Raw genomic sequence first — 40,476 nt, forward strand, 5'->3', positions numbered from 1 at the left:
GGGGAGCAGCACCGGTGGCCGCTCCCCTTGGGCTCAAAGCGCGGAAGCTGCCTTGAGCAGGTACTGGCTGGTGGGCAGCACGTCGAGCTTGTCGAAGTCGATGAAACGGTTGCAGCTGTCCATCATCGCCGCCAGGTTTTTCTGGAATTTTCCTTCATCGCCCGCTGCATCGAAGAACGCCATGGGGTCGGTCATGGCGGCCGGCGGGAAGGCTTCCTCGACTATTGCGTCCACTGGCGCGGCCCCGTGGGTCAGGGCGCGCACCACCAGGTTCTGCACGTAGAGGAAGTTGTCCTGGGTGTCGATGGCCACGCGCGTGTGGTGATTACGCCAGATATCCAGCCAGGCATCGCGCGTAAGGCGCGGCGGACAGCAGAGGAAAGCGACTTGCGAAAAGCCGTGGGTGCGCTGGCCAGGGTGGGCCGGGAAGCGGGTGTTGCGAATCGCCACTGACTCGCACACCAGGTAGGCCGCGAGTCGGCTGGAGACCGCGTTGAGGACGTCATCGAACGGGCGGCGGACCTCGTTGTTGGCACTGTCGGCCCAGAGCGACAACGTGGCGTCCGGCAACGGCCGGTTGTTCTCCTGCCGCAGGCCGGCTGCAGGGGCGACGTCGGCATCGGCCAGATTCACCTGCAGGCCCCGGGCCCCCAGCGTGAACAGCTGCTCGGCGACCACGCCGCGCAATTTCTGGGAGAAGCTTTCGACGCTGTCCTGCGGGGTACGCCACAAGGTGTAGATGATCTTTTCCACGGCAAGGTCCTTCGCGTTTTTGTGAATGTGTCCAGACCATGCGGCCTGGGCACGGGGCCCTGCATCGTCCGCCCGGACTAGCGGATGAGTGGCCGGTGGCATGGTCGAGGCGGTGCTAGCGTTAGTGGAGGGGACGTGCGGCCTTGGGGGCTGTGCCATTCCCTTGCAAGGCCATTCGCCCACAACCCTTGTACTCGAACCCGGTGCCGGTGGCACCGCCGGAGTGCGTGCGGCCCTGCCATAACCCATAACCCGCACGGAGGTGATAGCCATGGCCCGTACAACCCCCATCAGCCATTACCGCAACATCGGCATAGTGGCCCACGTGGATGCCGGCAAGACCACCACCACCGAACGGGTTCTCTATTACACCGGGGTCAACCACAAGATGGGCGAGGTGCACGATGGCGCCGCGACCATGGACTGGATGGTCCAGGAGCAGGAGCGCGGCATCACCATCACCTCGGCGGCCACCACGGCGTTCTGGAGCGGCTCGCGCAAACAGCTCGACAAGTTCCGCATCAACATCATCGACACCCCCGGCCACGTCGACTTCACCATCGAAGTGGAGCGCTCACTGCGCGTGCTGGATGGTGCGGTGGTGGTGTTCAGCGGCGCCGATGGCGTGGAGCCGCAATCCGAAACGGTCTGGCGCCAGGCCGACAAATACCACGTGCCGCGCATTGCCTACGTGAACAAGATGGACCGCGCCGGCGCCGACTTCCTGCGCGTGGTGGAGCAGATCAAGAAGCGCCTCGGCCACACCCCTGTGCCGATCCAGCTGCCCATCGGCCAGGAAGAGAACTTCAACGGGCAGATCGACCTGATCCGTATGAAGGCCATCTACTGGAACGACGCCGACCAGGGTGCCAGCTTCCGCGAGGAGGAGATTCCCGCCGAGTTGCGGGAGACGGCCGAACACTGGCGCAACGTGATGCTGGAAGCGGCGGCCGAGGCCAATGAGGAACTGATGACCAAGTACCTCGACGGGGGCGAACTTTCCGAAGAGGAAATCAAGACCGGCCTGCGCATCCGCACCCTGTCATGCGACGTGGTCCCGGCGGTGTGCGGTTCGTCCTTCAAGAACAAGGGGGTGCCCCTGGTGCTGGATGCCGTGGTCGAGTTGTTGCCGGCGCCCACCGAGATCCCCTCGATCCGCGGCACCCATCCGGACGACCCGGAGAAGGAAGACGAACGTCATGCCGATGACACCGAGCCCTTCTCGTCCCTCGCCTTCAAGATCGCCACCGACCCCTTCGTCGGCACCCTGACCTTCGTTCGCGTCTATTCCGGCGTGCTGAGTTCGGGGGATGCCGTGCTCAATTCGGTGAAGGGCAAGAAGGAGCGCGTTGGCCGCATGGTGCAGATGCACGCCAACCACCGCGCCGAGATCAAGGAAGTCCGCGCCGGTGACATCGCCGCGTTGATCGGCATGAAGGACGTCACCACCGGCGACACCCTCTGCGACTTGAACAAACCGATCATCCTCGAGCGCATGGACTTCCCCGAGCCGGTGATTTCCATCGCCGTGGAACCCAAGACCAAGGCTGACCAGGAAAAGATGGGCATCGCCCTCGGCAGGCTGGCCCAGGAAGACCCGTCGTTCCGGGTCAAGACAGACGAAGAAACCGGACAGACCATCATCTCCGGCATGGGCGAGTTGCACCTGGACATCATCGTCGACCGCATGAAGCGCGAGTTCAACGTCGAGGCCAATACCGGCAAGCCCCAGGTGGCGTACCGCGAGACGATCCGCAAGACCTGCGAGATCGAAGGCAAGTTCGTTCGCCAGTCCGGCGGTCGCGGCCAGTACGGCCACTGCTGGATTCGCTTCGCGCCAGCGGACGAAGGGCAGGAGGGGCTGGTCTTCATCAACGAGGTGGTAGGTGGCGTCGTTCCCCGCGAGTTCGTCCCGGCCATCCAGAAAGGCATCGAGGAGCAGATGAAGAACGGCGTGCTCGCCGGCTATCCGCTGATCGGCCTGAAGGCCGCTGTGTTCGACGGTTCCTACCACGACGTGGACTCCAGCGAGATGGCGTTCAAGATCGCTGCCTCCATGGCCACCAAGCAGCTCTCTCAGAAAGGCGGCGCAGTGTTGCTGGAACCTGTGATGAAGCTGGAAGTGGTGACGCCGGAGGATTACATGGGTGACATCATGGGCGACCTCAACCGCCGCCGCGGCCTGATCCATGGCATGGACGACGGCGTCTCCGGCAAGATCATCCGCGCCGAAGTGCCCTTGGGCGAGATGTTCGGTTACGCCACCGATGTGCGTTCCATGTCCCAGGGCCGGGCCAGTTTCTCCATGGAGTTCGCCCGCTATGCCGAGGTGCCGGCGAGCATTGCCGAGGCGATCGTGAAGAAATCGGGTTGATGGGGCGGCTGTACCTTGTAGGAGCGAATTCATTCGCGAATGGCCACGACGCGGCCCCTGAGTCCACTGGGCGAGCCTTCGGCCCGCTTTCGCGAATGAATTCGCTCCCACAGGGTTCATTGCCAGACAAAAGAAAAACGGGCCGGAAGGCCCGTTTTTCATTCCTCACTCCGCTGCTCAGGTCAGTCCTTCTGTTTGCGGAAGTAGGGAATCACGTGTTCGCCGATGTTCTTCAGCGTCTCGATCTGCGCCCACTGCGGCACGGTGCCCATCTGGCAGATGAAGAGGATTTCGTCGGCGCCGGCGTCGATCAGGCGCTGCACGTAGCCGATGCAGTCCTTCACGGTGCCGTAGGCATGGTTGGGGTTCATCATCGCCATGGTCGGGTCGGAGAAGTCCACGGTGACTTCCTCGGAGGCGAAGCGCGACTTGATCACCGCCTGGCCGTTGCCGTCGACGAAGGTGTCTTCCTTCCATTTCTCCGGGTCCGGGCGCTCGCCGCCGGCGTACCAGTAGGCCAGGGATTCCATGAAGTAACGCTGGCCACGGATGCCGATGTGGCGAGCCTTCTCGTTGTCGTCCAGGACGATGGCCGGGCACAGGGCGGCGATGTGGCGGTTGGGGCGGAAACCCACCTGGTTCTTCTCGTCGCGGTTGTCCCAGGCTTCGTGGTACACGGCCACTTTCTTGGCGATCTCCTCGGGGCCGCCGAAGCCCAGCACCAGGGCGCCCATGCCACGGCCGCCGGCGTTCTTCAGCGACTCGGTGTTGGTGCAGGCCAGGTACATCGGCGGGTGCGGGTCCTGGTAGGGCTTGGGATGGATCGGGCGTTTCGGGATCTTCACGAAGTCGCCGTTATGTTCGATCTCGTCCTGCACGAACATCTTCGGGATCAGGTACATGGCCTCGTCGATCTGCGGCTGCAGGGTCGCCAGATCGTAGCCAAAGGTGCCGGCCTCCTGCTGGGTACCGCCCTTGCCCACGCCGAAGTGCACACGGCCCTTGGACAGCAGGTCGAGGGTGGCGATGCGCTCGGCCACCTTTACCGGGTGGTTCATGGCCGGCGGCAGGCAGACCACGCCATGGCCGATACCAATGCGCTCGGTCTTGCCGGCGACGAAGGCGAGCATGGTTTCCGGCGCCGACATGTGGGAGTAGTTGGTCAGCGCGGTGTGTTCCACGCACCAGAAAGTGTCGAAACCGAGTTTGTCGGCGAGCACTGCCTGCTCGACGGTTTCGTCGAAGATGCGACGGTCGCCTTCGCGGGTGGAATCGATCGTCTGTGCCTCGTAGATCAGGGAGAATTTCATGCGCTTGGCCCTTCTTGTTCTTCGTTCGGTCAACCCGCAGATGCCGGGTCTTGAGCGCATGGTGTGGGATCGAAAAACGGCCTGAATCCCCCAAAGGGACTAGTCATCTTGGTGCCCCGCAAAGCACGACGCCCGCGCGGGGCGGGCGTCGTGGCGAGGCGGGTTCGCCAGCAAGCTGGCGCCTACGTAGGAGCCGGCTTGCTGGCGGATCGCGATTTCAGAGGAAGAAGTCGGTGCTATCGAGCCCCATCCCCACGCCGCCCAGGTTGAGGGCGTACTTGCCCGGGCAGTTGGCCACGTGGGCGCGCCCGGTATGGATATCGCGGAAGGCGCGGTTGATGCCGTGCTGGCGGAAGATGGTGGACGCGCCGCTGTTGTACATCAGGGCTTCCACCGCCTGGGCGCATTTGTCCGGGACTATCGCCGAGTCGTAGCGCATCTTCACCCGCTCGGCCATGGTCAGCGCCTCGCCCGCCCTGGCGCGCTGCATCATCAGGTCGAAGTTGCGCAACAGCACTGTGCGGCACTCATCCACCGTGACCATGGCATTGGCCAGCGCGGTCTGCGCGCCTGGGTCCTGGATGATCTTGCGCCCGTCGTTCACCCCGACGCGGCCCTTGTTGGCCTCGATGAACAGGTCGATGGCCCCTTGCAGCGCGCCGATGGTGGAAGAGGACACCGCACGCACGAAGATCTGCCCGAAGGGCAGGCAGAACAGCGGGTCGGTGTTCACCGCGTTGCCTGGGCTGTTTTGCAGGAAGCCATCGATGGAACGGTGGGTGCGGTGCTCGGGTACGAACACGTCCTCCACCAGTACGTCATGCGAGCCGGTGGCTTCCAGGCCCATCACGTCCCAGTTGTCGACGATGTTGTAGTCCTGGCGCGGGACTAGGAAGGTGCGGTAGTCCGGTCCGTCGCCTTCCTTTTCCGGCGGCACCATGGCGCCGAGGAAAGCCCACTGGCAGTGCTTGCTGCCCGAAGAGAAGCCCCAGCGGCCGCTAAGGCGGAAGCCGCCGTCGATGCGGGTGACCTTGCCCACCGGCATGTACGAGGAGGAGATCAGTACGCTCGAATCCTGGCCCCAGACATCCTGCGCGGCACGGTCGTCGAACAGCGCCAGCTGCCAGTTGTGGATGGCCACCACCCCCAGAACCCAGGCGGACGACATGCAGCCTTCGGCGAGGGTCATCTGCACCTCGAAGAAATCACGCGGCTCCAGTTCGTAGCCCTCCCAGCGTGCGGGCTGGAGGATGCGGAAGAAGCCCGCTTCCTGGAAGTCACGGATGGTCTCCTCGGGGAGCTGGCCGCTCTTCGCGGCCAGTGGCGCGCGTTCGCGCAGCACCGGCACCAGCTCTCGGGCACGTTGTTTCAGGCGTTGGCGGATCAGGTCGTGGTCGAGCATGTTGTTGTTCTCCTGTTGAAGGCTTTTCCACCTATCGCCGGGCATTCAAACAACGGGCAAGTGGGCGGGCATCCCTCAAACGGACCATATGCACGAGCTCGGAGCTGCCTGATTGCACGGACTGCTCTTCTGTAGGGGCGAATCAATTTGCCCCTACAGGGAGTTCGCCTGGCGGGCCCTCGCTTTGCCTAGTCCCCTCGGACGATGTTGCCCGCCCGGCCCTGGCGAAGAATCGGCTCCACTTGAGAACAACAAGAGGGCAGTGCGATGAGCCAGGCCGATCTGAAAGGCGAGATGCTCCAGGCGATGCGTCGTCTGGCCAAGTCCGTGACCATCATCACCACCAGCAACGGGCAGGAGCGGTTCGCCATGTCCGCCACGGCGGTGGATTCGCTTTCAACCGAGCCGCCGTCGCTGCTCATCTGCGTGAACAAGACCGCCTCCCTGCACAACGTGCTGGATGCCGGTGCGGACTTCTGCGTGAACATCCTCGGCCTGGAGCAGGAGGAGCTGTCCCACCTGTGCAGCGGCCCGGTGAAGGGCGAGGCGCGCTTCCAGCAGGGCGACTGGCGCAGCAGTGTAGGCGGCATTCCCTACCTGGGCGATGCCCAGTCCGCCATCCTCTGCCGGCAGGACGGCAAGTTCAGCTACGGCACCCACACCATCTTCATCGGTCGCATCGTGGAGATTCACAACAGCGCTGAAATCAGTCCGCTGGTCTATCTCAACGGCGCCTACACCACCACGGCATCGTCCCTGGCTGTAGCGAACTGAGGACTGCCCATGACCGCCATGGAGCAGAGTCCTGAAGCGCCGCTGCGGGTGCGTGACGCCACGCAGCTGGCCTGGAATGACAGCGCCGACCTGCTGGTGGTCGGCTTCGGTGGCGCCGGCGTCTGTGCCGCCATCGAGGCGGCCAGCCAGGGCGTTGCAGTCCTGGCCCTGGAGCGCTTCGCCGGCGGTGGCGCCACAGCGCGTAGTGGTGGCGTGGTCTACGCCGGAGGCGGTACACCGCAGCAGGCCGAGGCGGGCGTGGAGGACTCTCCCGAAGCCATGTACGACTACCTGCGCCAGGAAGTGGGCGACGCTGTGTCCGCCGATACGCTGCGGGGGTTTTGTAACGACAGCCGCGTCAACCTGGCCTGGCTGGAGCGCCATGGCGCTGCCTTCCAGGGTAGCGTGCCACCGCTGAAAACCTCCTACCCCAGCGACCAGTATTTCCTCTACTACTCCGGCAACGAGGCGGTGCCGAGCTACGCCGCCAAGGCGCGTCCGGCACCTCGAGGTCACCGCGCCCTGGGCTCGGGGATGTCCGGTATCAATCTGTTCCGTCCGCTGGCGGCCAGCGCGCAGCGCCTGGGTGTGCGCGTGCAACGCCAATGCGAGGTCCGGCGGTTGGTGGTGGACGACTCCGGTGCCGTGCTCGGCGTCGAAGCCTGGGGCCTGCCGCTGGACAGTGGCGCCGCGAAAAAGCATGCACGCCTCAGTCGCTGGACCGATGCCATTCATCCTTATGCTCCAGCGCTTGCCGATCGCCTGCGACGCAAATTGCGTGCGCTGGAGCTGGCTCATGCCGAGCGCCGACTGATCCGCGCCCGGCAAGGTGTGCTACTCAGTGCCGGTGGTTTCGTATTCAACCGCGCGATGCTCACGGTACACGCGCCGCGCTACCTCGACGGCCTGCCGCTGGGGACCAGTGGTTGCGATGGCAGCGGCATCCGTCTCGGCCAGAGTGCCGGCGGGCGCACCGCGCGCATGGAGCGGGCCAGCGCCTGGCGCTTCATCAACCCGCCGCTGGCCTGGGCCCGTGGCCTGATCGTCAATGCCGAAGGCCGCCGCTACTGCAACGAAGAGGTCTACGGTGCCAGGCTCGGGCATGCCATGGTGGAGGAGCAGGGCGGTCGCGCCATCCTCATTCTCAACCGGGCGCTGATCAAAGAAGCCTACGCCCAGGTCGGACCGGGCAAGGTCTGGGCCTTCCAGCGCTTGCCGGCGGTGCTCAACATGCTGTGCAACGCCCGTCGTGGCCGTAGCCTCGCCGAACTGGCGGAGCGCAGCGGGCTGCCGCCGGCGAACCTCGAACGCACCGTCGCCGCGTACAACGCCGCAGCGAGGGGGGATCGCGAAGACGAACTGGGTAAGTCGAGGGCGTTCCTGGCCCCGCTGGACGAAGGACCCTGGTACGCCCTGGACCTCTCTTTCGACAGCAAGCTCTTCCCCTGTCCGGTGATCACCCTCGGCGGCCTCACCGTGTGCGAACGCAGTGGCCAGGTGCTGGGGAATGACGGCTATCCCGTCCCCGGCCTGTTCAGCGCCGGCCGCAATGCGGTGGGTGTCGCATCCAATTTCTATGTGTCCGGCCTGTCCCTGGCCGACTGCGTCCACTCCGGACGACGGGTCGGTGCGCATGTGGCGGGCCTGGTTCGTGCCGCTCTGGCTTCCCAAGGAGAACAACAATGAAACGAGTCGAAGGCAAGGTCTGCATCGTCACTGGCGCCGCCAGCGGGGTAGGGCGCGAAGACGCGCTGCTGCTGGCCAGCGAAGGAGCGAAGGTGGTGCTCACCGACCTCAATGAAGAAGCCGGCCGCCAGGTGGCCGCCGAGATCGGCGCCAATGCGCTGTTCGTTCGCCAGGACATCGCCAGCGAAGCCGACTGGCAGAACGTCATCAAGCTGACCCTGGAGCAGTTCGGCCGCCTCGACGTACTGGTGAACAACGCCGCGATCCTCGCCATGGCCAGTGTCGAGGACACCAGCCTGGAGCTCTGGCAGAAGGTCCAGCGCATCAACAGCGACGGCTACTTCCTCGGCTGCAAGTACGCCATTTCGGCAATGAAGGACAGTGGCGGCGGTTCCATCGTCAACATGTCCTCGGTCGCGGCCCTGGGCGGCATGCCGGCCTTCTGCGCCTACTCCGCTTCCAAGGGTGCAGTGGCAGCGCTGACCCGCTCCGTAGCACTGCACTGCAAGGAGCAGGGCTACCGCATCCGCTGCAACAGCGTGCACCCGGACGGCATCAATACCCCCATGACACAGGCCCTGACCGGTGGCCAGGCGATTCCCCAGGACGTGCTGGACCAGAATCCGAAGAACCGGATGTGCGCACCGCGTGATATCGCCAACCTGGTGCTCTTCCTCGCGTCCGATGAATCGCGCTTCATCAATGGCAGCGAGATGCGCATCGACAACGCGCAGACCGTCAGCGGCCTGCTTTGATCCGGAGATAGCGATGGGCAGCGTGCAGCCACTTGTGATCGAGCCGCAGCAGTCCGGCGCCTTCCAGCTGGAAGTGGCCGAGGTGATCAGCGAGACCCACGACAGCCGTTCGCTGGTGCTGCGGATTCCCGCCGGCCTGGAAACGCGCTTCCACTACAAGGCGGGACAGTATCTGGGCTTTCGCGTGGTGCTCGGTGGCAAACGGCTGACGCGCTGCTATTCCATGTCCAGCTCGCCGGATTGCGACACCTTGCCCAAGGTCACGATCAAGCGAGTCGACGGTGGCCGGGTGTCCAACTGGTTCAACGACCAGGTGCGCCCCGGCGACCTGCTGGAGGTGCTGCCGCCCGCGGGGCATTTCCATCTGCGTCCCGGTACGCATGACCTGGTGCTGTTTGGCGGAGGATCGGGGATCACGCCGGTGTTCTCCATCCTCAAGTCGGCGCTGAAGACCAGCGGTCGCCGCATCAAGCTGGTGTACGCCAATCGCGACGAGGCATCGGTGATATTCCGCGATGAGCTCAAGGCGCTGGCCAAGGCCCATGTGGAGCAGCTGGAAGTGGTTCACGTGCTGGACTCGGTGCAGGGATTCCTGAGCCAGGGCGAGGTACGCCAGCTGGTGCGTGGTCATTCCGGTGCGGAGTTCTACATCTGTGGCCCCGGCCCCTTCATGGATACCGTGGAGAACGCGCTTCTGGGGCTGGGCGAGGCGCGCGAGCGCATCCATGTGGAGCGTTTCGTCTCGCCGCCCGATCCAGATGCGCAGGTAGCAGTGCCGGCTGCAGTTGGCGTCGAAGCGGAGCAGCTGCTGGTGGAGCTCGACGGCCAGCTCAGCGAAGTGCCCGTGCAATCTGGCGAGACCCTGCTGCAGAGCATGCGCAATGCAGGTCTCGATGCGCCTTACTCCTGCGAGGAAGGCTTCTGTGGCGCCTGCATGTGCAAGGTCGAAGAGGGCGATGTTGTGCTCTCGCGCAACGATATTCTCAGTCCTGCGGAACTCGCCGAAGGCTGGACCCTGGCGTGCCAGGGCCGTCCGGGCAGCGCGCGGCTGAAACTGAAGTTTCCGGGGTGACAGCCGGGGGCTACCGCCCTAAGTGGTGGTATTGAGCGTGTATGTCTGTGCCTTTACACCCGGCTTCGGCCGGGTTTTTTATTTGTACGGCACGGGCTGAGTGTAGGAGCGAGCTTGCTCGCGAAAGACCGGATTCAGGAGGTTCCCGAGCAAGCTCGCTCCTGCAGGTGCGGTGCCCCCTCAAGGGAACGAGGCGTAGTCCCAACGGACGATCACTCCTGCCCGTACCAGCGGTAGACTCCGCCGAAAGCCCCATTCCAAGAACAAGCAACGAGGTTTCCCATGGCACGTCTGTCTAGCAAGGTTGCGGTCATCACCGGAGCTGCATCAGGTATCGGTCTGGCCTGTGTTCGTCGTTTCGCCGCCGAAGGCGCACAGGTAGTCGGACTGGATGTGGGCGAGCCCCGCGCGGATGTCGCCGCAAGCCTGGAAGGGCTAAGCCCGGCGCCGGTGTTCATGAGCCTCGATGTGCGCGACGAAGCACGGGTGCAAGCGGTAATGGATGAGGTGGCGAAACGCTTCGGGCGCATCGACGCCCTGGTCAATGCCGCCGGCATCGCCAGCCGTGGCAGCATCACCGAGACCACGACCGAGGAATGGCGCCGCGTCCTGGATATCCACCTGACCGGCTCCATGCTCACCAGCCGCTACGCATTGCCGCAGATGCTTGCCCAGCGCAGTGGCTCGATCATCAATTTCGGCTCGATCTTCGGTCTGCAGGGCTGCGACGGCAACGCTGCGTACAACACCGCCAAGGGCGGTATCACCCAGCTGACGCGCTCCATGGCCATCGACTACGGCCACGCGAACATCCGCGTCAACGGATTGTGCCCGGGGCTGATCGATACACCCATGACCCAGATGGTGAAAGAGCAGAAGGAATTCCATGCCTACTTCGCCTCGCAGCACATGCTCTGCCGTGCCGGCCAGCCGGACGAAGTGGCCAGCGTGGCGCTGTTCCTCGCGTCTGACGACGCCTCCTTCGTCAGCGGCCAGATGATCGCGGTGGACGGCGGCTTCTCCGCCGGACGTCGCTTCGCCCCGCCACAAGCCTGACTTCATTGCCTTGACCACGGCCGGGTTCTCCCGGCCGCTGCCCCGTCTCGCCCCGAGAAAAGCCCATGACCGACCTGGAAAGCGCCCTGACCATCCCTGAACTGCTGGCCGCCGCCGCGAGCCGCTACGGCGAGTCCATGGCCATCGAGGACGATGGCACCCGCCTCAGTTATCACCAGCTCGACCAACTGCGTCGCCAGGCCGCCCGCGCCTTGCTGGCGCTGGAGGTGCAGGCCGGCGAGCGCGTGGCGATCTGGGCGCCGAACATCCACGAATGGATCGTCGCGGCTATTGCCCTGCAGAGCGTGGGCGCGGTGCTGGTACCGCTGAATACGCGGATGAAGGGCAGCGAGGCGGGTTTCATCCTGCGTGAGAGCGGCGCCAGCCTGTTGCTGGTGGTTGGCGAGTTCCTCGGTACCCGCTATCCGGCGCTGCTGGACGACGAGTCTCTCCCGGCGCTGCGTACGCGCATCTGCCTGCGTGGCGAGGCACCGGGTTGCCTGGGCTGGGACGAGTTTCTCGCTTTGGCCGCCGAGGTTTCACCGGCAGAGCTGGCGGTGCGCGAAAACCAGGTGCAGCCGCAGAGCCTGTCGGACCTGCTGTTCACCTCAGGCACCACCGGCAAGCCCAAGGGGGTGATGACCGCCCACGGCCAGAACCTGCGCATCGTGCGTGACTGGAGTGCGATGGTCGGACTGCGTCCGGGTGATCGCTACCTGATCGTCAACCCGTTCTTCCACAGCTTCGGCTACAAGGCCGGCTGGCTGGCGGCGCTGATGCGGGGTTGCTGCATCCTGCCGCAACAGGTGTTCGACGTGCCGGTAATGCTGGAGCGCGTCGCTCGCGAACGGGTGAACGTGTTGCCCGGTCCACCCACGCTCTATCAGTCGATCCTGGCCTTCCCCGAGCGCGAGCGCTTCGATCTTTCCAGCCTGCGGGTGGCGGTGACCGGCGCAGCCTCGGTGCCTGTGGAAATGGTCCGGCGCATGCGCAGCGAACTGGGCTTCGAGACCATCGTCACCGCCTACGGCCTGACCGAGGCCTGTGGCTTTGTCACCATCTGCCGTCCGGGCGATCCCGCCGAACGGGTGGCCACCACCTCAGGCCGCGCGTTCCCGGACGTGGAAGTGCGCTGCGTGGACGCTGCCGGCAATCCGGTCGCGCCGGGCGAGCCCGGTGAGCTGCTGGTGCGCGGCTACAACCTGATGCAGGGCTACTTCAACAACCCCGAGGCGACGGCCGAAGCCATCGATGCCGACGGCTGGCTGCACACGGGTGATGTCGGTGTACTCGACGAGCACGGCTACCTGCGCATCACCGACCGCATCAAGGACATGTTCATCACCGGTGGCTTCAACGTGTACCCGGCGGAAATCGAGCAGGTGATCCTGCGCTATCCGGGGGTGGCCCAGGCGGCGGTGATTGGCATTCCCGACGAGCGTCTGGGGGAAGTGGCCATGGCCTTCCTGTTGCCGGCTACTGGCCAGGCGCTGGATACCGGAGACTTCCTCATCTGGTGCCGCGAGCAGATGGCCAACTACAAGGTCCCGCGCCGCGCCCAGGTGGTGGAAGCGATGCCGTTGAATGCGGCGGGCAAGGTGACCAAGGACGCGCTGCGAAATTTGGCCTCATAGGGACTCCGTGGGGAAGTTGCAGGAAGCGAGCTTGCTCGCGAACCGCCCGAGCGCGATCTTTCGCGAGCAAGAACTCGGTGTCCCCCTCGCTCCTACACAAGACCGTGTCGGGATCCAGGCGCGAGGGGATTACCGCCTCTCTCAAGCCAGCGAAGCCACGCTGTTCAGCAAGGTCTTCACCAGTTGCGCCTGGCGCGTGGCGCCGGTCTTGGCGAACACGCCGCGCAGGTGCGCGCGCACGGTGTTGCGCGATACGCCAAGCCGCTCGGCGCTTTCGTCGAGAGTCAGGCCATCCATCATCAGCATCGCCACTTCGCTTTCCGTGCGTGTCAGTTGGAACAGGCTGCGCAGCAGGCAGCGCGAAGCCTGCGGGGAGTCGCCCGGATTGCGGATGAACACGGCCACGGCCGGCCGTCGGGCGTTGCCCTGGCCTTCGTAGTTCAGGGCAATGGGCCGTAACAGCAGGTTGAGCGGAACCTCACCCGTAGGGCGCGCCAGGGTCAATACCTCGATGCAGTCATCCCGGCCGTGCTGGTGGTGCTGCAGCATGCTCTGGATGGTCCGCTGCAGATTGCGGTTGTCCTGTCCGGCGAAGGCCCGCAGCTTGTCCTGATTGCACTCGAGGCCATCCTGGGCGGCGAACAGGCGCTGGGCGGCCTGGTTGCTGCGCATCACCTTGCCGGTCTGGTCGAGGATGGCGGTGCCCACCAGCAGACGGTCGATAGTGGCGGCATAGAGGCGGCGTTCGGAGTCCAGTTGGTCGACCGTCGAGTGGAGGTCCACGGCCTGTTGCAGGTGTGGCAGCAGCAGACGCACCAGGGCCTTTTCCGCGGTGTCGAAATCCCGTCCAGCATGCCCCCGGCAGGCGAACAGGGCGCAGTACATGCCAGCCGCCGTCTGCATATTGGCCACGAGCACGTAGCGCAGGTCGAGCGGGTGCAGGTAGCCCTGGTAGAAGTCGTGAGCCAGCCAGTGTCCGGTCCCCAGCACCTGATCGGCGCTGACCACCTGGTCCGCGGGCCAGTCCAGGAAGGGGCAGATGGCGTAGTAATGCTCGCTGTAGGAGGGCTCGCCGGGCAGGTGCGGCCCGTGGATCGAGGCGTTGACGATCAACCCCGGCCGCTCATGGGCGGGATTGCGCAGGACCAGGGTCAGGTAGCTGGCGTCTAAGCGTCGGCGCAGCGCGTCCAGCAGGCTGGCCCAAGGCGTGGGTTCCAGCGGTCCGCGGTAGTTCAGCGCCAGTAGCTCGCTGAGTTCTGGGGCACTGATGCCCGCAAGCTCATGGGCATATCGAAGATCGTCCATCCTCGCCTCGCTTGTTGTGGTTGTCGGGCTGGATCGGCTGAGTATTGGCGGCACGGGCTGTGGACAAATCGTCCGTTCGGCCTAGTGGCGGCGAGGATCGATTCGGTTGGCTGGGAAATGTAGGAGCGAGCTTTGCTCGCGAACATCCGAGCACAGGACATTCGCAAGCAAGAACTCGGCGTCCCCCTCGCTCCTACAGGCCAAGGCCCATCAAGCGCGCGAGCTTAGAGCGACAGTAGGTACTCGACGATGCGCTCGGCGGCCGCTTCCGCTGATTCGCTTGCCGTGTCGATGCGGATGTCCGGCGCCAGTGGTGGCTCGTAGGGCGAGTCGATGCCGGTGAAGTTCTTCAGCTCGCCGCGCCGGGCCTTCTGGTAAAGGCCTTTGGGGTCCCGGCTCTCGGCCAGCTCCAGCGATGCGTCGATGAAGATCTCCAGGAACGCTCCTTCGCCTGCAAGACCACGTGCCAGTTCGCGTTCGGCGCGGAAGGGCGAGATGAACGAAACCAGTGTGAACAGTCCCGCGTCCAGCATCAGCCGCGCCACTTCGCCCACCCTGCGGATGTTCTCCACACGGTCGGCTTCGCTGAAGCCAAGGTCGCGATTCAGGCCGTGACGCACGTTGTCGCCGTCCAGCAGGTAGGTGTGCCGACCCAGTGCATGGAGCCTGCGCTCCACCAGGTTGGCAATGGTGGATTTACCTGCCCCGGAAAGGCCCGTGAACCACAGGATACGTGGCGTCTGCCCCTTCAGTGCGGCACGGGCCGGGCCATTCACGTCGACAGCTTGCCAGTGCACGTTCTGTGCGCGGCGCAGGGCGAAGTGCAGCATGCCGGCGCCAACGGTCTGGTTATTCAGCCGGTCGATGATGATGAACCCCCCGGTATCGCGGTTCTCCACATAGGGATCGAAGGCGATCGACTGGTCCAGGCTCAGGTTGCACACCCCGATCTCGTTGAGTTCCAGGGTCCTGGCCGCGAGTTGCTCGAGGTTGTTGACGTTGACCTTGTGCTTGAGGGTGGCGCAGCTCATGCCGAGCGTGCGGCAGCCGATCTTCATCAGGTAGGGACGGCCGGGCAGCATGGCCTCCTCACCCATCCAGACCAGGGTGGCTTCGAACTGGTCAGCCACGGCGGACGGCGCATCGGCGCGGACGATCAGGTCGCCACGGCTGATATCGATCTCGTCTTCCAGGGTCAGGGTCACGGCCTGGCCGCAACTAACTTCCTCTTGTGCGCCGGCCATGCCGAGGATACCGGCAACGCGGCTCTGCTGGCCGGAGGGCAGGACGCGGACGCGCTCGCCAATGCGGATGGCTCCCGCCGCGACGTTGCCGGCGAATCCGCGAAAGTCGAGGTTCGGCCGGTTCACCCATTGCACCGGCAGACGGAAGTCGGCACCGGGGCGGGCTGCTTCAAGGGGGGCGTTCTCCAGGTGCTGGAGTAGGGTCGGCCCTTGGTACCAGGGCATGTTGGTACTGGTCTCCAGGAGGTTATCCCCCTTGAGAGCCGACATCGGGATGCACTGGATATCGGTCAATCCGAGTTGTGCGGCGAAGGCGCGGTAGTCGGCCTCGATGCGGGCGAAGACGTCCTCCGAATAAGCCATCAGGTCCATCTTGTTCACCGCCACCAGGACCTGGCGAATGCCCAGTAGAGACACCAGGTAGCTGTGCCGGCGGGTCTGCTGCAGCAGGCCCTGGCGGGCGTCGATGAGGATCACTGCCAGGTCGGCGGTAGACGCGCCGGTGACCATGTTGCGGGTGTACTGCTCATGGCCGGGGGTGTCTGCGACGATGAACTTGCGTTTGTCGGTGGCGAAGAAGCGATAGGCCACGTCGATGGTGATGCCTTGCTCGCGCTCAGCGGCCAGACCGTCCACCAGCAGGGCGAAGTCCAGCTCGCCGCCTTGGGTGCCGAGCTTTTTCGAGTCCACCTCCAGTTGGCCGAGCTGGTCTTCGAAGAGCACCTTGGTTTCGTACAGCAGCCGGCCGATCAAGGTGCTCTTGCCATCGTCGACGCTGCCGCAGGTGATGAAGCGCAGCAGGTCCTTGTGTTGTTGCTGCTCAAGGTACTGGTCGAGCTCGATTTTGGCGTTCATCAGAAATACCCCTCTTGTTTTTTCTTCTCCATGGAGCCGGCCGAGTCGCTGTCGATCAGGCGACCCTGGCGCTCGGAGGTACGGCTCACCAGCATTTCCTGGATGATCGCCGGCAGGTTGTCGGCCTCGCTGTGGATGGCGCCGGTCAATGGGTAGCAGCCGAGGGTGCGGAAGCGCACCTTGCGCAGCTCGGGGGATTCGCCGGGGAGAAGCGGCAGGCGCTCATCATCGACCATGATCAGGGTGCCGTCGCGGCGTACCACTGGGCGCTCCTGGGCGAAGTAGAGCGGCACGATGGGAATACCTTCGAGGTAGATGTATTGCCAGATATCCAGCTCGGTCCAGTTGGACAACGGGAACACCCGCAGGCTTTCGCCCTTGCGTTTGCGGGTGTTGTACAGGCGCCAGAGTTCGGGACGCTGCTGCTTCGGGTCCCAGCGGTGCTGCTCGGAGCGGATCGAGAACACGCGCTCCTTGGCCCGCGACTTTTCCTCGTCACGCCTGGCACCACCGAAGGCCGCGTCGAATCCATGCAGGTCCAGCGCCTGCTTCAGCCCCTGGGTCTTCCAGACATCGGTGTGCAGTGCCGAGCCGTGGGTGAAGGGGTTGATCCCTCGTTCCTGGCCCTCCGGGTTGATGTGCACCAGCAGCTCAAGGCCCAGGTTCCGTGCGGTCTGGTCGCGGAAGGCGATCATTTCGCGGAACTTCCACGTGGTGTCCACGTGCAGCAGGGGAAAGGGCGGTTTGCCCGGTGCGAAGGCCTTCATCGCCAGGTGCAGCATGACTGCGCTGTCCTTGCCGATGGAGTAGAGCATCACCGGGTTTTCACACTCGGCGACCACTTCGCGAATGATCTGGACGCTTTCGGCTTCCAGGCGTTGCAGGTGAGTCAGCATCGCTTGCCTCCTTGGGTGGCGCCGGCTCCACATGGTGCGAGCCGGCTTTTTTCCACGGTAGGGAATGCGTCGCCGGGGGTTCTTCGTCTGAGCGGACGAAGTTTCAGCGCTCCGTTGCGAACAGCGATTCGGCGCGCGCCTTGACCGCCAGGGCCACCGCATCGAAGCCCTGCTTGACCCAGGGACCGTGCAGCGCCATCACCTGGTCGGCGGTCGGGCCGAGGAACAGGTCGGTGGTGTGGTAGCGGCAGCTCTCCTTTCCGGTGGCCTCGATCACCTGCTCGCGGCGCGCGGCATCGGGATTGCTCGCGCTGGCGTGCATCTCCCAGGCCAGCAGGCGCGGCGGTTCGAAGCTGGCGAGCTGCTCGATCACGCGCAGTAGCTCGCCGGGGCGTGCGGGGTCGGGCAGGTACAGGTTCACTGGCTCGCCGAGCAGCAGGCTGGACTCCACTTTCACGGTGAAGGGGTTCCATTCGGGGTAGCGGTCAAGATCTACCAGGACCGACCAGACCAGTTCGGCGGGGGCGGCGATGTCCACGGTCAGCGATCTCACCAGGTTCTTTTCATCAGGCATCGGGGACTCCTCGGAATACAGGCACCGCACCGTGCGGCGCCGATCTGGCCGATGCTCCGCGCCCGCTGTCTCCAGTTCCTCGTCCGGGTGGACTAGCTGGTGCTGAACTGCAGGAGCGAGCTTGCTCGCGAAACCAACCCGCATTCGCCAGCAAGCGGGCTCCTACGTTATTAGTCCGCCCAGACGAAGAATCCTCGATCCCGCTCTCCCTAAGGTTTGTCCCGTGGCGGGTGTGCCGCCGGACCAGAGGAGAGCGAGATGGCCACAGATGGAATCGAACAGCAGGTAGTGAGCGGACAGGTCTGGAACGACTTCTGCGATCAGCTCAGGCGTGCCGGCGAGCAGGTTCTGCGGGCCGAGGCGCCGGCTGACGCACAGACCCGCGCGGAGGGCTTTCGTTACCTGACCCGCCTGTTGCGCATCGCCCTGGAGATGCATCTTGAGTTCGCCGACCCGGACTTTCCCGGCTTCTTCTCGCCCTCCCACGAGACGGCCAAGATCGGCGCCGACAACCCGGACAACCTCTACCAGTACGCGCGCCTCAATGGTGAGCGTCAGTACCGGGTCAGCGGCAACCGGGGCAGCGTTTCCTACCTCAGCTTCGGTACCCAGAAGGGCGGCTACGAAAGCGACGGCAAGATGATCCAGACGGGCTTCATCGATGCCAGCCAGCTGCAACTCGAGGCCGACGGCAGCTTCGAGATCATCCTCGGCCAGGAACCCGCGCAAGGAGGCAACTGGTTGCGCCTGGAGCCCGAGAGCAATGCACTGATCGTTCGTCAGACTTTCCTCGACCGTGCCAGCGAGCAGCCTGCGCAGCTGCGCATCGAGCGTCTGGACAGCCAGCAGAAGCCTGAACCGCTGGGCGCCGAGCGTTTGCAGCAGAGCCTGGGACGCGTCGCCAGCTTCGTCGAGAACACCGCGCGCCTGTTCGCCGACTGGGCCCAGGGTTACCAGACCCATGCCAACCAGCTGCCGCCGGCGGACCAGAAACTGTGCCAGGCGGTGGGCGGCGACCCGAACATCTTCTACTACCACGGCTACTGGTCATTGGCGGATGACGAGGCCCTGCTGATCGAGGTCGACCGCTTGCCGGACTGCGACTTCTGGAATCTGCAGATCAACAACTACTGGATGGAGTCCCTCGACTACCGCCACCACCGCATCTGCCTGAACAAGCATTCCGCGCAAGCCGACGCACGCGACGGGCTGCGCATGGTGCTGAGCCACCGCGACCCCGGCCTGCCCAACTGGCTGGAAACCGCTGGCCACGCAGAGGGTACCTTCTGCATGCGCTGGGTCGGCGCCAGCCAGCCCGTCCATCCCACCACGCGGGTGGTCAAGCTCGACCACCTCAAGGAGTTGCAATGACCAGCCTCATTCCCGCAGGTGACGATTTCTCCCTGGACAGCCTGCTGGCCGAAGCCAGCAGTCGTGCCGGGGGGCTCGATGACTTCGGCCCGGGTAACTACCGCGAGGCGCTCCAGGTGCTGGAGGATGCCTTGCACAACGAGGCCCGGCTGTCGGCGCAAGGCAAGGCGTTGCTTCGGGAAAAGCTGGTGGCGCAGCTGGTGAATCGACTGGTGATCGAGGATCACTGCAAGCGCTATCCAGAGATCCTCCAGCAACCCATCGACGACCCGCTGGTGATCGTCGGCCTGCCGCGCACTGGCACCACGCTGTTGCAGCGCCTGCTGTCGGTGGACCCCCAGTTCAGCAAGGCGCAGTGGTGGGAGACCCGCTACCCGGCGCCGCTGGGCGGCGAAACCCTGGAGCAGCCGCGAGTGCGAATCGAGCGGGCCCGCGCCGAGGTCGCCGCGATGATCGAGTTCGTGCCGCAGATCCTGGCGATCCATCCGCTGGACGCCGAGCAGCCGGATGAAGAGTTCATGCTCATGGAGCATTCATTCCTCTGCGCAATGGATTCCTACGTCAATGTGCCGGCCTACACAGCCTGGCTCGACCGCCAGGACCAGACTCAGGTCTACGCGTACTTGAAGAAGATGCTGCAGTTCCTGCAATGGCAGCAGGCGCGCCGCGGTATAGCACCGGGGCGCCGCTGGCTGCTGAAGAGCCCACAGCACCTGCACACCCTTGAAATCCTGTTGAAAGTCTTCCCGCGAGCGCAGGTGATCCTCACCCACAGGGACCCGGGCAAGACCGTTCCATCGCTGGCGAGCTTCATCCACACCCTTTGGCAGATATACAGCGACCAGGCTGACCCGGCCGAGGTCGGCGAGCAGTGGAACAGCCGCATGGCCCGAGCTCTGCGCCACAGCATGACGGTGCGCGAAAACCACCCTGCCAGTGCGTTCTTCGACCTGCACTTCGAAGACACGGTGGCCGACCCGCTGGGCGTGGCCGAACGCATCTATCGATTCGCAGGCCTGGAGCTGACGCCTGTGGTGCGCGCTGCGATGGTGGACTGGCTCTCGCGCAATGGTCGCGAACAACGTGCGGCGCACCAGTACGACCCGGCGACTTTCGGCCTCGATGAGGCGCGCCTGCAACGCGACTACGGCGACTACCGCGCCCGCCACCTCGCCTGAACAGGCCGGTGCCGGTTCTTGTGTGTAGGAGCGAGCTTGCTCGCGAAGCAGCCTCCGAATTCGCGAGCAAGCTCGCTCCTACGAAAAAAGCAGATCGATAACAACAAAAGGACACGAACATGCTGCTGAACGACAAGGTTGTAATGATCTCCGGGATCGGCCCGGGAATGGGCATCAAGCTCGCGCTCGAATCGGCGCGTGAAGGTGCTCGCGCCGTGGCGATCTGCGCCCGCAATGAAGCGCGCCTGCGCGAGGCGGAGCAACGCATCCGCGCTTTGGGTACCGATTGCCAGGTGCTGTGGATGTGCACCGACGTGATTGATCCCGACGCCTGTCGCAGATTCGCCGAGGCAACGGTGGAGCGCTTCGGACGCATCGATGCCCTGGTCAATAGCGCTTATGCCCATGGTGGTTTCGAGTCCCTGGAAGGCTGTACCGACCAACTGCTCCAGGAAGCCCTGGATGTGAACCTGTTCGGCTCGCTGCACCTGACTCGGGCGGTGCTACCGCACATGAAGGCGCAAGGAACCGGTGCCATCGTCATGGTCAGCACTCTGGGCGTATTCAAGCCCTACGCAGGCGGCGGCGCCTATGCGATTTCCAAGGGCAGCCTGGCGGTGGCGGTGCGTTATCTGGCCTCCGAGCTGGCTGGGCACGGCCTGAGGGTGAATGGCCTGGCCTGTGGCTGGATGTGGGGTGAGCCGGTGCACGCCCATGTGCGCACGGCCGCAGCAGCGCGTGGTGTCAGCGAAGAACAGGTGCGAGCGGAGTTCAGTGCGGGTATTCCCGGCGGGCGCATGCCGGGCGACGAGGAGTGCGCCCGCGCGGCCCTGTTCCTTGTCTCCGACTACGCCAGCGCCATCAATGGCGCGCAGCTGGATTCCAACGGCGGCGAGCTGATGCGCTGAGCACGGGGAGAGGAAGATGCTCGATCACTGTGCCTTCAACGGCGACGCCGACGGGCTCTGCGCCCTGCAGCAGTTGCGCCTGGCGGGTGAACTGGATGCGGATGTGCGCCTGGTCAGTGGTGTGAAACGTGACATCCGCCTGCTCGACCGGGTGCCGCCCAGTCCGGGTGGGCGGGTCACGGTGCTGGACATCTCCCATGAGCAGAATCGCGCGGATGTCCTGCGCCTGCTCGGTGCTGGTGCGCGCATCCGCTACTTCGACCACCACTTCGCCGGTGAGCTGCCCGCGCACCCGGCGTTCGAGTCTTTCATCGACACGGCGACCGACGTCTGTACTGGCCTGCTGGTGAATCGCTTCCTCGCGGGGCGCTTCCATCGCTGGGCGGTGGTGGCGGCTTTCGGTGACGGCATGAGTGGACCGGCCAGGGCCCTGGCCGGGCTCCACGGCCTGGAACCGGCGGAAATCAGCGCACTGGAAGAGCTGGGTTTGCTGCTGAACTACAACGCTTATGGCGACAGTCTGGACGACCTGCATTTCGATCCGCTGATGCTGGCGGCGGAGCTGGCGCCCTATGAAGACCCACTGGACTTCATTCGGCTCGGCGCCAGCTTCGCCCGCTTGCGTGACGGCTACGCGGTTGATATGGCGGCGGCTGCCCGACTCGACCCCTGGTATGCCGGGAATGGCGCGACGCTTTACCGCTTGCCGGAGGAACCCTGGGCGCGACGGGTAAGCGGGGTGCTGGCTAACCAGCTGGCATCGCGGGACCCGCAGCGCGCACTTGGCCTGTTGAGCGCGCGGGCCGACGGGGATTGGACATTCAGCCTGCGAGTACCCGCCGGAGCCAGCCTGGAAGCGGATGCCTTCTGCCGGGGCTTCGATGGTGGAGGGGGGCGCAAGCGCGCCGCTGGCATCAACCGTCTGCCAGCCGGGACGTTGCAGCAGTTCGCTGATGTCTTCCTTGGCAGCTTTCCTGGCGCGGCGCGGTAGCTTGGCGTGCATGCGAATCGCGGGATGGGCATCGTGCGACGTTCCGCCAACGATGCGCGGCGGCGCCTTCGGAGACGCGCTGTCTACAGCGCGAAACCGTCCCGCTCCATCCTTGCCAACAGGCCCTGCCAGAAGGGAAGTTCGGCGGTGTTGCCGACGCGTCTGAGTGCGCCGCCCTTCATCGCATAGAGCCCGTCGGCATCAAAGGCGTAGCGCAGGGCCAGGTCCTTGCGTCGGGAGGAGGGGAGGATGTCGTCCACCAGGTTGTCCAGCACCAGCGGCTCGGCATCCGGGGTTTCGTAGTAGGTCACCACCATGTGCGCCTGGTTCAGCTCCAGGGCTCGCGCATAAGTGATGCGCAGCTTGCTTGGGTCAACGCCCAGCTGCAGCAGGGTGAAGTACTTGGCCAGGGCGAAGTCCTCGCAGTCCCCGGCGCCTTTGGCCAGGGTTTCCACGGGCGTGGCCCAGTAGTCGCGACGCTGCCAGAGAGCGCTGTCGTCGGTGAAGCGCACCTGGCGATTGATCTGCCGGTTGACGGCTTCAAGCTGCTGTCGCTCGGTCAGGCGGTGGCCGGTTTCCAGCAGGTCGCGCCAGGCGTGCAGGCGGTCCTTGGCCGGACCGCTGCGGCCGAAGCGTTTTTCCGCCTTGCGCAGCACCGGGTCGACACTCCAGGCGGCCCTGGCGTCGCCAGCACCCAACAGCAGGGCGCCGCTGAAAACGGCGAGCGTGAGTAATTGCCAGGACAGGGGTACGCCGAAGCGGCGAGGAGCGGGCTTCTGCAACGGTTTGACTCTCCAGGGGAAAGCGGCCGGAGCCGGGTTCTATGGTGGATCAATCCGTTGAACGAATCACCGGCATAGGGAACACCCTCCGCCGGTTCAGGGATGTGGGAACACTAGGATCAGTGCGGTCGGTGCCGCAAGCGGCAGGGGATGCACGGCACGTGCTGCGGGAGCGTGAAGCGGGAAGGACAGCTCTGGAACGGGATCTGGCGCCCAGTGCCGGTTGTCGGAAAGCGGGATGTCCTTCTGCCCGTCGGGGGCGCAGGGCGTGCGCGCATCCGACGGGCGGTGAGTCCGGTTATTTACCGAACTCGACTCGTTGCTGATGAATCAGCGACTGGTATTTGGGCATCTGCCGTCCGCTGGAGCGCATGCCGTCGTCCTGGTAACTCGGGCCGGACGCGGTGGGTTCTTCCTGGACCATTCTGGTGAAACTCTCGCTGGAATCCTCCCTCATTTGCAGGAGTTGCTGGTTGCGTATCCGGTAGTCGTCCAGGCGGTCGCTTCCATTCTCCGCGAGGACCGTAACCGGTCCCGTTGTCACCGCCAGGGCCAGAAGCAGGCCGCTGAGGGTCGTTGTGCTGAATGTCGATTTCATCGTCGTGTCCTCTTGTTTCCAACTCGTCCCCCACGTGTTGGACGGACAGCATCGGCTTTTATTACAACGCGCGGAGAAACCCGGATAGGTGGTTGGAAAATGGACCGGTGGGCTTTTGCAAGGCTTTGATTGGCATGGGGATTTCCGGAGTTTATGCCCGTTTTTGAACCTTGCCCCCGGCGCCTCTCCCGCAGGCGGGCGAGGGGTGACTCGAGCCGGTGAGTACAAGCCATCCGGAGGCACACACTGGCCTGACCCCTGGCGGAAACGTCAGGAGGGAGCCCTTTTGGCATCTTTTGGGTGGAGCGGCATTCCGACGACTGCCAAAAGAGACGCGCCGGGAGGCGAAACCAGAAACTTCTGCAGCACTCGGTAAGCAGCTTGGCTCAGGACTTTCTGGCAACACTTAACGGCGAGAGAGCCAAAAAAATACGCCCCCGCCAAGAAGGACAGGGGCGCCGCGTGGATTCCTCGTCCGTGAGGATTGGGGAGTCGCGGATCAAGCGTTCGGGGAATGTTCCCCATGCTCTTTCCAGCCGCCGCCAAGGGCCTTGTAGAGGTTCACTTCGCTGGCCAGCTGGTTGAGGCGGTCGCCGATCAGTTGCTGACGGGCGTTGAACAGCTGACGCTGTGCATCCAGCAGGGTCAGGTAGCTGTCTACGCCAGTGCGGTAGCGGCGTTCGGCGAGGCGGTAGTACTCCTCGGTGGTCTTCACCAGGGCGCGCTGGGAGTCCAGTTGCTGGTGGTAGGTGGTACGTGCGGCGAGACCGTCGGCGACTTCCTGGAAGGCGACCTGGATGGCCTTCTCGTACTGCGCCACCTGGATGTCCTTCTGCAGCTCGGTGTAATCGAGATTCGCCTTGAGTCGACCGGCGGTGAAGATCGGCAGGCTGATGCTCGGCTGGAACAGCCAGCTGCCCGAGCCGGCATCGAACAGGCCGGACAACTCGTTGCTCATGGTGCCGGCGTTGGCGGTCAGGCTGACGCTGGGGAAGAACGCCGCGCGTGCCGCGCCGATGTTGGCGTTGGCCGATTTGAGCAGGTGCTCGGCCTGGACCACGTCCGGACGGCGTTGCAGCAGGTCGGACGGCAATCCCGGCGGTACTTCGGCCAGCAGGTCGGCGTCCAGCGCGAGGCCCTTGGGCAGGTCCGCCGGAATGCCGGTACCCACCAGTTGGGTCAGTGCGTTGCGGTCCTGGGCCACCAGGCGGGTGTACTGCGCCAGGCTGACCTGGGTGCTTTCCACGGCGGTGCGGGCCTGGCTCAGCGCGAGGGCATCGGCAACGCCCACGTCGAAGCTGCGCTTGGTGAGGGCGTAGCTTTCCTCGTAGGTCTTCAGGGTGTCCCGGGTCAGTTGCAGCAGGGCCTGGTCGGCTTGCCAGTCGAGGTAGGCGGTAGCCACCGAGGCCACCAGGCTGATCTGGGTGCTGCGGCGGGCCTGTTCGGTGGCGAAGTACTGTTCCAGCGCCTGTTCGTTGAGGCTGCGCAGGCGGCCGAAGAAGTCCAGCTCCCAGGCATTGGTGCCGAGGGTGGCGCTGTACTGGCCGCTGGTGGTGGCCTCACCGCTCTGGCTCAGAGAGCCGGGCAGGCGCTGGCGGGTGCCGCCGCCGTCAGCCGAGATGCTCGGGAACAGCTCGGAACGCTGGATGCGGTAGAGCGCACGATAGGCCTCGACGTTCAGCGCGGCGGTGCGCAGGTCGCGGTTGTTGTCCAGGGCGAGCTGCACCAGTTGGCGCAGTGCAGGGTCCTGGAAGAACTCGTTCCAGTCCAGGTCGGCCGCGGCGGTGCTCACCTGGGCCTCGCCCTGGCTGTACGCCTCGCCCTCGGGCCAGGCGTTCTCTACCGGCGCCTCCGGGCGCTGGTAGTCGGGGATCATGGAGCAGCCACCGAGCAGGGTCGCGGCGATGGCCAGGGAAATCAGGGAACGCCTCACTGCAGGGCCTCCTTCTTGATCGCAGCCTTGCTCGCCTTGTCCTTGAACAGCGAGCAGACCAGCACGTAGAACAACGGCACCCAGAAAATGGCCAGGACGGTCGCGGTGAGCATGCCGCCGATCACGCCGGTACCAATGGCGTGCTGGCTGCCGGAGCCGGCACCGTTGGAGATGGCCAGGGGCACCACGCCGAGGATGAACGCCAGCGAGGTCATGATGATCGGGCGCAGGCGCATGCGGCAGGCTTCCACGGCGGCGTCGAACAGGCTCTTGCCCTGTTCGTGCAGCTCCTTGGCGAACTCGACGATGAGGATCGCGTTCTTCGCCGAGAGACCGATGGTGGTGAGCAGGCCCACCTGGAAGAACACGTCGTTGGACAGGCCACGCATGCTGGTGAACATCAGTGCACCGATCACACCCAGCGGCACTACGAGCATCACCGAGAACGGAATCGACCAGCTCTCGTAGAGCGCCGCCAGGCAAAGGAACACCACCAGCAACGACAACGCGTAGAGGGCCGGGGCCTGGGAGCCGGACAGGCGTTCCTCGTAGGAGAGACCGGTCCAGGAGTAGCCGACACCCGCCGGCAGCTGCTTGGCGATCTCTTCCACGGCGGCCATGGCTTCACCCGAGCTGTGGCCCGGAGCGGCCTCGCCGAGGATTTCCACCGCCGGCACGCCGTTGTAGCGGGCCAGCTTGGGCGCGCCGTAGGTCCATTCACCACTGGCGAAGGCGCTGAACGGCACCATCTGGCCCTGATCGTTGCGCACGAACCACTTGTTCAGGTCTTCCGGATTCATCCGTGCTTCGGGTTCGCCCTGCAGGTAGACCTTCTTCACCCGACCACGGTCGATGAAGTCGTTTACGTAGCTGGCACCCCAGGCGATGGATACGGTGTTGTTGATGTCGGACAGGGAAATCCCGTGGGCACGGGCCTTTTCGTCGTCGATCAGCAGCTGGTACTGGGGCTCGTCGCGCAGGCCGTTGGCGCGCACGCGGTTGAGTACCGGGTCCTTCGCCGCCAGTTCGAGGAACTGGTCACGGGCCGCGTTGAGCGCCTCATGGCCGACGCCGGCGCGGTCCTGCAGGAACAGGTTGAAGCCGGTGGCGTTGCCAAGCTCCATCACTGCCGGCGGGGCGAAGGCGAAGACCATCGCATCGCGGAAGCTGAAGAAGTGTTGCTGCGCACGTTGGGCCAGGTCGAACACGCTCTGGCCTTCCGAAGTTCGCTCTTCCCACGGCTTGAGCATGATGAAGGCCATGCCCGAGCTCTGGCCGCGACCGGCGAAGTTGAAACCGGTGACGGTGAACACGGACTTCACGGTGTCCTTCTCGTTCTCCAGCAGGTATTCGCGCATCTGGTCCACGACCACCTGGGTACGCTCGGCGCTGGCGCCGGACGGCGTCTGCACCTGGGCGAAGAGCACGCCCTGGTCTTCCTCGGGGAGGAAGGCGGTAGGGATGCGGGTGAACAGCCAGCCCATGGCGACCAGGATCACCACGTAGAGCATCAGGTAGGGCGCCTTGCGCTTGAGCACGCCACGCACGCCGCGCTCGTAGCTCTGCACACTGCGGTCGAAGCTGCGGTTGAACCAGCCGAAGAAGCCGCGCTTCTCATGGTGGCCCTTGGCGATGGGCTTGAGCAGGGTGGCGCACAGGGCCGGGGTGAAGATCAGTGCGACCAGCACCGACAGGGCCATGGCCGAGACGATGGTGATGGAGAACTGTCGGTAGATCACGCCCGTGGAGCCACCGAAGAAGGCCATCGGCAGGAACACCGCCGAGAGCACCAGGGCAATACCCACCAGCGCACCCTGGATCTGGCCCATGGATTTGCGCGTGGCTTCCAGCGGCGACAGGCCTTCCTCGGCCATCACCCGCTCGACGTTTTCCACCACCACGATGGCGTCATCCACCAGCAGGCCGATGGCGAGCACCATGGCGAACATGGTCAGGGTGTTGATGGTGAAACCGAACATCGCCAGCACACCGAAGGTGCCGAGCAGCACCACCGGCACCGCGAGGGTCGGGATGATGGTGGCGCGGAAGTTCTGCAGGAACAGGAACATCACCAGGAACACCAGGACGATGGCTTCGCCCAAGGTGTGGATAACGCCCTCGATGGAGGCGGAAACCACCGGGGTGGTGTCATAGGGGAAGACCACTTTCATCCCGGCGGGGAAGAAGGGTTCCAGCTCCTTGATGGTGGCGCGGATAGCCTTGGCGGTATCCAGGGCGTTGGCGCCTGTAGCCAGCTTGATGGCCATGCCGGAGGCCGGTTTGCCGTTGAACTGGGCACTGATGCTGTAGTTCTCGCCGCCCAGTTCGATCTTCGCCACGTCCTGCAGGCGCACCTGGGAGCCGTCGCGGTTCACCTTCAGCAGGATGTTGCCGAACTGCTCGGGAGTCTGCAGGCGGGTCTTGCCGATGATGGTGGCGTTCAGCTGGGTCCCGGGGGAGGCGGGCAGGCCGCCGAGCTGGCCGGAGGAGATCTGTACGTTCTGCGCCTGGATGGCGGTCTTCACATCCACCGGCGTCAGCTGGTAGTTGTTCAGTCGTGCCGGGTCCAGCCAGATGCGCATGGCGTACTGGGCGCCGAACACCTGGAAGTCACCCACGCCCTTGGTCCGCGAAATCGGGTCCTGGATGTTGGAGACGATGTAGTTGGCCAGGTCGTTCTTGTCCATGCTGCCGTCTTCGGACACGACGCCGATGACCAGCAGGAAGTTCTTCACCGCCTTGGTCACGCGGATGCCCTGCTGCTGCACTTCCTGCGGAAGCAGCGGGGTGGCCAGCTGGAGCTTGTTCTGCACCTGCACCTGGGCGATGTCAGGGTTGGTGCCCTGCTCGAAGGTGGCGGTGATGGTCATGCTGCCGTCGGAGTTGCTCTCCGAGGAGATGTAGCGCAGGCCGTCGATGCCATTGAGCTGCTGCTCGATGATCTGCACCACGGTGTCCTGCACCGTCTGCGCCGAGGCACCGGGGTAGCTGACCTGGATACCGACCGCAGGCGCGGCGATGCTGGGGTACTGGTTGATCGGCAACTTGAGGATGGACAGGCCGCCGGCGAGCATGATCACCAGCGCGATCACCCAGGCGAAGATCGGGCGATCGATGAAGAATCTCGACATCTATGGGCTCCTCAGTGGCTCTTGGCCAGGTTGTCACCCGCGGGTTGCTGGGCAGCCACGTTGGTCGCCGGCGCAGCATTCACTTCGACGCCCGGGCGCACGAACTGCAGGCCTTCGGTGATCAGGCGATCGCCGGGGTTGAGTCCATCGCTGACCAGCCAGCGGTCACCGACAGTGCGTTCGGCCTTGAGGTGGCGCAGTTCGACCTTGTTCTCGGCGTTCACCACCATGGCAGTGGCCTGTCCCTTGAGGTCGCGGGTCACGCCTTGCTGCGGCGCGAGGATGGCTTCCTGCTTCACCGCCGAGCCGAGGCGGGCGTGGACGAACATGCCAGGCAACAGGTTGTGCTCCGGGTTGGGGAAGACTGCGCGCAGGGTCACCGAGCCGGTACCTTCGTCCACCGAGACTTCGGAGAACTCCAGGCTGCCCTTGTGCGGGTACTCGCTGCCGTCTTCGAGCAGCAGGGACACCTTGGCGCCGCTGGCACCGGCCTTCTCCAGTTGGCCTTCGGCCATTTCCCGGCGCAGGCGCAGCAGGTCCTTGGTGGACTGGGTCACGTCGACGTAGATCGGGTCGAGCTGCTGGATGGTGGCCATGGCCAGGGTCTGGCCATTGCTCACCAACGCGCCTTCAGTGACCGCCGAGCGGCCGACACGTCCGGAAATGGGGGCCAGCACCTTGGTGTAGCGCAAGTCGATCTTCGCCTTCTCCAGCGCAGCCTCGGCCTGCAGGCGAGCGGCCTGGGACTCGTCGTAGGCCTGCTTGCTCACGGCCTGGTCGCTGACCAGGTCCTTGTAACGATCCGCCAGGGACTGTGCCGAGGCGAGGCTCGCCTGGGCACTCTTGAAGGTGGCGGAGTAGACGGACGGGTCGATCTGATAGAGCTGCTGCCCGGCCTTGACCTCGCTGCCTTCGGTGAACAGGCGCTTCTGGATGATGCCGTCGACCTGCGGACGCACTTCGGCGATGCGGTAGGCGCTCGTGCGGCCGGGGAGTTCGGTGGTCAGGGTGAAGCTCTGGGGCTGTAGGGTGACGACGCCGACCTTGGGCGTCTGGGCGGGCGGGGGAGCCGAGGCTTCCTGGCAGCCGGTCAGGGCGAGCGTGGCCAGTGCGATGGCGGAAACCAAGGCGGCAAAGGCTGGCTTCATGGGCATCTGAAGGGACCTCATTTTTTCTGGGGTTCAGCTTTCGGAAGGAAAGCTAGGCGCAGGGCAGGTTCTGGATTCTTGCGAAGGTGTATGAATATACTTACATGCGTGAATGTTTGTAAATTGAATCTTCTGTTGCCGATGTCAGAATTTATTACTGCGGTAAGAGGATTTTTCTTTTGTTAGCAATCAGATAGGTACCAGTGGCGAATGGCCAGACGCACCAAAGAAGAAGCCGAAGAAACCCGCGTGCAGATACTCGACGCCACCGAGCGGGTATTTCACGAAAAGGGTGTTTCCCGCGCTTCGCTGGCGGAAATCGCTGCTGCTGCCGGTGTGAGTCGAGGCGCCATCTACTGGCACTTCGAGAACAAGAACGACCTGTTCCAGGCCATGCTCGAACGCATCCACACGCCCCTGGAGCAACTCGCCCGCGCCAGTGAGAGCGAAGACGAACCCGACCCGCTGGGGCGCATGCACCAGTTGCTGGTGCGCTTGCTCAAACGCGTGGAGCTGGACCCGCAGAGCCGGCGCATCCACGAGATCCTCCGTTTCAAGGTGGAATACACCGAGGAACTGGGCGACCTGCGCCAGCAGATGCAGGACCTCAGCGCGGAGTGTGACGAGCGGATCGCCAAGGCACTGCGCAACGCAGTGAGTCGAGGCCAGTTGCCCAGTGACCTGGACTGCCGCCGTGCCGCCGTCAGCGTGCATGCCTATATCGAAGGCATCCAGACCAACTGGCTGTTGGTGCCCAACGGCTATTCCCTGGCGGACGAGGCGGAAAGCCTGGTTAACAGCCTGATGGACATGCTGACTTTCAGCCCGGCGCTGCGGGTCAGAAGCGCCTGAAATCTCGCCTTTACCCTTCTGTGTCATTTATCCGGCGCCAGTTTCGCTTTCCTGGCGTCTTCTTCGCCCCTCCGCACTTTCCCCAAAAGTGGGTAAAGCCGCTCTAGAACAAGGCTTTCGACCTTGATGAGAAGCGCTCTCGCCAGAGTGCCCCATGTCGTCGGTCGGGGTTAATCCCGCAACCGTCCGGCAGGAGGGGTTCCAGGCTGGCGGTGCGTCAGAGTCTTGGCTAAGGATGTGTGTAGGCTTCTGTGGGGGCAGCGCCGTTTTCGCTCCAGGGGCTCGAATTATAAAAAGGCGGCCGCACCAGGGCCGAACCCATCACTCCTTCAATGGAGCGCCGAGATGAAGAATTTCTCGCAGCCCCGTACAGAACTGTCCGAAGCCCTGAATCGCCTGCGCCACACTTTCTATGTGATCGGCGGGTTCAGCGGCGTCATCAACCTGATGATGCTGGCGCCGGCGCTCTACATGCTGCAGGTCTACGACCGTGTGCTGGCGAGCAGCAACATCACTACCCTGGTGATGCTGACGGTGCTGATGCTCGGGCTCTACGTGCTCATGTCATTGCTGGAAGTGGTGCGTTCTACCGTGCTCATCCGCCTTGGCAACCGGCTGGACATGAGTCTGAACAAGCGCATCTTCAACGCCTCCTTCGAACGCAACCTGCGCCGCGCCGGTGGCAATCCGGCCCAGGCTCTCCAGGACCTGTCCCAGGTTCGCCAATTCCTTACCGGCAATGGCCTGTTCGCTTTCTTCGACGCGCCCTGGACGCCCATCTACCTGCTGGTGATCTTCCTCGTGCACCCCTTGCTGGGCATCGTCACCCTGGTCGGCTCGGTCATTCTCTTCGGCCTGGCGCTGCTCACCGAGGTGGTCACCCGTGGCCCGTTGATGGAAGCCAACCAGGCCTCGATGGCCTCCGGTTCCTTCGCCAACAACAACCTGCGCAATACCGAGGTGATCGAGGCAATGGGCATGCTGCCGGCGATTCGCGAGCGCTGGTACAGCAGCCATCAGCGCATCCTGGAGAAGCAGACTCTGGCCTCGGACCGCGCCGCCTATATCAACGGTGCCAGCCGCTTCGTGCGGATCACCCTGCAGTCGCTGATCCTGGGCGCCGGCGCGCTGTTGGCGATCAAGGGCGAGATCACCGCGGGGATGATGATCGCCAGTTCGGTGCTTAGCGGTCGCGCCATGGCACCGGTGGAGCAGGCCATCGGCGTATGGAAGCAGTTGCTCTCCGCTCGCGCCTCCTGGGAGCGGCTGTCCAAGCTGCTGGCGGACTTCCCCGCCCGCAAGGACGCCATGGCACTGCCCAAACCCATGGGTGCGCTGTCGGTGGAACAGGCCATGTCCACGGCGCCCGGCGGCACCACCACCATCTTGCGTGGGGTCAATTTCGGCCTGGCTCCGGGTGAAGCGCTCGGCATCATCGGCCCGTCGGCCGCCGGCAAATCGACCCTGGCCCGGTTGCTGGTTGGTGTCTGGCCGGCGCAAGCGGGGACGGTGCGCCTGGACGGTGCCGATATCTTCCAGTGGAACAAGGCAGAGCTTGGTCCCTGGATCGGCTACCTGCCTCAGGATGTGGAATTGTTCGAGGGCACCATTGCCGACAACATCGCCCGTTTCGGCGAGGTGAACAGCGAAGAGGTGATCCTGGCGGCCAAGCGTGCCGGGGTACACGAGATGATCCTGCGCTTCGACAAGGGTTACGACACGACCCTTGGCCTCGACGGCAGCCCGCTCTCCGGCGGACAGAAGCAGCGCATCGCCCTGGCCCGGGCCATTTATGGCGATCCGTCGATGATCGTGCTCGACGAGCCCAACGCCAACCTCGACGACGTGGGCGAAGCAGCGCTGGTTGAAGCCATCCTCGACCTGAAGAAGCGCGGCAAGACGCTGATCCTGATTTCCCATCGCCCCAGCGTGCTCAGCACGGTGGACAAGGTCCTGCTGCTGCGCGACGGCGGCATGCAGATGTTCGGTCCTCGTGACGAGGTCTTCTCAGCACTGCGCCAGGCCAGCGTCATGCCCTCCGTGGGCACGCCAAACCTCGCGTCCATGCGCGCCAAGGAGTAATCGATCATGCAAGCGGCAAGCGAAAGCAAGGCCCTGGTACCGGTCGAACAACCGACACAGGTGGACATGGATGACACTCGACCGGCCCGTTGGGGTGTCTGGATGGTGCTGGCCGGATTCGGCGGCTTCCTGGTGTGGGCCGTGCTGGCCCCGCTGGACGCCGGCGTCGTGGCCAACGCCACGGTCAACGTCACCAATGCGCGCAAGACGGTACAGCACCTCACCGGCGGCGAGGTGGACGCCATCCTCGTGCGCGAAGGCGACAAGGTGCGCGCCGGCCAGGAACTGGTGCGCCTGGACCCGACCCAGGCGATCGCCGAGCAGGGCGCCCTGAGCTCCCAGTACATCGTCGCCAAGACCGTGGAAGATCGCCTGGTCGCTGAGCGCGATGGCGCCGACACCGTGACCTTCGCCCCGGAACTGCTGGAGCGCTACGCCGGCGACCCACGCCTGATGGAATCCATCGCTCTGCAGCAGCGGCTGTTCCAGACCCGGCGCAGGGCGCTGCTGGGTGAGATCGGCATCCTCCACGAGAACCTCAACGGTGCCGAAGAGCAGCTCAAGGGCCTGCGCCAGGTCCAGGCCACCCGTGCCAGTCAGTCGAGCCTGCTGGGTCAGGAGCTGGAAGGTGTGCGCAGCCTGGCCGCCGAAGGTTACATCCCGCGCAACCGCATGCTCGAATTGGAACGCAATGCTTCGGAGCTGAATGGCTCCATGGCGCAGAACATTGCCGACATCGGTCGCACCCGGAACCAGATCGCCGAACTCAAGCTGCGCATCCTCCAACGCGAGCAGGACTTCCAGAAGGAAGTGGAATCCCAGCTGACCGACGTGCAGAAGGAAGCCACCTCCCTGGGCGAGCGCCTGCGTTCGGTGGACTACCAGGTGGAAAACACGGTTATCCGTTCGCCCATCGACGGCATCGTCCTGGGCCTGGACATCGCCACCGTGGGGGGCATCATTCAACCCGGTGCGCGGATCATGGACGTGATACCGGACAAGGAACCCCTGCAGGTGGACGCCCAGGTACCGGTGCAGGCCATCGACAAGATGGTGCCGGGGCTTGCGGTGGACATCACCTTCCCGGCCTTCAACCACGCGCAGACCCCGAACATTCCAGGACGGGTAATGACAGTCGCCGCTGACCGTCTGGTGGACGAAGCCAGCAAACAGCCCTATTACTTGACCCAGGTGGAAGTGACCGAAGAGGGCATGCGGATGCTTGGGCCAAACAATATCCGGGCAGGCATGCCGGCCACCGTGACCATCAAGACCGGTGAACGCAGCCTGATGAGTTACCTGATGAAACCGCTGCTGGGTCGTGTCGGAAGCGCATTCAAGGAGCAGTGAAATGAGAGCCCGGATGGCCATTGCCGGTTTGCTCGGAGCCGTCGCCATGCCCGCGACGGCCATGGACCTCAGCGAAGCCTGGGGCGTCTACCAGACCCAGGGACCGACCTATCTGGCATCGGTGCATGAACGCCAGGCCGGCCAGGAATACAAGGAACTGGGCAAGGCCGGCCTGCTGCCGAACATCAGCAGTACCGCCTACTGGAAACGGGTGGACGGCACCAGCGAGCAGGACAATGTCCTGGGCAACTCCGTGGAGAGCGACCTGGAGTACGACTCAAAGGGGGCGGTGGTGGAGTTGCGCCAACCGTTGTTCAACAAGCAGCGGATGGCCGAGTACCGCCAGGGCAAGCAACGCACCCTGTTCAGTGATGCGGTGTTCGACGCCAAGACCCAGGAATCGGCGGTCAGCCTGGCCGCCCGTTATTTCGCCGTGCTGCTGGCGCTGGAAACCATCGATCTGGCCGAGGTCAAGCTGAAGAACCTGGAGAACCAGGTGAAGGCCGCCAAGCGACGTTTCGAACTGGGCGACGGTACCGTGATCGACGTCGACCAGGCGTCTGCCAGACGCGACCTGGCCAAGGCCGAGCTGATCGAAGCCGAAGATAACCTGCTGGTGGCGCGACGCCTGCTGCAGGAGCTGCTTGGCGTGCTGCCAGAGGATATGTCCACCCTGCGTACCGAGTTCCCCACGCCGCCGCTGGAGCCACCGACCCTGCAGGACTGGATCAACGATGCGCGGGCCAACAACCCAACCATCATCGCCCGCAGCCGTAGCCTGGATATCGCGGTCGACGAGGTGGATCGGGCCAAAGCGGGACATTGGCCGACCCTGGATTTCGTCGCCGCCTACAACGATACGGAAAGCGACTCGGTTTCGACCCAGAACCAGACCAACAAATACGGTTCTGTCGGGGTGGAGTTACGTATCCCGATCTTCACCGGCGGCGCCACCAGCGCCCAGGTGCGCCAGGCTTCGGCTAACCGCGAGCTGGCCAACGACCAGCTGAACTCCAGCCGCGAGGAAGTGCTGTCCGGAACTACCCGCGAGTTCCGTGGGGTACAGAGTGGCGAGCAACGGGTACGCGCCCTGGAGACCGCGGTGGTGTCCAGCGAGCGGGCCCAGGAGTCCGCACGCAAGGGCTTCCAGGCCGGTACCAGTACCAACCTGGACATCCTCAATGCCGAGGAACAGGCCTTCATCGCCCGTCGGGACCTGCTGGAGGCCAAGCTGCGCTATTTGCTGTCGCGCTTGCGCCTGGCGGCGTCGGTGGGGTCGCTGGGCGAGGACGATATCCAGCAGGCCAATGCCTATCTGGGCCCGGCTATTCCGGTGCATCCGACCGTTCCAAGCGAGTAACACATAGCCCGGATGCAATCCGGGGAAACCGGGCGGGGTGCCCGGATTTCATCCGGGCTATGGCTTGAAAGACCTCAATCTCACTCATCAACGCGCCGCGCTTACCCCTTCCAGGGTGGCGAACGACGTGTCCTTGGCCGTCAGCAGGAAGTCGCGCATGAACGGGGCGTCCAGCATGTCGGCGCGGATCGCCGCGAACAGCGTGCAGTACAAACCCTTCTCACCCAGGCGTTTGGCCGTTACATAGCCCCGTGAGCTGTATTCGTGCAGCGCCCAGTTGGGCAGGCAGCAGACACCACGGCCGCTGGCCACCAGTTGCATCATCATCACCGTGAGCTCCGACGTGCGCACTTGAGCGGGTTCCACATCCGCCGGTTCCAGGAAGCGCGTGAAGATGTCCAGGCGATCGCGCTCCACCGGGTAGGTGATCAGGGTCAGGCTGGCCAGGTCCTCGGGGACGATGAACGGCTTGCTCGCCAGGGCATGCTGGTTGTCCACGGCCAGCAGGGCCTCGTAGGTGAAAAGCGGCACATAGGTGATGCCGGCGAGGTCCACCGGATCGGAGGTCACCACCAGGTCCAGGTCACCGCGGGCCAGGGCGGGCAGGGGGGCGAAAGAGAACCCGGACGCCAGGTCCAGCTCCACTTCCGGCCAGGCATCGCGAAACTGGTCGATGGTGGGCATCAGCCACTGGAAGCAGCTATGGCACTCGATGGCCATGTGCAGTCGGCCGGCGGTTCCTCCAGCCAGACGTGCCAGGTCACGCTCGGCACTGCGCAGTTGCGGCAACAGACTGTCGGCCAGTTGCAGTAGACGAAGGCCGGCGCTGGTGAAGCGAACCGGTTTGGTCTTGCGCACGAACAGCTGCATGCCCAGGCGCTCTTCCAGTTCCTTGAACTGGTGGGAGAGGGCGGACTGGGTGAGGTGCAGGCGTTCTGCGGCTTCCACCAGGCTGTCGGCCTCGCGCAAGGCGTGCAGGGTCTTGAGGTGGCGAAGCTCGAGCATGGCGGCCTCCATGAGCGGAATTTTAGAGAAACGCGAAGTTGTTGAGTTTGTCTCAAGTTGCAGGGGCTGTCGACAGCCGTCTTTGGTGTTGCTGCTGCAATTCGAGCCAGGTTGCTGATCCAGTTCTGCGGAGGCTTTCTGTTTCGCCTTGCCGGGCGATTCCCTTTTCCAATCGTCGAAAAGGAACCAAAAAACTTGCCCCTGCATCCGGAACTCGGCGTCCCCGTTTGCCTTCGCCAAACTCCCCTCACTCCAGCCTTGCTCCAGGGGCACGGCGCGAGGGGCCATCCATGGCCCCACACGCCTCTCGCGGCATCCATGCCGTTCGTCCCCTCTGCAACGATTCCGCTCGGCCTGCTGAAGGCGCAGGGTCGCTGCCCCACCTTCGTTACTCAATGTCAGGCCGCTGGTGGCTTCAGAGGGGTTTGTCCCTCATCGGCGCGAGTCACCCCTCGCCCGCCTGCGGGAGAGGGGCCGGGGGAGAGGGCCGCATCAGGTGGCGCAGCGTTTGGAACACTTGTCCTGGAGAGCTGCAGGATCAGCTGATCTTCCTGCCATGCACCTGCTGGTCGGCGTGGTACGAGGAACGAACCAGCGGGCCGGATGCCACGTTCGCAAACCCCATCTCAGCGCCCTTTTCGGCGAACCAGGCGAAAGTGTCGGGATGGACGAATCGCTGCACCGGCAAGTGGTTGCGGGACGGTTGCAGGTACTGACCAAGGGTGAGCATGTCGATCTCGTGTTCACGCATACGCTGCATGACTTCAATCACTTCTTCGTCTGTCTCGCCCAGACCGAGCATCAGGCCGGACTTGGTCGGAACACGGGGCACCCGTTGCTTGAACTTCTGCAGCAGGTCCAGCGACCACTCGAAATCCGACCCCGGACGCGAAGAGCGATAGAGGCGCGGTACGGTTTCCAGGTTGTGGTTGAACACATCCGGCGGTTCGCTGGCGGTGATTTCCAGGGCGATGTCCATGCGGCCACGGTAGTCCGGCACCAGGGTTTCCAGCTGGATGCCCGGCGACAGCTTGCGGATCTCGCGCAGGCAATTGGCGAAGTGCCGGGCACCGCCGTCGCGCAGGTCGTCGCGGTCTACCGAAGTGATCACCACGTATTTCAGGCGCAGGTCGGCGATGGCGATGGCGAGGTTCTTCGGCTCGTCGGCATCCAGCGGCTTCGGCCGGCCATGACCGACGTCGCAGAAGGGGCAGCGACGGGTACAGATGTCGCCCATGATCATGAAAGTGGCGGTGCCGCCGGAGAAGCACTCGCCCAGGTTCGGGCAGGACGCTTCCTCGCAAACGCTGTGCAGCTTGTGCTTGCGCAGCAATTGCTTGATGCGTGCGACCTCGGGCGAGGCGCTGATGGGCACGCGAATCCAGTCGGGTTTGCGCGGCACCTCCTCGGTGGGAATGATCTTCACCGGAATGCGCGCGACCTTCTCGGCGCCGCGCAGCTTCACGCCGGTTTGCAAGGGCTGTGGACGAGGAGGGATCTGGGTTTCGGTCATGCTCTTGCTCCGAAGGCTCGGGCGATTTTCGTAGGAGCGAGCTTGCTCGCGAAGCTGTTCGCGAGCAGAGCTCGCTCCTACCCGTTCAAGGAAGGCACCAGCCTTCAGCCGCGGTAGTAACGCTGCGGCACGAAGGGCGTCTTGGCCACTTTCATCGCCACGCGCTTGCCGCGCACCAGGGCCCAGACCTCGCTGTCCACGGCGGCATGGCTGGTGCTCACGTAGCCCATGGCGACCGGGGCGCCCAGGCTGGGGCCGAAGCCACCGCTGGAAACGCGGCCGATCACCGTGCCGTCGGCGTCGACGATCTCGGCGCCTTCGCGCACCGGCACACGTTCCTGCGGCAGCAGGCCGACGCGCTTGCTCGGCACGCCATCGCGCTGCTGGGCGAAGACCCGGCCGGCGCCAGGGAAATTGCCGGCGCGCAGGCCGTCGGCGCGGCGGGCCTTGGAGATGGCCCAGAGCAGGCTGGCTTCCACCGGGGTGGTGGCGGGGTTCATGTCGTGGCCGTAGAGGCACAGGCCGGCTTCCAGGCGCAGCGAGTCGCGCGCGCCAAGGCCGATCGGCTGGACTTCCGGCTGGGCCAGCAGGGTGCGTGCCAGGGCTTCGGCCTGGGCCACGGGCACGGAAATCTCGTAGCCGTCCTCGCCGGTGTAGCCGGAGCGGCTGACGTAGCACTCGACGCCCTCCAGGCGCACGCTGCCGAACTGCATGAAGGTCATCTTCTGCACTTCCGGGGCGAGGCGGCCGAGTACCGCGGCGGCCGCCGGACCTTGCAGGGCGAGCAGGGCGCGGGAGTCGAACAGCGATTCGATTTCGCACTGCTCGGCGAGGTGTTGCTTGAGGTGCGCCAGGTCCTGTTCCTTGCAGGCGGCGTTGACCACCAGGAACAGGGTGTCGTCCGCCAGGCGGGCGACCATCAGGTCGTCGAGGATGCCGCCGTTCTCGTCGGTGAACATCGCGTAGCGCTGGGTGCCCACCGGCAGGTCGAGGATGTCCACCGGCACCAGGCTCTCCAGGGCGCGGGCGGCGTTGTCGCCACGCAGGATGACCTGGCCCATGTGCGAGACGTCGAACAGGCCGGCCTGCTCGCGGGTGTGCAGGTGTTCCTTGAGCACGCCGAGGGGGTATTGCACCGGCATGTCGTAGCCGGCGAAGGGCACCATGCGGGCGCCGAGTTCGAGGTGCAGGGCGTGCAGCGGGGTCTTGGCGAGGTCGGTCATGTAAGGCTCCAAAGCAAAAGTCGGTGCGGGTTGGGGCAGCCCTCTCCCCCGGCCCCTCTCCCTGAAGGGCGAGGGGAGACAAGCTCCCTCTCCCGCGTGCGGGAGAGGGCTGGGGAGAAGGTGCTCTTCAGCATTCGATGATGTTCACGGCGAGGCCGCCGCGGGCGGTTTCCTTGTACTTGCTCTTCATGTCGGCACCGGTCTGGCGCATGGTGCGGATCACCTTGTCGAGCGAAATGAAGTGCTGGCCGTCACCGCGCAAGGCCATGCGCGCGGCGTTGATGGCCTTCACCGAACCCATGGCGTTGCGTTCGATGCAGGGCACCTGGACCAGGCCGCCGACCGGGTCGCAGGTCAGCCCGAGGTTGTGCTCCATGCCGATCTCGGCGGCGTTCTCCACCTGCTGCGGGGTGCCGCCGAGGACTTCGCAGAGGGCGCCGGCGGCCATCGAGCAGGCCACGCCGACCTCGCCCTGGCAGCCGACTTCGGCACCGGAGATGGAGGCGTTCTCCTTGTAGAGGATGCCGATGGCGGCGGCGGTGAGCAGGAAGCGCTCGACGCCGTCGTCGTTGGCGCCGGGCACGAAGCGGCTGTAGTAGTGCAGCACCGCCGGGACGATGCCGGCCGCGCCGTTGGTGGGCGCGGTGACCACGCGGCCGCCGGTGGCGTTTTCCTCGTTCACCGCGAGGGCATAGAGGTTGACCCAGTCGAGCACCGAGAGGCTGTCCTTGAGGCTGGCCTCCGGGTGTTCGCTGAGCTGGCGGTAGAGCGCGGCGGCGCGGCGCTTGACCTTGAGTCCGCCGGGCATGATGCCTTCCTTGCGGCAGCCGGTGGTGACGCAGTCCTGCATCACCTGCCAGATCTTCATCAGCCCGGCGCTGGTTTCCTCGGGGGTGCGCCAGGCCTTCTCGTTCTCGCGCATCAGGCCACTGACGGCGAGCCCGCTGGCGCTGCACTGGGCGAGCATGTCGCGCCCGGTCTTGAACGGGTAGGGCAGCGGCGTGCGGTCCTCGACGATGCGATCCAGGCCGGCGGCTTCCTCATCGACGACGAAGCCGCCGCCCACCGAGTAGTACTCGCGCGCGCGGATCTGGATGCCGGCGGCATCGAAGGCGCGGAAGATCATGCCGTTGGGGTGGTAGGGGAGCGGCTTGCGGATCAGCGCCAGGTGTTCCTTTTCCACGAAGTGGATGGGTTTCTCGCCCCCCAGACGCAGTTCGCCGCGCTGGCGAATGGCCGCGAGGCGCTCGTCCACTCGTTCGGTATCGACGGTGTCCGGCTGTTCGCCTTCCAGGCCGAGCAGCACGGCCTTGTCGCTGCCGTGGCCCTTGCCGGTGGCGCCGAGGGAGCCGTACAGCTCG

Annotated in this window: 31 protein-coding genes; 15 read left to right on the forward strand and 16 right to left on the reverse strand. The window is 64.7% G+C overall.

Annotation, left to right across the window (positions count from 1 at the left end; translation table 11 throughout):
* Positions 1–33: 33 nt before the first annotated feature.
* Positions 34–753, reverse strand: a complete 720-nt coding sequence (locus tag E8E75_RS02020; protein WP_120655009.1) for an EthD domain-containing protein — start codon at positions 751–753, stop codon at positions 34–36.
* Positions 754–1,024: 271 nt separating this feature from the next.
* Between E8E75_RS02020 and fusA the strand changes: the two genes are divergently transcribed.
* Positions 1,025–3,127: an elongation factor G gene (gene fusA, locus E8E75_RS02025; RefSeq protein WP_120655010.1), complete on the forward strand. Its 2,103-nt coding sequence runs from the start codon at positions 1,025–1,027 to the stop codon at positions 3,125–3,127.
* Between the two features lie 182 nt (positions 3,128–3,309).
* Here fusA and E8E75_RS02030 read toward each other — a convergent pair whose 3' ends face one another.
* Both E8E75_RS02030 and E8E75_RS02035 read right to left on the reverse strand, forming a co-directional pair.
* Positions 3,310–4,437 carry an LLM class flavin-dependent oxidoreductase gene (locus tag E8E75_RS02030; RefSeq protein WP_120655011.1) on the reverse strand — a complete coding sequence of 376 codons (1,128 nt, stop codon included), beginning with the start codon at positions 4,435–4,437 and terminating at the stop codon, positions 3,310–3,312.
* Between the two features lie 217 nt (positions 4,438–4,654).
* Positions 4,655–5,839, reverse strand: a complete 1,185-nt coding sequence (locus tag E8E75_RS02035; RefSeq protein ID WP_153920947.1) for a flavin-dependent monooxygenase — start codon at positions 5,837–5,839, stop codon at positions 4,655–4,657.
* Positions 5,840–6,106: 267 nt separating this feature from the next.
* Between E8E75_RS02035 and E8E75_RS02040 the strand changes: the two genes are divergently transcribed.
* From E8E75_RS02040 to E8E75_RS02065, 6 genes are all read left to right on the forward strand, one after another.
* Positions 6,107–6,613, forward strand: a complete 507-nt coding sequence (locus E8E75_RS02040; RefSeq protein WP_120655013.1) for a flavin reductase family protein — start codon at positions 6,107–6,109, stop codon at positions 6,611–6,613.
* A 9-nt stretch (positions 6,614–6,622) separates the two neighbouring features.
* Positions 6,623–8,299: an FAD-binding protein gene (locus E8E75_RS02045; protein ID WP_120655014.1), complete on the forward strand. Its 1,677-nt coding sequence runs from the start codon at positions 6,623–6,625 to the stop codon at positions 8,297–8,299.
* A complete protein-coding gene (locus tag E8E75_RS02050; RefSeq protein WP_153920951.1) occupies positions 8,296–9,054 on the forward strand; it encodes a glucose 1-dehydrogenase in 759 nt (252 codons plus the stop codon). Before E8E75_RS02045 ends, E8E75_RS02050 begins: the two co-directional genes overlap by 4 nt.
* Before the next feature lie 13 nt (positions 9,055–9,067).
* The gene (locus E8E75_RS02055; RefSeq protein WP_120655016.1) at positions 9,068–10,126 is read left to right on the forward strand and encodes a ferredoxin--NADP reductase; all 1,059 of its coding nucleotides are present in this window, start codon (positions 9,068–9,070) and stop codon (positions 10,124–10,126) included.
* Positions 10,127–10,408: 282 nt separating this feature from the next.
* Positions 10,409–11,182 (forward strand): SDR family oxidoreductase, encoded by a 774-nt coding sequence (locus tag E8E75_RS02060; protein ID WP_120655017.1) that lies wholly within the window; start codon positions 10,409–10,411, stop codon positions 11,180–11,182.
* Between the two features lie 65 nt (positions 11,183–11,247).
* Positions 11,248–12,816 (forward strand): FadD3 family acyl-CoA ligase, encoded by a 1,569-nt coding sequence (locus tag E8E75_RS02065; RefSeq protein WP_153920953.1) that lies wholly within the window; start codon positions 11,248–11,250, stop codon positions 12,814–12,816.
* A 141-nt stretch (positions 12,817–12,957) separates the two neighbouring features.
* On the opposite strand, the gene E8E75_RS02070 is transcribed toward E8E75_RS02065, so the two are convergent.
* The 4 genes from E8E75_RS02070 to E8E75_RS02085 all read right to left on the reverse strand — a co-directional run bounded on the left by E8E75_RS02070 (position 12,958) and on the right by E8E75_RS02085 (position 17,690).
* Positions 12,958–14,121, reverse strand: a complete 1,164-nt coding sequence (locus tag E8E75_RS02070) for a helix-turn-helix transcriptional regulator (protein ID WP_153920955.1) — start codon at positions 14,119–14,121, stop codon at positions 12,958–12,960.
* Between the two features lie 224 nt (positions 14,122–14,345).
* Positions 14,346–16,220 carry a sulfate adenylyltransferase subunit CysN gene (cysN, locus tag E8E75_RS02075; RefSeq protein WP_153920957.1) on the reverse strand — a complete coding sequence of 625 codons (1,875 nt, stop codon included), beginning with the start codon at positions 16,218–16,220 and terminating at the stop codon, positions 14,346–14,348.
* Positions 16,220–17,149: a sulfate adenylyltransferase subunit CysD gene (cysD, locus tag E8E75_RS02080; RefSeq protein ID WP_153920959.1), complete on the reverse strand. Its 930-nt coding sequence runs from the start codon at positions 17,147–17,149 to the stop codon at positions 16,220–16,222. Before cysD ends, cysN begins: the two co-directional genes overlap by 1 nt.
* Before the next feature lie 70 nt (positions 17,150–17,219).
* Positions 17,220–17,690: an SRPBCC domain-containing protein gene (locus tag E8E75_RS02085; RefSeq protein ID WP_120655022.1), complete on the reverse strand. Its 471-nt coding sequence runs from the start codon at positions 17,688–17,690 to the stop codon at positions 17,220–17,222.
* 258 nt (positions 17,691–17,948) lie between these two features.
* Here E8E75_RS02085 and E8E75_RS02090 point away from each other — a divergent pair, with 258 nt between their 5' ends.
* The 4 genes from E8E75_RS02090 (at position 17,949) to E8E75_RS02105 (ending at position 22,138) form a co-directional block, all read left to right on the forward strand.
* Positions 17,949–19,061, forward strand: coding sequence for a DUF1214 domain-containing protein (locus E8E75_RS02090; RefSeq protein ID WP_120655023.1), 1,113 nt, complete (start codon positions 17,949–17,951; stop codon positions 19,059–19,061).
* On the forward strand, positions 19,058–20,239 hold the full coding sequence (locus tag E8E75_RS02095) for a sulfotransferase (protein ID WP_153920961.1): 1,182 nt from the start codon (positions 19,058–19,060) through the stop codon (positions 20,237–20,239). The genes E8E75_RS02090 and E8E75_RS02095 overlap by 4 nt, the downstream gene beginning before the upstream one ends.
* Positions 20,240–20,358: 119 nt before the next feature.
* Positions 20,359–21,147, forward strand: coding sequence for an SDR family oxidoreductase (locus E8E75_RS02100; protein ID WP_153920963.1), 789 nt, complete (start codon positions 20,359–20,361; stop codon positions 21,145–21,147).
* A gap of 16 nt (positions 21,148–21,163) precedes the next feature.
* Entirely contained in the window at positions 21,164–22,138 is a 975-nt protein-coding gene (locus E8E75_RS02105) for an acetyltransferase (protein WP_120655026.1), read from the forward strand.
* An 83-nt stretch (positions 22,139–22,221) separates the two neighbouring features.
* Here E8E75_RS02105 and E8E75_RS02110 read toward each other — a convergent pair whose 3' ends face one another.
* From E8E75_RS02110 to E8E75_RS02130, 5 genes are all read right to left on the reverse strand, one after another.
* Positions 22,222–22,920, reverse strand: coding sequence for a transglutaminase-like cysteine peptidase (locus E8E75_RS02110; RefSeq protein WP_120655027.1), 699 nt, complete (start codon positions 22,918–22,920; stop codon positions 22,222–22,224).
* Between the two features lie 298 nt (positions 22,921–23,218).
* Positions 23,219–23,518: a hypothetical protein gene (locus tag E8E75_RS02115; protein WP_120655028.1), complete on the reverse strand. Its 300-nt coding sequence runs from the start codon at positions 23,516–23,518 to the stop codon at positions 23,219–23,221.
* A gap of 499 nt (positions 23,519–24,017) precedes the next feature.
* Positions 24,018–25,451, reverse strand: coding sequence for an AdeC/AdeK/OprM family multidrug efflux complex outer membrane factor (locus E8E75_RS02120; protein WP_280357859.1), 1,434 nt, complete (start codon positions 25,449–25,451; stop codon positions 24,018–24,020).
* Positions 25,448–28,582 carry an efflux RND transporter permease subunit gene (locus tag E8E75_RS02125; RefSeq protein ID WP_153920965.1) on the reverse strand — a complete coding sequence of 1,045 codons (3,135 nt, stop codon included), beginning with the start codon at positions 28,580–28,582 and terminating at the stop codon, positions 25,448–25,450. The genes E8E75_RS02120 and E8E75_RS02125 overlap by 4 nt, the downstream gene beginning before the upstream one ends.
* Before the next feature lie 11 nt (positions 28,583–28,593).
* On the reverse strand, positions 28,594–29,736 hold the full coding sequence (locus E8E75_RS02130) for an efflux RND transporter periplasmic adaptor subunit (protein WP_120655031.1): 1,143 nt from the start codon (positions 29,734–29,736) through the stop codon (positions 28,594–28,596).
* Between the two features lie 204 nt (positions 29,737–29,940).
* Between E8E75_RS02130 and E8E75_RS02135 the strand changes: the two genes are divergently transcribed.
* The 4 genes from E8E75_RS02135 to E8E75_RS02150 all read left to right on the forward strand — a co-directional run bounded on the left by E8E75_RS02135 (position 29,941) and on the right by E8E75_RS02150 (position 35,374).
* Positions 29,941–30,582 (forward strand): TetR family transcriptional regulator, encoded by a 642-nt coding sequence (locus E8E75_RS02135; RefSeq protein WP_153920966.1) that lies wholly within the window; start codon positions 29,941–29,943, stop codon positions 30,580–30,582.
* 345 nt (positions 30,583–30,927) lie between these two features.
* Positions 30,928–32,664, forward strand: coding sequence for a type I secretion system permease/ATPase (locus tag E8E75_RS02140; protein ID WP_120655033.1), 1,737 nt, complete (start codon positions 30,928–30,930; stop codon positions 32,662–32,664).
* A gap of 6 nt (positions 32,665–32,670) precedes the next feature.
* Positions 32,671–34,014: an HlyD family type I secretion periplasmic adaptor subunit gene (locus E8E75_RS02145; RefSeq protein ID WP_153920968.1), complete on the forward strand. Its 1,344-nt coding sequence runs from the start codon at positions 32,671–32,673 to the stop codon at positions 34,012–34,014.
* Position 34,015: 1 nt separating this feature from the next.
* Entirely contained in the window at positions 34,016–35,374 is a 1,359-nt protein-coding gene (locus E8E75_RS02150; protein ID WP_153920970.1) for a TolC family outer membrane protein, read from the forward strand.
* 87 nt (positions 35,375–35,461) lie between these two features.
* Here the strand turns inward: E8E75_RS02150 and metR are convergent, their stop codons facing one another.
* From metR to E8E75_RS02170, 4 genes are all read right to left on the reverse strand, one after another.
* The gene (metR, locus tag E8E75_RS02155; protein ID WP_120655036.1) at positions 35,462–36,379 is read right to left on the reverse strand and encodes a transcriptional regulator MetR; all 918 of its coding nucleotides are present in this window, start codon (positions 36,377–36,379) and stop codon (positions 35,462–35,464) included.
* Between the two features lie 538 nt (positions 36,380–36,917).
* Positions 36,918–37,892: a lipoyl synthase gene (lipA, locus tag E8E75_RS02160; RefSeq protein WP_153920972.1), complete on the reverse strand. Its 975-nt coding sequence runs from the start codon at positions 37,890–37,892 to the stop codon at positions 36,918–36,920.
* Between the two features lie 104 nt (positions 37,893–37,996).
* Positions 37,997–39,115: a glycine cleavage system aminomethyltransferase GcvT gene (gene gcvT / locus E8E75_RS02165; RefSeq protein ID WP_280357865.1), complete on the reverse strand. Its 1,119-nt coding sequence runs from the start codon at positions 39,113–39,115 to the stop codon at positions 37,997–37,999.
* A 127-nt stretch (positions 39,116–39,242) separates the two neighbouring features.
* Positions 39,243–40,476 (reverse strand): L-serine ammonia-lyase (locus tag E8E75_RS02170; RefSeq protein ID WP_280357867.1); only part of this gene is annotated, 1,234 nt, incomplete at its 5' end.

This window comes from Pseudomonas sp. BN606 (assembly GCF_029873115.1).
Lineage (GTDB): Bacteria > Pseudomonadota > Gammaproteobacteria > Pseudomonadales > Pseudomonadaceae > Metapseudomonas.

Bases quoted from the DNA above. Each gene is read 5' to 3' on its own strand.
- fusA (WP_120655010.1), top strand. From the start codon at position 1,025: ATGGCCCGTACAACCCCCATCAGCCATTACCGCAACATCGGCATAGTG.
- E8E75_RS02030 (WP_120655011.1), bottom strand. From the start codon at position 4,437: ATGAAATTCTCCCTGATCTACGAGGCACAGACGATCGATTCCACCCGC.
- E8E75_RS02035 (WP_153920947.1), bottom strand. From the start codon at position 5,839: ATGCTCGACCACGACCTGATCCGCCAACGCCTGAAACAACGTGCCCGA.
- E8E75_RS02040 (WP_120655013.1), top strand. From the start codon at position 6,107: ATGAGCCAGGCCGATCTGAAAGGCGAGATGCTCCAGGCGATGCGTCGT.
- E8E75_RS02045 (WP_120655014.1), top strand. From the start codon at position 6,623: ATGACCGCCATGGAGCAGAGTCCTGAAGCGCCGCTGCGGGTGCGTGAC.
- E8E75_RS02050 (WP_153920951.1), top strand. From the start codon at position 8,296: ATGAAACGAGTCGAAGGCAAGGTCTGCATCGTCACTGGCGCCGCCAGC.
- E8E75_RS02055 (WP_120655016.1), top strand. From the start codon at position 9,068: ATGGGCAGCGTGCAGCCACTTGTGATCGAGCCGCAGCAGTCCGGCGCC.
- E8E75_RS02060 (WP_120655017.1), top strand. From the start codon at position 10,409: ATGGCACGTCTGTCTAGCAAGGTTGCGGTCATCACCGGAGCTGCATCA.
- E8E75_RS02065 (WP_153920953.1), top strand. From the start codon at position 11,248: ATGACCGACCTGGAAAGCGCCCTGACCATCCCTGAACTGCTGGCCGCC.
- E8E75_RS02070 (WP_153920955.1), bottom strand. From the start codon at position 14,121: ATGGACGATCTTCGATATGCCCATGAGCTTGCGGGCATCAGTGCCCCA.
- cysN (WP_153920957.1), bottom strand. From the start codon at position 16,220: ATGAACGCCAAAATCGAGCTCGACCAGTACCTTGAGCAGCAACAACAC.
- cysD (WP_153920959.1), bottom strand. From the start codon at position 17,149: ATGTGGAGCCGGCGCCACCCAAGGAGGCAAGCGATGCTGACTCACCTG.
- E8E75_RS02085 (WP_120655022.1), bottom strand. From the start codon at position 17,690: ATGCCTGATGAAAAGAACCTGGTGAGATCGCTGACCGTGGACATCGCC.
- E8E75_RS02090 (WP_120655023.1), top strand. From the start codon at position 17,949: ATGGCCACAGATGGAATCGAACAGCAGGTAGTGAGCGGACAGGTCTGG.
- E8E75_RS02095 (WP_153920961.1), top strand. From the start codon at position 19,058: ATGACCAGCCTCATTCCCGCAGGTGACGATTTCTCCCTGGACAGCCTG.
- E8E75_RS02100 (WP_153920963.1), top strand. From the start codon at position 20,359: ATGCTGCTGAACGACAAGGTTGTAATGATCTCCGGGATCGGCCCGGGA.
- E8E75_RS02105 (WP_120655026.1), top strand. From the start codon at position 21,164: ATGCTCGATCACTGTGCCTTCAACGGCGACGCCGACGGGCTCTGCGCC.
- E8E75_RS02115 (WP_120655028.1), bottom strand. From the start codon at position 23,518: ATGAAATCGACATTCAGCACAACGACCCTCAGCGGCCTGCTTCTGGCC.
- E8E75_RS02125 (WP_153920965.1), bottom strand. From the start codon at position 28,582: ATGTCGAGATTCTTCATCGATCGCCCGATCTTCGCCTGGGTGATCGCG.
- E8E75_RS02130 (WP_120655031.1), bottom strand. From the start codon at position 29,736: ATGCCCATGAAGCCAGCCTTTGCCGCCTTGGTTTCCGCCATCGCACTG.
- E8E75_RS02135 (WP_153920966.1), top strand. From the start codon at position 29,941: ATGGCCAGACGCACCAAAGAAGAAGCCGAAGAAACCCGCGTGCAGATA.
- E8E75_RS02140 (WP_120655033.1), top strand. From the start codon at position 30,928: ATGAAGAATTTCTCGCAGCCCCGTACAGAACTGTCCGAAGCCCTGAAT.
- E8E75_RS02145 (WP_153920968.1), top strand. From the start codon at position 32,671: ATGCAAGCGGCAAGCGAAAGCAAGGCCCTGGTACCGGTCGAACAACCG.
- E8E75_RS02150 (WP_153920970.1), top strand. From the start codon at position 34,016: ATGAGAGCCCGGATGGCCATTGCCGGTTTGCTCGGAGCCGTCGCCATG.
- metR (WP_120655036.1), bottom strand. From the start codon at position 36,379: ATGCTCGAGCTTCGCCACCTCAAGACCCTGCACGCCTTGCGCGAGGCC.
- lipA (WP_153920972.1), bottom strand. From the start codon at position 37,892: ATGACCGAAACCCAGATCCCTCCTCGTCCACAGCCCTTGCAAACCGGC.
- gcvT (WP_280357865.1), bottom strand. From the start codon at position 39,115: ATGACCGACCTCGCCAAGACCCCGCTGCACGCCCTGCACCTCGAACTC.